This window comes from Streptomyces sp. NPDC002701, assembly GCF_042889045.1.
In the GTDB taxonomy this organism is placed as follows: domain Bacteria; phylum Actinomycetota; class Actinomycetes; order Streptomycetales; family Streptomycetaceae; genus Streptomyces.
In genome coordinates, this window is record NZ_JBIAQL010000016.1 from 57,672 (window position 1) to 112,621 (window position 54,950).

Sequence of the window (54,950 nt, forward strand, 5' to 3'; positions counted from 1 at the left end):
CGGCGCGGGCGCGCGCGGGTGCTGTCTCAGTCATCCCTCCCAGTCTCTCAGAGGGCTCCGACACGGTTGCCGGGTGCCGGTCGCGCGATCGACGTGTCGCTGCGGTTCCGCTACCGCGGGTCCGGTTCGCCGTCGCGGGTCCCGTCCGCGGCCTCGGGTCCGCCGCGGACGGTCCGTCGCGGACGGTCCGGTCCGGTGCGACCGGTCCGGTCCGGTGCGGCCGGTCCGGTCCGGTGCGGCCGGTCCGGTCCGCTGCGGCCGGTCCGGTCCGCTGCCGCGGGTTCGGTCCGGCGCGGACGATCCGGTCCGCTGCGGGCGGCCAGGTCCGTCGCGGACGATCCAGTCCGCTGCGGACGGCCAGGGTCCGTCGCGGACGATCCGGTCCGTCGGGGCGGTCCGGTTCGTCTCGGACGGTTCGGTCCGCTGCGGGCGGTTCGGTGCGGCGCGGGCGGTTCGGGGCGGGGGGTCAGGGTGTGATGTTTCGCCATGCCTTGTGGATCGCCTCGGCCACGTGGTGTGCCCCCACCGGCGCCCCGTTCGCCGCGAACCGTCCCGCCAGACCATGGAGGTACGCCCCCACGCTGCCGGCGTCCAGCGTGTCGAGCCCGGCGGCGAGCAGCGACCCCGTCAGCCCGGACAGCACGTCCCCGCTGCCGGCGGTGGCCAGCCAGCCGGTGCCGGTGGAGTTCACTCGTACGGGGCCGCCCCCCGGGGAGGCGACCAGCGTCGTCGAGCCCTTCAGCAGCACCGTCGCCCCGTACCGCTCGGCGAGCTCCCGTACGGATGCGAGCCGCGCCCCCTCGACCTCCTCGCGCGCCACGCCGAGCAGCGCGGCGGCCTCTCCGGCGTGGGGCGTCAGCAGCGTGGGCGCCCGCCGTGCCCGTACGGCCGCACGGTCCGCGAGGCGCAGTCCGTCGGCGTCCACGAGCACGGGCACCTCCGCCTTCAGTACGGCGGCCACGGCGTCGGCGTCGTCCCCGGCGCCGGGGCCCACAACCCACGCCTGGACCCGCCCGGCGCGCTCCGGCGACCCCGTCGACACCAGCGTCTCGGGGAACCGCGCGAGCACGGCGTCCCCCGCCGGCCCGACGTACCGTACGGCGCCGGCGCCGCCCCGCAGGGCCCCGGCGACGGCCAGCACGGCCGCGCCCGGGTAGCGGGAGGAGCCGGCCGCGATACCGACGACCCCGCGCCGGTACTTGTCGCTCGCGGCGCCCGGCACCGGCAGCAGCGCGGCCACGTCGGCGTGCTGGAGGGCCTCCAGTTCGGCTTCGCCCGGCAGCGCGAGCCCGATGTCCACGAGCCGTACGGACCCCGCGTACTCCCGTGCCGGGTCGACGAGCAGGCCGGGCTTGTGCGTCCCGAAGGTGACGGTCAGGTCGGCCCGTACGGCGGTGCCGCGCACCTCGCCGGTGTCGGCCTCGATGCCGCTGGGCAGGTCGACGGCGACGACGGGGGTACGGGTCTCGCCGATGACGTCGACGAGCGCCTCGGCGTCCGGGCGCAGGCCGCCCTTGCCGCCGATCCCGACGATGCCGTCCACGATGAGGTCGGCGCGGCGAACGGCCTGTTCCGCGGCGGCGGGGTCCTGGACCGTCCTCCCGCCGGCGCGGCGCAGGGCGGCGAGGCCGGCGGGGTGGGTGCGGTCGGGGGCGAGCAGGACGGCGGTGACGCCGGCGCCCCGTCCGGCCAGGCGGGCGCCGGCGTACAGGGCGTCGCCGCCGTTGTCGCCGGTGCCGACGAGCAGCACGACGCGGCTGCCGTAGACGCGCCCCGCACGCCCCGTACGCCCCACGCGCCCCAGCAACTCGGCGCAGGCGGCGGCGAGTCCGGCTGCCGCCCGCTGCATCAGGGCTCCGTCCGGCAGCCGGGCCATCAGTTCGCGCTCGGCCGCCCTTACCGTCTCCACGCTGTACGCAGTACGCATGGGGTCGAGTGTCCCCCACGTTGCGTCTGTCGTCTGCGGGTCACGGGTGGCTGAGCGCGCCGTTCCCCGCGCCCCCGGGTGGGTGGGGGCGGGGCCCGTCCGCCGGGGTCCGGGGCGCGTCGGGACATGCGCTCGCAGCCGGAAACGCGGCGGGTCGCCCACCTGCGGGAACGGTGGGTGGGAGTCGTCGTACGCTGCGACCGCACATCCCGCCGCGCCCCGTCAGCGGCGTGGCAGGACGCCCAGGAGGGTTGCGTTGAGGGCGAGTTGCAGGGAGTCCCGCAGTTCCAGGTGGAAGCGGGCGAGGTCCGGCTCTGCCTGGTAGGCCGCCTGGAGGCTGGGCGGGGGCGTGCTGTACGCGGACAGCGCGCCGGCCAGGACCATGGTCTGCAGGCTGAACAGCACGGCGTTCTCGCCCAGCTCGGGCAGGTACTTCCGGACCAGGGCGGTCATGGTGTTCAGGCGGTCCAGGGAGGCGCGCTTGTAGCGGGCCACGACCTCGACGGAGACGTTGTGTTCGAGGACGCTGCCCTGGGCGCCGAAGAGGTCGCACAGCACCACTCGGTCGGAGAGTGAGCGGCTGAGGGCCTCGGCCACCGCTGCCGCTCGCTCGGCCATGGGGAGGTGTTCGTCGATGCCGGCGGCCAGCTCGACCGCCAGTTCGGTCAGCCACTCCTGGAGGTAGCGGTCCAGCAGTTCCAGCAGCACCGCCTCGCGGGACTCGAAGTAGCGCAGCACGTTGGGCTTCGCCAGGCCCACCCGGCGGCTGAGTTCGTTCAGGGTGACCGCGGCCACGGGCATCTCGTCGAGCATCGCCGACGCCATGTCGAGGATCGCCCGTCGGCGGATCTCCCGCTGCTCCTCGGTGCGCGCCCGCTGGAAAGTCACGATCACCAGCCTAACTTAGGTACCAGCGGTACGTTGACAACGTACCGCTGGTACTTTAACGTCGTCGGCACAAGATACCTTCGGTACGTTAGCCGACGAGGAGCCTGACATGAGCAAGAAGTGGACGAGGACGGACATTCCGGACCAGCGCGGGCGGGTGGCCGTGGTGACCGGGGCGAACACCGGCCTGGGGTACGAGACGGCCAAGGCGCTCGCCGAGCGCGGGGCGTCCGTGGTGCTTGCCGTGCGCGACGTCGAGAAGGGCGAGCAGGCCGCGGCCCGCATGACCGGCGACGTGAGCGTGCAGGCGCTGGACCTGAGCTCGCTCGACTCCGTACGGACCGCGGCGGCCGCGCTGCGGTCCCGGCTCGACCGGATCGACCTGCTGATCAACAACGCCGGCGTGATGTACACCCCGAGGCAGACCACCCGGGACGGTTTCGAGATGCAGTTCGGCACCAACCATCTCGGGCACTTCGCGCTCACCGGGCTGCTGCTGGACCTGATGCTGCCGGTGCCGGGTTCGCGGGTGGTGACGGTCAGCAGCACCGGCCACCGCATCCGGGCCGCGATCCACTTCGACGACCTGCAGTGGGAGCGGTCGTACAGCCGGGTCGGCGCCTACGGCCAGTCCAAGCTGGCCAACCTGATGTTCACGTACGAGCTGCAGCGCCGGCTCGCCCCGCACGGCACCACCGTCGCGGTGGCCGCGCACCCCGGCATGTCCAGCACCGAACTCGCCCGCAACACCCCCGCGGCCCTGCGGCTTCCGCTCACCTGGCTCGCACCGCTGATCACCCAGACCCCGGCGATGGGCGCGCTCCCTACCCTGCGCGCCGCCACCGACCCCGCCGCGTTCGGCGGCCAGTACTACGGCCCCGGCGGCCGCAACGAGATAAAAGGCCACCCCCGCCTGGTCACCTCCAGCCCCCAGTCCTACGAAGTAACCACCCAACAACAACTGTGGACAGCCTCGGAAGACCTCACCAACATCAAATACCCCACCGACGAGCCTTCCCTGCACGTATAGGAACGCAGGAACGTAGGAAGGCGGGGAGGGCAGAGTCTTCTGCTTTTGTCTTTAGGGGCGCGGGGAACAGCGCAATCTTTTAGGGGCGCGGGGAACTGCGCGACCAGCCACAGCGCACCCGCAGACGAAAACGGGGCCCAGCCACACCACGCACCCCGCAACAGCCCCGTCACCCCTCGGCGATCACCACGGCAGAAGCAACCCCCGCATCATGGCTCAACGAAACATGCCACCCCCGCACCCCCAACTCCGCCGCCCGCGCAGCAACCGTCCCGGTCACCCGAAGCCGCGGCTGCCCACTCTCCTCGACGAAGACCTCGGCATCGGTCCAGCGCAACCCCCCCGGCGCACCGAGCGCCTTGGCGAGCGCCTCCTTCGCCGCGAAGCGCGCGGCAAGGGAGGCAACCCCACGCCGCTCCCCACTGGGCAGCAGCAACTCACTCGGCAGGAACAGCCGTTCGGCCATCCCACCCGTCCGCTCCAGAGACGTGGCGAACCGCTCGATCTCGGCCACGTCGATCCCGACACCGATGATGCTCATCCGCGCACTCTACGATCCGTCCACCGGCTGCGGGTCCGGATCTCCGGCGAACAGATCCTCGGCCCGCTCGACGGTCCGGGACCGCTCCAGCCAGGCGTCCATGCGGGCAAGGTCGGTACAACTGGTGATGCGCTCACGCACACGCTCGTCCACGGGGACGCCACGCACCTCAAGGACAGACAGAATCCCCTTGGCCTCACCCGCGGCCTTCCCCTCCGCCTCCCCTTCTGCTTTGCCCTCCAGGTAAGCCGTCTCACGGACGGTTCCCCGGCCGGGGAAGTAGCTGACGAACGACATGTCTTTCCTCCATCTGTCTCCGGCTGGGGTGTTCCCCAGAGTGATGTCCAGGAATTCGGCGAAGTAGCCGGCGGTCTCGGGATCCGCGTCGTGAAGTTCCTGAACGGCGCGGGCGACGGCCTCCAGTATGGCGCCGCACTCAGGACTGCGGGCATGGGCCACGGCGGAGAGCACGGCCAGCGCGAGGTTTTTCCCCGCAGTCCTGGCATCGGTGATCACCGGCAGATTGTCCGGCCCGGCGACCAGCGGATACGTCCGCTGAGCGGTCCACCCGCGCGTGCCGCAGTCGAAGGGGCCCGCTGCCCACTTGGCCGTGGCCCCGTCCTGACAGACCACCACGAGCAGTACGGGCAGGCCGAACTTCGACTGGAGGTACGCGACGTAATACGCCCAGCTCGCCGCCTTCTCCTTGTTCCTGGCCGACTGGGACTCGATGGCGAGCAGGAAGTCCTCACCGTCGGACGGCCCGATGCGCAGAACCGTGTCCACGCGCCGCTCCAGCGGTTTCGCCTCCGTCACGTCCGTCGTGACGGCGTCCACGATCGCCTTCGCAGGCAACGGGACACCCAACACCTCGAAGACAGGTGTCAGGATTTCGGGCCGCTCCTGAAAGATCCGGTGCATGCCCTCGTGAGCTGATGTGGCATGTGTACGACCTTGGCGTGGTAAAAGGCCGAAGATCCGGACAAGCAGCTGCGTTCACCCATTCGAGCGGCGGAGAATCGTTCCCGCCGTCGTCGAGCCGGCTCGCCTTACAGAGCGCAGCTCTGCGCCTTTCGAAATCGTCTTTGTAAGGTTGCCGAAGCCCAGAAGCACGGCTACTCCACTGTCACCGACTTCGCCAGGTTGCGTGGCTGGTCCACCTCGTTGCCCCGGGCGGTGGCCAGTTCACAGGCGAAGACCTGGAGTGGGACCGTCGCCACCAGCGGCTGCAACAGCACGGGCGTGGCGGGGATCCGGATCAGGTGGTCCGCGTAGGGGACCACCGTCTCGTCGCCCTCCTCCGCGATCACGATCGTCCGCGCCCCACGCGCCCGGATCTCCTGGATGTTCGACACGATCTTGTCGTGCAGGACGGACCGCCCGCGCGGGGACGGCACGACCACGACGACCGGCAGGTCCTCCTCGATCAGCGCGATCGGCCCGTGCTTCAGCTCGCCCGCCGCGAAGCCCTCGGCGTGCATGTAGGCGAGTTCCTTGAGCTTGAGGGCCCCCTCCAGGGCCACCGGGTAGCCCACGTGCCGGCCCAGGAACAGCACCGTGTCCTTGTCCGCCAACGACCGCGCCAGCTCCCGTACCGGCTCCATCGTCTCCAGGACCCGTTCGACCTCGTCGGAGATACGGGACAGGTCGCGGACGACGGCCTGGATCTCGTCCCCCCACTTCGTGCCGCGCACCTGCCCCAGGTACAGCGCCACCAGGTAGCAGGCCACGAGCTGCGTCAGGAACGCCTTCGTCGAGGCGACCGCCACCTCGGGCCCCGCGTGCGTGTAGAGCACGGCGTCCGACTCGCGCGGGATCGTCGACCCGTTGGTGTTGCAGACGGCGAGCACCTTGGCCCCCTGCTCCCGCGCGTGCCGCAGCGCCATCAGCGTGTCCATGGTCTCCCCGGACTGCGAGATGGCGATCACCAGCGTCTGCGCGTCCAGGATCGGGTCCCGGTACCGGAACTCGCTCGCGAGTTCGACCTCGCAGGGGATCCGCGTCCAGTGCTCGATGGCGTACTTGGCGATCAGCCCGGCGTGGAAGGCGGTCCCGCACGCCACCACCACGACCTTGTCGACCTCCCGCAGCGCCCCCGGCGAGATCCGTACCTCGTCGAGCGTCAGCGAGCCGCCGGAGTCGATCCGTCCGAGCAGCGTGTCGGCGACCGCCTTCGGCTGCTCGGCGATCTCCTTGAGCATGAAGTAGTCGTAGCCGCCCTTCTCGGCGGCGGACACGTCCCAGTCGACGTGGTACGACCGTGTCTCGGCCGGCGCCCCGTCGAACCCGGTGACGCTCACCCCTTCGCGCCGCAGCTCGACCACCTGGTCCTGCCCCAGCTCGATCGCGGACCGCGTGTGCGCGATGAAGGCGGCGACGTCGGAGGCGAGGAACGCCTCGCCCTCCCCGACGCCCACGACGAGCGGCGAGTTGCGCCGCGCCCCGACGACCACGTCCGGCTCGTCGGCGTGCGCGGCCACCAGGGTGAAGGCCCCCTCAAGGCGCCGGCACACCAGCCGCATGGCCTCCGCGAGGTCCGCGCAGGCGGAGAACTCCTCGGCGAGCAGGTGCGCGACGACCTCGGTGTCGGTCTCGGACGCCAGCGCGTGCCCGCGCTCGGCCAGCTCGGCGCGCAGGGCGGCGAAGTTCTCGATGATGCCGTTGTGGACGACAGCGACCCGCCCGGCGTTGTCGAGATGCGGATGCGCGTTCGTGTCGGTCGGGCCGCCATGGGTGGCCCAGCGCGTGTGCCCGATCCCCGTCGAACCGGTCGGCAGTGGCCGCTCGACCAGTTCTTTCTCCAGATTGGCGAGCTTGCCGGCCTTCTTCGCGGCGGCCATCCCGCCGTCCGCGAGCACGGCCACACCGGCCGAGTCGTAACCCCGGTACTCCAGCCGCTTCAGCCCGGCCACCACGACATCGAGCGCCGACTGCGACCCCACGTATCCCACGATTCCGCACATGGCGGCAGCCTAAGGGCCGACGCACGCCCCACCGCGGCATCGCGTGCCCGATATCGGAAATTCCCGCGCCCCCGGCACTCCCCCCACGCGCTTCACTCCCCCCGCTCGATCCGGTCGATCGCCTCCTGCACCATCCCGAGGTACTCGACCTCCTCGCAGCGCGGTTTGCTGCCCATCTCGTACAGGTCGATGCAGTCGTAGAGGTACTCCCCCAGGTCCTCGTCCGGCAGGTCGAGCGCCAGTTCGCTGCGGACCCTGCCCTCAAGACCCTCGCCGTCCGCCCGTCGGCGCCCGGGTCTCCCTCCGACGAGGCCACGCACTCGGAAACGTACGGTCATGACGACCATCCCCACCCCTGGCGTCCCGGGAGGCGGCTCGCTCCCGGGTGGGCGGCACGCTATGCCCGTACGACCCGCCGGTCCAGGGTCCGGACGCGCGGAGCACCCGGACGGACGGCGGACGGGAGCGCACGGAGGCGGGAGTCGGGCGCGGGTCGGATGTGGGCGGGGCGCGGGTCGAGCGCGGAGGGAATTCCCGGCGCAATCCCCGGCGGAACGCACCGGCGTGACGGACTCCACCCGGCGCTTCGTTCAAACTGCCGTAACAATGGACTGTGATCCCACCGGTCTCCGCATTGCCGTCGCTGCCGCGGAGCGCCCACCGGCCCAGGCCGGAGGCGACTCCCTACGTCGACCTCACCCGCACCCAGTGGAGTGCGCTGCGTGAGAAGACGCCGCTCCCGCTGACCGCCGGGGAGGTGGAGAAGCTGCGCGGTCTGGGCGATGTCATCGATCTCGACGAGGTACGGGACATCTATCTGCCGCTGTCCCGGCTCCTCAATCTCTACGTCGGCGCCACCGACGGCCTGCGCGGCGCCCTCAACACCTTCCTCGGCGAGAAGGGCTCCCAGTCCGGCACGCCGTTCGTGATAGGCGTGGCCGGTTCGGTCGCCGTCGGCAAGTCCACCGTCGCCCGCCTCCTGCAGGCCCTGCTGTCCCGCTGGCCCGAGCACCCACGGGTGGAACTGGTCACCACGGACGGCTTCCTGCTGCCCACCAAGGAGCTCCAGGCACGGGGCCTGATGTCCAGAAAGGGCTTCCCGGAGTCGTACGACCGCCGGGCGCTGACCCGGTTCGTCGCGGACATCAAGGCCGGCAAGGACGAGGTGACGGCCCCCGTCTACTCCCACCTCATCTACGACCGGGTCCCCGGCGCGCTGCTCACCGTACGCCGCCCCGACATCCTGATCGTCGAAGGGCTGAACGTCCTGCAGCCCGCCCTGCCCGGCAAGGACGGCCGCACCCGGGTCGGCCTCGCCGACTACTTCGACTTCAGCGTGTACGTGGACGCGCGGGCGGAGGACATCGAGGGCTGGTACCTGAACCGTTTCCGCCGCCTGCGCGAGACGGCCTTCCAGGACCCGTCCTCGTACTTCCGCAAGTACACCCAGGTCTCCGAGGAGGAGGCCCTCGACTACGCCCGGACGACCTGGCGGACCATCAACAAGGTCAACCTCCTGGAGAACGTGGCCCCGACCCGCGGCCGCGCCACCCTCGTGGTCCGCAAGGGCCCGGACCACAAGGTCCAGAGATTGAGTCTGCGGAAACTCTGACCACCGGCCGCGCCCTTCAGGGGCGCGGGGAACTGCGCGACCAGCCACAGCGGACCCGCACCCCGCGACGCCGCCCGGCCCCCGCCCCCTACCCGGCCCCGACATTCACCCCAGCGCGGACTTGACCGCGTCGGCCAGCCGCCCCGCCACGGCCCGCGCCTGATCGATGTCGGCCGCCTCCACCATGACCCGTACCAGCGGTTCGGTCCCGGAAGGCCGCAGCAACACCCGCCCGGTGGACCCGAGTTCCCGCTCGGCCTCGGTGACGGCGGAGGCCAGCTCCGCGGAGGTCGACACCCGGGACCGGTCCACGTCCGGCACGTTGATGAGGACCTGCGGCAACCGCTCCATCACGGACGCGAGTTCCCGCAGCGTACGACCGGTCTCCGCGACCCGGGCCGCCAGCAGCAGTCCGGTCAGCGTCCCGTCACCCGTGGTCGCGTGGTCCAGGATGATCACGTGCCCCGACTGCTCGCCGCCGAGCGCGTAGTCGTGCTCCTTCATCTCCTCCAGCACATACCGGTCCCCGACCGCGGTCTGCACGAGGGACACCCCCGCGCCCTCCATGGCCAGCTTGAACCCGAGGTTCGACATGACCGTGGCGACGACGGTGTCGGACCGCAGCTCGGAGCGCTCCCGCATCGCGAGCGCGAGGACGGCCAGGATCTGGTCCCCGTCGACCTCCGCGCCGGTGTGGTCCACGGCCAGGCAGCGGTCGGCGTCGCCGTCGTGCGCGATGCCGAGATCGGCGCCGTGCTCCAGGACGGCGGCCTTCAGCAGGTCGAGGTGGGTGGAGCCGCAGCCGTCGTTGATGTTGAGGCCGTCGGGCTCGGCACCGATCGTGACGATCTCGGCGCCGGCGCGCGTGAACGCCTCGGGCGAGACCCGCGCGGCCGCGCCGTGCGCCTCGTCGAGGACGACCTTCAGCCCGTCCAGCCGGTTCGGGACGGCGGTGAGGAGATGGGTGACGTACGCCTCGAAGCCCTCCTCGTACGAGCGGACGCGTCCGACGCCGGCGCCGGTCGGGCGGTCCCAGGGGGCGCCGGTGCGGTGCTCCTCGTAGACGGCCTCGATCCGGTCCTCCAGCTCGTCGGCGAGCTTGTGCCCGCCGCGGGCGAAGAACTTGACGCCGTTGTCCGGCATGGCGTTGTGGCTCGCGGAGAGCATCACGCCGAGGTCGGCACGGAGGGCGCCGGTGAGATACGCCACCGCGGGGGTCGGCAGGACGCCGACCCGCAGCACGTCCACGCCGGCGCTGGCGAGGCCCGCGACCACGGCGGCTTCCAGGAACTCCCCGGACGCGCGCGGATCCCGTCCGACCACCGCGGTCGGCCGGTGGCCCTCGAAGGTTCCCGCCTCGGCCAGTACGTGCGCCGCCGCCACGGAGAGGCCGAGCGTGAGCTCGGCCGTCAGATCCGCGTTGGCGACCCCGCGTACGCCGTCCGTCCCGAAGAGTCGTCCCACTGGTGTCCTCCGAACTTGCTCAGGTCTACACAGGTCCCCGCGGGTGTGCGCAGGTCTGCACAGGCTTACTCAGAATGTGCGGCTCGGCCGAGAGCCCGGCTCCGGCCTTTGTCAGGTATATCCCCCGGGCCTGTACATCTCCCAGGTCTGTTCCCATGCTGTGGCCGAAATCCGCGATATCCGGCTCCCGCACGCGGGGCCCGGGTCCACAGCCGGTGATAAACGAACGCCCCGGCGACACAGAACGTGCCGCCGGGGCGATGCGTGCAGAACAGCGAGCGGGATTTAGCGCTTGCTGTACTGCGGGGCCTTACGGGCCTTCTTGAGACCGGCCTTCTTGCGCTCGACCGCACGGTCGTCACGCTTGAGGTAACCGGCCTTCTTCAGGGCGCCGCGGTTGTTGTCCACGTCGGCCTCGTTCAGCGCGCGGGCCACGCCGAGGCGCAGGGCACCGGCCTGACCGGACACGCCGCCACCCGAGATGCGGGCGACGACGTCGTAGCGGCCGTCGAGCTCGAGCACCTTGAAGGGCTCGTTGACTTCCTGCTGGTGCACCTTGTTCGGGAAGTAGTCCTCGAGCGTGCGCCCGTTGACCTTCCACTTGCCGGAGCCCGGGACGATCCGGACGCGGGCGATGGCGTTCTTGCGACGGCCCAGGCCGGCCGCCGGCTGCGGGTCGCCGAAGCGGCCCGCGAGGGACTCCGAGGTGTACTCGCCCTCGACGGGCACCTCGGACTCGGTGGTGTACTGCTCGACGTCGACGAGCTCGGTCTCGTTCTCTTCGACCGGCTGCTCAACGGTGGTCTCGGCCACGATTCTCCTCAGATTCTTTTTCGTCTTAGGGGGTGGCCGGAACTACTGCGCGACCTGGGTGATCTCGAACGGCACCGGCTGCTGGGCAGCGTGCGGGTGCTGGTCGCCCGAGTAGACCTTCAGCTTCGAGAGCACCTGACGGCCCAGGGTGTTCTTGGGGATCATGCCCTTGATGGCCTTCTCGACGGCCTTCTCGGGGTTCTTCGCCAGCAGCTCGTCGTAACGGACGGAGCGCAGACCACCCGGGTAACCGGAGTGGCGGTACGCCAGCTTCTGGGTCTTCTTGTTGCCGGAGAGGTGCACCTTGTCGGCGTTGACGATGATGACGAAGTCACCAGCGTCGACGTGCGGGGCGTAAATCGGCTTGTGCTTGCCCCGCAGGATGTTCGCGGCAGTGGTTGCCAGACGACCCAGGACGACATCCTGGGCGTCGATGACGTACCACTGGCGAGTGATGTCGCCGGGCTTGGGGCTGAACGTACGCACGGTCGTAGCCTTCGCTTCTTCAGTGAGTGGGTCCTGACAATGGGCCACCACGGACGATGTACGACAGCCCTGGCGGACCTCGGTGACGCAACCGAGTCCTGCCGCTGGTCATCGGCCCGGTGGACCGGTGTAAGGGCCCCTCACGTGAGAATGAGCAAGCCAATACACATAACGAACCGCAAGAATACCTTCGGTGGCCCGTACGGGTCAAAACGCGGAGCCGCCGACGGGCGCCCGCCGGGTTTCGGCGAGACCCGGAGCGGGCACGCGGGGCCCGGCACACCCCTTGTCCCGTCTAAGATGCGGCCCATGAGCTTTGGGCAGGGGGGACCCCAGTGGGGTTCCGGGGGATCAGGTTCTCAGCCGCCGCAGTGGGACAGCCGGTCCCCCGACTGGGCGGCGTTGGCCGAGGCGTCCGAGGCGCGCAACCGGCGCCGCAGGTGGCTGCTGGTGGGCGGCGGCGCTCTCGCCACCATCGCCGTGGGCGCGGCGGTCGCCGTGGCCGTGGTATCGGCGGACGGCAACGAACAGGCGTCGAACAGGCCCGCCTCCGAGCTGCCCACCTCCGCGGACATCCCGTCGGACACCACCGGCCCCGGCCCGTCGTTCGAGGAGACCTCGGCGCCGCCGCCGCTGGACCCGAAGGACTTCATATCCGATGTGAAGAAGGACACCGAGATACTCGGTCCCGACACCCTCTTCCCGGGCACCCAGCTGACGATGGGCGAGACGGTCTACAAGAAGGGCGCGCTGGCGTCCACGAAGACCTGCGCGTCGGCCGCCCAGGGCACGCTCGGCCCGGTCCTCACGAAGAACGACTGCACCCGCCTGATGCGCGCCACGTATGCGAAGGACGGTGTGGCGGTGACGGTCGGCGTGGCCGTCTTCGACACCGAGGCCAAGGCGCTCAAGGCGAAGGCCGACGCCGACAAGCAGAGCGTCGTCCAGTCGCTCTCCGGTGAGGGCGTCCCCGTCTTCTGCCGCTCCGCGATCTGCCGCTCGACGACCAACTCGTACGGCCGCTACGCCTACTTCACGGTCGCCGGATTCACGAACGGCAAGGACGTGACCCAGAAGGACACCAAGGTCTTCAGCACCGGCGACGACCTGGCCGAGTTCACGTTCCGCCAGATCCACCGCCGCGGCGAGGCCCAGGCGTCGGCGGCGACCGCCGACCAGTAGCCGCACCAGCATCGTTTCCAGGGGCACACCCCCAGGGGCGCAGCCCCAAAGGGGCGCGGGGAACTGCGCGACCAGCCCCCACCCACCCGCACCCCACCGACGACCAAGCACCCCAGACCTGCCCCCTCCCGAGCCGGCCGGAGGTCATGGGTCACTTGTGCTTGAGGCGCAGCTTCACCGGCACCAGGGCCGACTCGAGCTGGGTGCGCAGGGTCATCTTCGAGACGCCCTCGGTCCGCTCCTCGAAGCGGATGGGGATCTCCACGGCGCTGTGACCGGCCCGTACGGCCTTGTACTTCAGCTCGACCCGGAAGCTGTAGCCGGCGCTGTCCAGGGAGTGCAGGTCCACGTCGCGCAGGGTCGCGGCGGACCAGAGGTTGAAGCCCGCGGTGATGTCACGGATCTTCGTGCCGAGCACGGTACGCGCGTAGCGGTTGGCGAAGCGGGACAACAGCACGCGGTGCGCGCCCCAGTCCTCGTCGAGCGAGCCGCCCTCGACGTACCGGCTGCCGACGACCAGACCGACGCCCGAGGCCACGGCGGTGCCGAGCATCCGGGGGACCGCCTCCACGGGATGGCTGCCGTCGGCGTCCATCTGCACGACGTACTCGGCGCCCTCGTCGACCGCGGCGCTCATGCCGGCGACGTACGCGCGCCCGAGACCGTCCTTCGCGGTCCGGTGCAGCACGCTCATCCGGTGCGGTCCGTCGCTGTTGTACTTCTCCGCGAGCTCCTCGGCGATCCGTCCGGTACCGTCCGGACTGGAGTCGTCCACCACCTTCAAGTGCAGCCCGTTCAGCGGCAGTTGCAGCACAGCCTCGGCCATCCTCGGCAGATTGGCCGCTTCGTTGTACGTAGGCATCACCACGGTGACGCGCACGTCCTCGAATCTGTCCATCATGTCCTCACCCCTCCCCACCGGGCGCGGGTCTTCCCAGCGCGCGGAACTGCCAGCCCGCCGCGGCCCATGCGGCCCCGTCGAGCATCCCCCTGCCGTCCACGATCCGTGGACGGGAGACCAGTGCGCGCGCCCGCTGCGGAGCGAGTTCGCGGAACTGCGGCCATTCGGTCAGGTGCAGCACGAGGTCGGCCCCGCGCAGCGCATCCTCCGCCGACAGCGCGTACCCGAGCAGCGGGAACGCCTTGCGGGCGTTGTCCATCGCCTCCGGGTCGTAGACCGTGACGTCGGCGCCGTCGAGCCGCAGCCGCGCCGACACGTTGAGTGCCGGCGAGTCGCGGATGTCGTCGGAGTCCGGTTTGAAGGCCGCGCCGAGCACCGCGATCCGCGCCCCGAGAACCGTGCCCCCGCACAGCTCACGGGCCAGCTCGACCACCCGGTCGCGGCGCCGCATGTTGATCGCGTCGACCTCGCGCAGGAACGCCAGCGAGACCCCCAGTTCGTCGGCGCGGTGCGCGAAGGCACGGATGTCCTTGGGCAGACAGCCGCCGCCGAAGCCGACCCCGGCCCGCAGGAACTTCCTCCCGATCCGGTCGTCGTGACCGATCGCCTCCGCCAGGACGGAGACGTCGCCGCCCGTGGCCTCGCACACCTCCGCCATGGCGTTGATGAACGAGATCTTGGTGGCGAGGAACGCGTTCGCGGCCGTCTTGACCAGTTCGGCGGTCGGGAAGTCGGCGGTGACGACCGGGGTCCCCGCACCGATGACGGGCGCGTACACCTCGCGCAGCAACGTTTCGGCACGCTCCGATCCGATGCCGAGGACCAGCCGGTCGGGCCGCAGGGTGTCCTCGACGGCGAAGCCCTCGCGCAGGAACTCCGGGTTCCAGGCGATCTCCACCGCGTGGGTCCCGGCGAGCCGCTGGGCCGTGCCCACGGGCACGGTCGACTTGCCCACGAGGAGCGCGCCGGGGTCCGCGTGGCGGGCCATCGACGCGAACGCCGAGTCGACGTACCGCAGGTCGGCGCCCTCGGAGTCCTTGCGCTGCGGGGTGCCGACGCAGATGAAGTGCACCTGGCCGAAGGCCGCGGCCTCCTCGTAGGACGTGGTGAACCGGAGCCGTCCGCTCGCCGTGTGCTTCGCGAGCAGCTCCGGCAGCGCGGGTTCGTGGAAGGGCACCCGCCCCGCCTGCAGCGCGGCGACCTTGTCCGGATCGACGTCGACCCCGAGCACCTCGTGCCCGAGCTCCGCCATACAGGCGGCATGGGTGGCACCGAGGTAGCCGGTGCCGATGACAGTGAGCCGCATGGCACTGCCTTTCGTACAGAGGATTCAGCTGGTGGATTCGGCGCGGGAAGGGAGAACGGCCGTGGTCAGGACGTCTTGATCCAGATCCGGTACGTCCCCGTACCGCTGGAGTTGCGCCACGGCACGTCGGCGAGCAGCCGGTAGTGCGGATTTCCCTTGACCGCCCCGGCGATGACGTCGTCGACCCGCGGGTTGGTGATCCCGTCGAGCACGATCAGGTCGAACTCGCCGTCGCGCAACGCCGCGCGGTAGGCGTCGTCGCCGGTGAGGTACGTGCCCTTCTTCGCCTTGTACTCCATGCCGAAGACGCTCTGCCACTGACTGTGGTCGGTCTTCTCGCGCAGGTAGTAGACGGGCACCTCGGGCGTGGAACTGAGGTAGTGCCCCTTGGAGTTCACATGTGCCTGGATCGTCCGGATCATCTTCGAGGAGTCCGGCCAGACGCCGAAGCGCCAGTCGGCCTGCGAGATGCCGAGGCACAGCAGCGCCGTCCACAGCATGATGCCGAGCTGGGGGTAGCGGAAGTGCGCGCCGACGAGCCGGGTCACGCCCACGCCGGCCATCGGCGCGGCGAAGAGCAGCCCGAAGCCGACGTGCTTGAACAGCGAGACGACGGTGCCGAGATGAATCTGGTACGCCGAGGCCAGCACGGCCGTGCCGCACAGGAGCAGCCCCATCAGGGCCCGCCAGCGCCAGCCGGGGTTGCCGAGGCGCTGCGCCAGCGGCGATTCGTTCATCCGGCTGCGCCGGACGTACGAGACCGCGCCGCCGACGGCCGTCAGGAACATCAGCCCGCCCCACTCGGCCGAGCGCTGCAGCAGGAACTGCGCGCTGTCGGAGCCGTGCGCACGGTCGGTCGTGGTCTGTTGGATGCCCGCGAGCAGATCGGTGGTGTACATACCGGCCCCGGCCAGCGCGCCCATGCCGAGGCCGAGCAGCAGCATGCGCACGACGGCGGACTTCGCCCCGCGGTACGGCCAGGCCGTCAGCAGCGCGAGCACGACGATGGTCGGCAGGTAGAGCGCGGCGGCGTACTTCACACCGACCGCGAGGACCGCGACGGGCGCGGCGAGCAGCACCGCGTAGGCCGGCGCGCGGTTCGTGCGGACGACGATCCAGACGGCGAGGGCCAGCAGGAACACGGCGGCCGCGTCGTAGGTGGCGAAGTAGCCCATGACGACGGTCGACTGGACCACCGAGAACAGCGCGGCGGCCGCGAGCGCGGCCCGCTCGTTGAACATCCGCCGCGTGAACGAGTACAGCAGCCCGGTGGTGCAGAGCATGAAGAAGAGGCTGAGCAGCCGTGCGCCGGTGAGTCCGAACTGGCCGTCCACCAGCGCCGCGAGCACCGGGTAGAGCTGGGGCGATCCCGAGAAGTACGCGGCGTAGTCGATGGGCAGCGGGGTGCCGTTGAGCAGGTGGTCCAGTTCCGCGTGCCCGGCGGCCAGATACAGCGCCTCGTCCTGGAACGCCGTGTTGGACAGCCGTAGCGACAGCACCGCCTGGATCGCCAGGATGCACAGCAGCACGGCCCGGCTGACCCAGGCCCGCCGCGTGCTGGCCGCCATGTCCCAGCCCGCCTCGGGCGTCACGGGAATGTGGTACGAGGGCTCGGCCGGTTTCTCCTCGACGGTCTGCAGCGCGTACGTCGGCTGGTCCTCGCGCTGCCGCTGCTCGGGGATGCCCGTCGCGTACTGCTGCTGCGGGTAGATCGTCTGCGGGTCGTACGCGTAGCCCTGCTGCGGCGCGTGGCCCTGCGCTGGCTGCCCGTCGGAGTTGAACCAGGAGGACGAGTCGCGCTCCCCGTAGGGGTCGGCGTACTGGTCGCCGTACTGATCCCCGTACTGGTCCCCGTACTGGTCGTCGTACCGCGCGCCGTACGGGTCGTGGGACTGCGGCGGACCGGTGTGCTGGCTTCGATTCATCACGGCTTCCGAACGTCGAAGCCGAACCGGTCGTCGGCGGCCAGCCGCTTGAACTCCTTGAGCGCGAGAGGGCTGACCTCCAAGCGCCAGTCGGCCCGCTTCTTGTGGTCGAACCAGACGAACCCGAGCATGTCGTCGTCCGCCTCGACCCCGGCGAACAGGTTGCGCACGTCGGCCCGGCGGCGCTCACCCGGCTCGGCGGCCGTCTCCAGGATCAGCGCCGGCTTCTTCGTGAAGGTGCGGATCTGTTCCAGGGTCGGACCGAAGACGCTGTCGTAGGCGTTGTCCTCCTCCAGCGTGAAGTAGCCGATCACGCCCACCCAGTCCACGTAGCCGTCGCCGGGGTAGTACGGCTCCAGCTCGACGCTCTTGACCGGGTTGACGATGTTGGGCGACCAGGCCCAGATCACGTTGGAGGCGCCGGCGTCCGTGAACGTGTCGTGGATGTGCTTCCACGCGGCCACGTACTGCTCCGGCGTGACGTTCTCGGTGCCCCACTTCTCCCAGTGGCCGTTCATCTCGTCGGCGAACGAGATGACGACCGGCAGGTTCAGCTTGCGCACGGCGGCCGCGTAGTCCTTGAGGTACGCGTCCTTCTCGCCGGCCGCGATGTCGGCGAGCGTGACGTCGAACGGCTCCCAGGACACCAGGGTCAGGGCGCCCTCGGCCCAGGCGTTGCGGACGCCCTTGGCGTCGAAGCCGTCGCCCCAGGCCGCGTAGTACTCGACGAGGTTCGGCTTCTTGCCGGTCATCTCGGTGTAGGCGTCGACGCCCTTCATCGAGGTCGGAGCGCCGTCGACGGCCGCGCCGTAGTACTTCTTGTCGGGTTTGAGGAGCGGCGTCACGTCGTAGGGGATGCCGGCGTCGGTGCCGCCGTCCTTCGAACCGCCCCCGCCGCTGCCGCCGCCCTCGGACGACGCCGACGTGCCGGAGTCGTCCAGTACGGAACAGCCGCTCAGCGCGAGCAGCGCGGACAGGGCCAGTGCGCAGCCCGCCACGGTGGTGCGTGCACGTGTCAGCAGCATCAGACGGCGCTCTCCGCTCGGGGCTGCACCAGGACACGCCCGACGACCAGGGCGTAGAAGAGTCCGGTGGAAAGGATGAGGGCGAAGTCGGGGGCGTTCATGGTGAACAGCCGCCACACCGCCGCACCCACCCAGATCAGGGCGGTGCCGCCGCCCCACACCCACATGCCGATCCAGAAGCGGCGGGTCTTGTTCTTCTTCGCGCCGGCGGACCCGGTGGGCTGCCAGCCCATGCGGTTCTTGCGCAGGATGTCCCAGATGGCGAAGAAGTGCGCCCAGCCGTACATCATCCGGGCGGCCCAGGCTTCGAGGCGGTAGGGCGCCTTGTGCCACATCGGGAAGATGATCGTGGTGTAGAGGATGCTCGGCAGCACCAGGAGCAGGTGCTCGACCTTGAGCTTGTCCGGCATCACCAGCAGCAGCACGACGGGGATCACGGGCGCCGCGAAGGTGAACAGCGCCGTGTGGATGTAGTAGAAGAAGCCCGACATGTAGCACAGGCGGCTGGAGAACTTGATCTTCCGCTGCCAGAACTTCTTGCTGCCGAGCAGGCTCATCGACCCCGAGCACCAGCGGTACTGCTGGTTGAAGAAGGCGCCCGCGCTGTCCGGGCACACCCCGGTGGACACGGCGACGGGGATGTACCGCAGGTCCCAGCCGAGGCCCCGCAGGTCGAAGCCCGTGTGGACGTCCTCGGAGTGCTCGATCAGCGTCGTACCGCCGTTGTCGTCCAGGGCCGCCCGCCGGTAGATGGCGCACGAACCGACGCAGATGGCGCCGTCGCTGCCCTGCCGGGACACCTGCACGGAGCGGTAGAAGAGCTCCTGCACGGCGCCGGCACCGCGTTCGATCCAGTTCTGCGAGTCCAGGACGCGGAAGTACTGCGGCGACTGGACGATGCCGGTCTTCGGGTTCTCGTCCATGTACGGCAGCATCTCTTCGAGCAGATCCGCACGCGGGGTGAAGTCGGCGTCGAGGATGAGGATGAACTCACCGTCCGACTGCTCGAAGCCGAAGTGCATGTTGCCGGCCTTCTTGAACCAGCCGCGGTTCTCCCGGGTGCCGTAGCGGAAGCCGAAGTCGTGCGCCATCGCCTCCAGGTCGGCGCTCGCTCCGTCGTCGAGCACGAAGGGGACGCAGACACCGGGATACCGGTCGGCCATCGCCCGCACGTGGGTCCAGGTGTTGTGCAGCACCTCGATGGGCTCACCGCACACCGGCAGGAAGACGTCGACGGACGGGTAGGTCTCGGGCCGCCAGTTCGCCACGAGCTGCCGGTGGTGCTTGATGTCGAAATCCCGGGTGAATCCGTTTACCCGCAGCGAGATCAGGTAGTAGATCACCGTGAAGACCAGCAGCGGCGTGTAGATCCACAGCACGGGAGTCGACTGGGCCAGCTTGAACTGGCTCATGATGAGACAGCAGAAACTGACCAGCGAACTGATCGTCAGGATCCACAGGTTCCGTCTGGCGTAGGAGTACTTCTCCTTCTCCGTCGGCGGCAGAGGCAGCAGCCCGAGCGATGCCTGACCGCCGCGCCCGGCTCTCCGCTTCCCGGTCTGGCGCGTGCTGCGCCGCCCCGCGGTCCGCACAGGACCTACTGAAGTCATGAAAAAACCCACCCCCGGGCATACAGCAGCCCGATGATCCCCGCCCCTTACCCAGCCACCCCATTCGAACAACCGGCCGGGCCGCGAAATCATAACCGAGTTTCAAGAGCTGCGTAAGATTCGCGTGAGGAAGTAAGTCAGACATGACGCCTTACGTCCGATATAAGGCGCCAAGATCTGCGTTACAGCTGGATTTCGTCGAGGTCCATAAGGGGCGTTTTGTGGAGCCCTCCTGGGGCCGGACCGCTCAGGCGCGGCAGGCGGCTAACAGCAGCCGCCGGCCGGCAGCGTCCGCCGGTTCCGCGCCTCCTTGTTCCGCGCGGCCAGCAGCTCGTCGGCCGGATAGCCGACCTCCTCCAGCGTCAGCCCGTGCGGCCGCACCACGTGCACGGCGGAGTCCCGCACCCCCGCGGCCAGCACCTTCGCCGGCCAGTCGGCGCCCCGGTGCCCGTCCCCCACGAACAGCAGCGCCCCGATCAGCGAGCGCACCATGTTGTGGCAGAAGGCGTCCGCCCGCACGGTGGCGGTGACGACCCCGTCGCTCCCCCGCTCCATCCGCAGCTCCTGCAACGTACGGATAGTCGTGGCGCCCTCGCGCTTCTTGCAGTACGCGGCGAAGTCGTGCTCCCCGAGCAGCCCCTGGGCCGCCTCGTTCATGGCCTCCACGTCGAGCGGCCAGTCGTGCCACAGGACATGGCTGCGCAGCAGGGGGTCGACCCCGCCGGGGTTGTCGGTGACGCAATACGCGTACCGCCGCCACATCGCCGAGAACCGCGCGTTGAACCCGCTCGGCGCCTCGGTCAGCGCCCACACCCGCACGTCCTTCGGCAGCCGCCCGGCCAGCCGCTTCAGCAGCTTCTCCCGGTGCTCCGCCCACAGCTCCCCGGGCAGATCGACGTGCGCCACCTGCCCCCGGGCATGCACCCCCGCATCGGTCCGCCCGGCCACGGTCAGCTCGTACACCGTCTCGCCCGACCGCGTCACGGTCCGCAGCGCGTCCTCGATCTCACCCTGTACGGTCCTGCGCCCGCCGGCCTGCTTGGCCCACCCGGAGAACTCGCTCCCGTCGTACGAGACGTCCATCCGCACCCGCACATGACCGGGCACCACTTCGTCACTCACCTGGAAATCCTCTCAGCAACACAAAAGCGGGCCCGCTCCTGAAAAGGAACGGACCCGCTCAAGCAAAACCCCCGAAGGGACGCGGGGAACTGCGCGACAAGCCACGACAGCGCTGCAGCCGCCGACGCACGGTCCCCGCAGACGCTTACGCGTCCTTGGACTCCTCGGCGGCCTCGTCACCCTTGGTCACGTCGACCTTGGCGTCCTCGGCCTGAGTCTCCTCGGCCTTGGTCTCGACCTCGGCGTCCTTCGCGGAGCGCTTCGTCGCCGCCTCGGCCTCACCGGTGGCCTGCTGGGCCACGGTCAGGGCCTCCACCAGCTCGATGACAGCCATGGGCGCGTTGTCGCCACGACGGTTACCGATCTTGGTGATACGGGTGTAGCCACCCGGGCGGTTCTCGTAGCGCGGGCCGATCTCGGTGAAGAGCGTGTGCACGATGCTCTTGTCCGTGATGACCGAGAGCACCTGACGGCGGTTGTGAAGGTCACCCTTCTTCGCCTTGGTGACCAGACGCTCGGCGTACGGCCGCAGACGGCGGGCCTTCGCCTCGGTCGTCGTGATCTTGCCGTGCTCGAAGAGCGACTTCGCGAGGTTCGCGAGAAGCAGCTTCTCGTGCGCGGCGCTGCCACCCATACGGGCACCCTTGGTGGGCTTCGGCATGATGTTTCTCCTAGGTGTCTGCCCCGGCCGTATCAGGTACCGGGGTCAGTGTCCGAGCAGGCGATCGCCTGTCGAAGATCCGGAGCCCTTTTCAAGGCCCCGGAGGACCCGCGCCCCATAAGGGGCGCGGGGAACTGCGCGACCAGCCACGACGGCCCCGCAGTCATGTCTCAACCCATCCAGCGAAGCGATCTCGCGGAACGGCTCAGTACTGCTCGGTCTCGACGAACCCGGCATCCGCGTCGTCGTCCGCGCCGAAGGCGTCCGCGGCGGCGGTCGGGTCGAATCCGGGCGGGCTGTCCTTCAGGGCCAGGCCCATGCCGGCCAGCTTCGCCTTGACCTCGTCGATCGACTTCGCACCGAAGTTGCGGATGTCGAGCAGGTCGGCCTCGGAGCGGGCGACGAGCTCACCCACGGAGTGGATGCCCTCACGCTTGAGGCAGTTGTACGACCGAACGGTGAGCTCGAGCTCCTCGATCGGCAGGGCGAGATCGGCGGCGAGGGCGGCGTCCGTCGGGGACGGGCCCATGTCGATGCCCTCGGCGTCGATGTTGAGCTCGCGCGCCAGACCGAACAGCTCGACCAGGGTCTTACCGGCCGACGCCATGGCGTCACGCGGACGCATGGCCTGCTTGGTCTCGACGTCGACGATCAGCTTGTCGAAGTCGGTGCGCTGCTCGACACGGGTCGCCTCGACCTTGTACGTGACCTTGAGAACGGGCGAGTAGATCGAGTCGACCGGGATGCGCCCGATCTCCTGACCGACCTGCTTGTTCTGCACGGCGGAGACGTAACCGCGACCGCGCTCGACGGTCAGCTCCATCTCCAGCTTGCCCTTGCCGTTGAGCGTGGCGAGGACCAGGTCGGGGTTGTGGACCTCGACACCGGCCGGGGGCGCGATGTCGGCGGCGGTGACCAGACCCGGGCCCTGCTTGCGCAGGTACATCACGACCGGCTCGTCGTGCTCCGAGGAGACGACCAGCTGCTTGATGTTGAGGATCAGGTCGGTGACGTCCTCCTTGACGCCCGGCACGGTGGTGAACTCGTGCAGGACACCGTCGATCCGGATGCTGGTGACAGCGGCTCCGGGGATCGAGGAGAGGAGCGTACGGCGCAGGGAGTTGCCGAGGGTGTAGCCGAAGCCCGGCTCCAGCGGCTCGATCACGAACCGGGAGCGGAATTCGTCGACGACCTCTTCGGTCAACGAGGGACGCTGAGCAATCAGCATGTTGCGATCCTTCAGTCATGGGCGCCCGCTATTTGACGCCCTGCTGTTACTACAAGGGTACGGGCGGCACGACTCCGAGGAGCCGTACCGCCCGAGCCCGGGAAAAACTAAGACAACCGTGCGTCAGACGCGACGGCGCTTGGGCGGACGGCAGCCGTTGTGCGGCGTGGGCGTCACGTCCTGGATCGAGCCGACCTCGAGGCCGGTGGCCTGGAGGGAGCGGATCGCGGTCTCACGGCCGGAGCCCGGACCCTTGACGAAGACGTCGACCTTGCGCATGCCGTGCTCCTGCGCGCGGCGGGCGGCCGACTCGGCGGCCATCTGCGCGGCGAAGGGGGTGGACTTGCGCGAGCCCTTGAAGCCGACGTGGCCGGCGGAGGCCCAGGAGATCACGTTGCCCGAGGGGTCGGTGATCGAGACGATCGTGTTGTTGAACGTGCTCTTGATGTGCGCGTGCCCGTGAGCGACGTTCTTCTTTTCCTTGCGGCGCACCTTCTTGGCAGCGCCCTGACGACCCTTGGGGGGCATCTATATCTCCTACGGGGAGGTGGTCGGTCCTACAGCGAAGACCGCTGATGAAGCGTTGTCCGCTGAGGACTACTTCTTGCCCGGCTTCTTCTTGCCGGCGATGGCGCGACGCGGGCCCTTGCGGGTACGCGCGTTCGTGCTGGTGCGCTGGCCGTGGACGGGCAGGCCACGGCGGTGGCGCAGACCCTGGTAGCAGCCGATCTCGACCTTGCGGCGGATGTCGGCCTGAACCTCACGGCGGAGGTCACCCTCGGTCTTGAAGTTGTTGTCCACGTACTCGCGGATCCGGACCAGCTCCTCCTCGGAGAGGTCACGGACGCGGGTGTCGGGGTTGACGCCGGTGTCGGCCAGCGTCTTCTGCGAGAGGGTCCGGCCGATGCCGAACACGTAGGTGAGGGCAACCTCCACGCGCTTTTCGCGCGGGATGTCAACACCGGAAACGCGTGCCATTCAATGGCTCCAGTTGTCGTTCGGAGGTCTTCCGCAGAACCGGATCCCGCCCGCCGTCGTCCTCGTCGGTGAAAACCCCGAGGATTCGGTACGGATCGGGTCCCCGGCCTCCGACCGGGGGTGTCGGATCCCTGTGAACAGTGGATCCGGGCTCTGCGTATGAACATGTACTGCGTCGCGCGAAGTTCTGCGGGTGCAGAAGGTGCGGTCGTGCGTCAGCCCTGGCGCTGCTTGTGGCGCGGGTTTTCGCAGATGACCATGACCCGGCCGTGACGGCGGATCACCCTGCACTTGTCGCAGATCTTCTTGACGCTCGGCTTGACCTTCATTGGGTGAGGTTCTCCGGGTCAGTGCCATCACCCCGCAGAGACGGGGTGCGGGCAAGATCTACTTGTACCGGTAGACGATCCGGCCACGCGTGAGGTCGTACGGAGACAGCTCCACCACGACCCGGTCGTCAGGGAGGATACGGATGTAGTGCATACGCATCTTGCCGCTGATGTGCGCCAGGACCTGGTGGCCGTTCTGGAGCTCGACCTTGAACATGGCGTTCGGAAGAGACTCGACGACAGTGCCCTCGATCTCGATGGCACCTTGCTTCTTGGCCACGCTTCGCCCTTCGAATCGACTACCTTGATCGACTCCGCGCTTACCACATGCAGACATGCGGATGCACGAGAGCCGACGAGTCAGTCTACGCCAGGGCCCCCGGAAAGACGAATCGAGAAAGTCTGCCCCACGAGCAAGATCCCTATGCAGGAAGACCCTAAAGGGAACGCCCCGAAGGGGCGCCCTTCAGGGGGCGCCCCTCAGGGGCGCGGGGAACTGCGCGGCCCACCCCCACCGGGCCGCAGACACGCCACGCACGTCAAGCCGCCCCCCACGGAGTGGGCTAGGCCAGGGGATCAGGCGCAGCCGTGATCCCCAACTCGGCCAGCTTCGCCCGCCCCCCGTCGGGAGACGTCAGCACGAGCGGCCCCTCATCCGTCAGAGCGACAGAGTGCTCCCAGTGCGAGGACCACGACCCGTCCGTCGTGATGACGGTCCAGTCGTCGGCGAGCACCTCGGTCCGGGGCGTACCCAGCGAGACCATCGGCTCGATGGCGAGGCAGAACCCGGCCACCAGCTTCGGCCCCTTCCCCCGCCGCCGCTCCACGTAGTTCAGCAGATGCGGATCCATGTGCATCTCGGTCCCGATGCCATGGCCGCCGTAGTCCTCGACGATCCCGTACTTGCCCCCGCCCGGCTTCGGCTGCCGCCGGATGTACGTCTCGATGGCCCGGGAGACGTCGACGAGCCGGTTCCCCGGCTTCATCGCCGCGATGCCGGCCCACATCGACTCCTCGGTCACCCGGGACAGCTCGATGAGCTCCGGGGCGTGACCGGATCCGACGAACGCCGTGAACGCGGCGTCCCCGTGCCAGCCGTCGACGATGGCGCCCGCGTCGATCGAGATGATGTCGCCGTCCTTGAGGACGACGTCGTCGCTCGGGATGCCGTGCACGACGACCTCGTTCGCCGAGGTGCAGATCGTGGCGGGGAAGCCGCCGTACCCCAGGAAGTTCGACTTCGCGCCGTGCTCGTCGAGCACCTTGCGGGCGACCTGGTCGAGGTCGCGTGTCGTGGCACCGGGCACCGCCGCTTCCCGCGTCGCCTGGTGGACAGCGGCCACGACCAGGCCCGCCTCACGCATCTTGGCGATCTGCTCGGGGGTCTTGATCTGCACCATGGGGGCCCGCGCTCTCCGTCTTCTCTGCCTACTGGGGGACGTACACAACAGTACGGCCGCGGCGCCCGTCGAGGGCACCGCGGCCGAACCGGCCAGGACGGCTACTTCCCGCCGCCGTCCTCGCTGTCGTTCCTGCCCTCGGCCTGGACCTTGAGGGCGTCCATCGCGCGCTTGGTGACCTCGTCCACCTTGCCGAGCGCCGAGATCGTCACGACCAGGCCCTGGGCCCGGTAGTAGTCGATGATCGGCTCGGTCTGGGTGTGGTAGACCTCCAGGCGCTTGCGGACGGTCTCCTCGGTGTCGTCGTCGCGCTGGTACAGCTCACCGTCACAGGCGTCGCAGACGCCTTCCTTCTGCGGCGGGCTGTACGTCACGTGGAAGACGTGGCTCGAGTCCCTGCGGCAGATGCGGCGGCCGGCGATGCGCTTGACCACCTCGTCCTCGGGGACCTCCAGGTCCAGGACCCCGTCCAGCTCCACACCGTCGGCCTTCAGCGCCTGGTCCAGCGCCTCGGCCTGCGAGACGTTCCGCGGGAAGCCGTCGAGCAGGAAGCCGTTGACGGCGTCCGGCTGCTCCATGCGGTCCTTGGCCATCGCGATGGTGACCTCGTCCGGCACGAGGTTGCCCTCGTCCATGTACGACTTCGCCAGCTTGCCCAGTTCCGTCTGCCGGCTGATGTTCGCGCGGAAGAGGTCGCCCGTGGAGATGTGCGGGATCGACAGGTTCTTGGCGAGGAACGCGGCCTGCGTTCCCTTGCCCGCCCCGGGAGGCCCGACGAGGACGATACGCATCAGCGGAGGAACCCTTCGTAATTGCGCTGCTGGAGCTGGCTCTCGATCTGCTTCACCGTCTCCAGACCGACACCCACGATGATGAGGATGCTGGTGCCACCGAACGGGAAGTTCTGATTGGCGCCGAAGCCCGCCAACGCCATCGTCGGCACGAGAGCGATCAGACCCAGGTACAGCGAACCCGGCCAGGTGATCCGGTTGAGCACGTACGACAGGTACTCAGCGGTCGGTCGGCCAGCCCGGATGCCCGGGATGAAGCCACCATACTTCTTCATGTTGTCCGCGACTTCCTCGGGGTTGAACGAGATCGCCACGTAGAAGAACGCGAAGAAAACGATCAGGAAGAAGTAGAGGATGATGTGCGGCGGCGCGGCCGTGTCCGCGAGATTCTGCTCGATCCAGGTCTTCCAGCCGGACGTCCCACCGGCGAACTGCGCGATGAGCGCCGGGATGTAGAGCAGCGACGAGGCGAAGATCACAGGGATGATGCCCGCCTGGTTCACCTTCAGCGGGATGTACGTCGAGGTGCCGCCGTAGGACCGGCGGCCGATCATGCGCTTCGCGTACTGGACCGGGATGCGGCGCTGGGCCTGCTCGACGAAGACCACCAGGCCGATCATGACCAGGCCGACCGCGATGACCGTGCCGAACTCGATCCAGCCGTCCGCCAGGCTGCCCTGCTGCTTGATGGCCCACAGCGCCGACGGGAAGGTGGCGGCGATCGAGATGAACATCAGGATCGACATGCCGTTGCCGATGCCGCGGTCGGTGATGAGCTCACCGAGCCACATGACCGTGGCCGTACCGGCGGTCATCGTGATCACCATCGTGATGGTGACGAAGATCGACTGGTCGGGCACGATGTCGTTGGCGACCGGGCAGCTGGTGAACAGCGCACCGCTGCGGGCGGTGGCCACCAGGCCGGTGCCCTGCAGGATGGCCAGCGCCACCGTGAGGTAACGGGTGTACTGCGTGATCTTCGCCGTACCTGCCTGGCCCTCCTTCTTGAGGGCCTCGAGGCGCGGGATCACCACGGTCAGCAGCTGCAGAATGATGCTCGCCGTGATGTACGGCATGATGCCCAGCGCGAAGATCGTGATCTGCAGCAGGGCGCCACCGCTGAACATGTTGACCAGGCCGAACAGCCCGGTGTTCTGGCTCGCGTTGTCGATACAGATCTGGACGTTCTTGTAGTCGACACCGGGGATCGGGATGTGCGTACCCACCCGATAGACCACGATGATGCCGAGCGTGAAGAGCAGCTTCTTGCGCAGGTCGGGCGTCTTGAACGCCCGGGCGAACGCGGTGAGCACGGTGCCTCCTGCGACCCCCGCGCAACTGCGTCAGAGGTGACGGTCTTGAGGTTCGACGAATAAGTAACGGACAGCTAACTAACAGTCAGGCGCCGCCTGAAGTTCCCTGGCGGCACACCGGGCGAAAATCAGCAGCGCAGGCCACCTTACCGGCGACACCGCTTCCCTAGGAACGACCAACCGGGGATGCCCCTTTTGTGGGGCATCCCCGGTCGGGATCGCTCAAGTCATCGAGACGCCTGAAGTGATCAGATCAGCTCGGTGACGGTACCGCCGGCGGCGGTGATCTTCTCCTTGGCGGAGCCGGAGACGGCGTCGACCGTCACCTGCAGTGCCACGGAGATCTCGCCCTGGCCGAGGACCTTGACGAGGCTGTTCTTGCGAACCGCACCGTTGGCGACGAGCCCCTCGACGGTGACCTCGCCACCCTCCGGGTACAGCGACGCCAGCTTGTCGAGGTTCACGACCTGGTACTCGGTCTTGAACGGGTTCCGGAAGCCCTTGAGCTTCGGGAGACGCATGTGGAGGGGCATCTGGCCACCCTCGAAGCGCTCCGGAACCTGGTAACGGGCCTTCGTGCCCTTGGTACCACGACCGGCCGTCTTACCCTTGGACGCTTCACCACGACCGACTCGCGTCTTCGCGGTCTTGGCGCCCGGGGCGGGACGGAGGTTGTGGATCTTGAGCGGGTTGTTCTCCGCCATGATCAGTCGACCTCCTCAACCGTCACGAGGTGGCGGACGGTGTGCACCATTCCGCGGAACTCGGGGCGGTCCTCCTTGACGACCACATCGTTGATCCGCTTGAGGCCAAGCGAACGAAGGGTGTCGCGGTGGTTCTGCTTGCTGCCGATGTACGACTTCGTCTGCGTGATCCTGAGCTGAGCCATGATTACGCACCCGCTCCCGCACGTGCACGCAGGAGAGCCGCGGGGGCGACGTCCTCAAGGGGCAGACCACGGCGGGCCGCGATCTCCTCGGGACGCTGCAGGCCCTTGAGGGCCGCCACGGTCGCGTGCACGATGTTGATCGCGTTGGACGAGCCGAGCGACTTCGACAGGATGTCGTGGACGCCGGCGCACTCGAGCACGGCACGCACCGGGCCACCGGCGATGACGCCGGTACCGGGGGAGGCAGGCTTGAGCAGGACGACGCCCGCGGCCTTCTCGCCCGTGATCGGGTGCGGGATGGTGCCCTGGATACGGGGGACCTTGAAGAAGTGCTTCTTGGCCTCCTCGACACCCTTGGCGATGGCGGCCGGCACCTCCTTGGCCTTGCCGTAACCGACACCCACGGTGCCGTCACCGTCGCCCACCACGACCAGCGCGGTGAAGCTGAAGCGACGACCACCCTTCACAACCTTGGCGACACGGTTGATCGCGACGACACGCTCGACGTACGCGGTCTTCTCGGCAGCAGCGCCGCCGTCACGGCCCTTCCGGTCCCGCCGCTCGCCGCCACCGGCACCGCTTCCGCGGCGCTGGGGTCCAGCCATTGGAATTACCTCTCTCTGTTTCCGCTAGCTCCGGAACCAGGACTCAGAACTTGAGTCCGGCTTCGCGGGCGGCGTCCGCCAGAGCGGCAATGCGCCCGGCGTACTGGTTTCCACCACGGTCGAATACGACAGCCTCGACACCGGCGGCCTTGGCGCGCTCGGCGACCAGGGCTCCGACCGACTTGGCCTGCTCGGACTTGTCGTTCTCGCCGCCGCGGATGGACGTGTCCAGGGTGGACGCGGACGCGAGGGTGTGACCCTTCACGTCGTCGATCACCTGGGCCACGATGTGGCGGTTCGAGCGCGTCACGACCAGGCGAGGCCGCTCAGCCGTACCGGAGATGTGCTTCCGGATGCGGATGTGACGACGCTTGATGGCAGCACGCTTGTAAGCGTCGCCCTTAGCAATCTTGACACCGTATGCCATGGCTTACTTACCCGCCTTTCCGACCTTGCGCCGGACGACTTCGCCCTCGTACTTGACGCCCTTGGCCTTGTACGGGTCGGGCTTGCGCAGCTTGCGGATGTTGGCCGCAACCTCTCCGACCTTCTGCTTGTCGATGCCCTCGACCGAGAACCGCGTCGGGTTCTCGACCTTGAAGGTGATGCCCTCGGGGGCCTCGACAGTGATCGAGTGGCTGTAGCCGAGCGAGAACTCCAGGTTGGAACCCTTCGCCAGGACTCGGTAACCGACACCGCTGATTTCGAGCTTCTTCACGTAACCCGTGGTCACGCCGGTGATCATGTTCGCCACCAGCGTGCGGGACAGGCCGTGCAGGGCCTTGTTCTGACGCTCGTCGTTCGGGCGGGTGACATTGAGAATGCCGTCCTCGCCCTTCGCGATCTCGATCGGCGCCGCGACGGTGTGGGAGAGGGTGCCCTTGGGGCCCTTCACCTGGACCGTACGGCCGTCGATGGTGACGTCCACGCCGGCGGGAACCGTGATGGGGAGCTTGCCAATACGCGACATAGCTGTTTCCTCCGTTCCCTTCCGCTACCAGACGTAGGCGAGAACTTCTCCGCCTACGCCCTTCTTGCCGGCCTGCTTGTCGGTGAGGAGACCGTGCGACGTGGAGATGATCGCCACGCCCAGGCCGCCGAGCACCTTCGGCAGGTTGGTGGACTTCGCGTACACGCGCAGACCCGGCTTCGAGATCCGCTTGATGCCCGCGATGGAGCGCTCACGGTTCGGGCCGAACTTCAGCTCGAGGACGAGCTTCTTGCCGACCTCGGCGTCCTCGACCTTCCAGCCGGTGATGAAGCCCTCCTGCTGGAGGATCTCCGCGATGTGCGACTTGATCTTGCTGTGCGGCATCGCGACATCGTCGTGGTACGCCGAGTTCGCGTTACGCAGACGGGTAAGCATGTCTGCGATGGGATCAGTCATGGTCATGAATTGGCCTTCGGCCTCTCTCGCCGGGGTTTCCTGTATGCGCCATCCCTCTCCCCACTCAGTGGCGGGACGGGTGCGGTGCGGGGACCTACGGCGTAGTAAGCGTTAACTAGTGGGCTGTGCCCACCTGCGTTCGGGCGGCAGACGCCCAACCCTCCCAGCCTAAGCCATGGAAGGAAGGGCTTCTGCCCGCCCACTGCTTACCGAGAGCGTCCGGGCGTTCCCTTTCGGGGAACTACCAGGAGCTCTTGGTCACGCCCGGCAGCTCGCCACGGTGAGCCATCTCACGAAGGCAGACGCGGCACAGGCCGAACTTGCGGTACACGGAGTGCGGACGGCCGCAGCGCTGGCAGCGCGTGTAGCCACGTACACCGAACTTGGGCTTACGAGCAGCCTTGGCAATCAGAGCCTTCTTCGCCATCTCGCTTACGCCTCCTTGAAGGGGAAGCCGAGGTGACGGAGAAGGGCACGGCCTTCGGCGTCGTTGGTCGCCGTGGTGACCACGGTGATGTCCATACCCCGGACGCGGTCGATCTTGTCCTGGTCGATCTCGTGGAACATGACCTGCTCGGTGAGACCGAAGGTGTAGTTGCCACGACCGTCGAACTGCTTGGGAGACAGACCACGGAAGTCGCGGATGCGCGGCAGCGCGAGCGACAGGGTGCGGTCCAGGAACTCCCACATGCGGTCGCCACGAAGCGTGACGTGGGCACCGATCGGCTGACCCTCACGCAGCTTGAACTGCGCGATGGACTTGCGGGCCTTGGTGACGGCCGGCTTCTGACCGGTGATCGTGGTGAGGTCGCGGATGGCGCCCTCGATCAGCTTGGAGTCGCGGGCGGCGTCGCCCACACCCATGTTGACCACGATCTTGACGAGGCCCGGGGTCTGCATGACGTTCTCGTACGAGAACTCTTCCTGCAGCTTGCCCGCGATCTCCTCGCGGTACTTCGTCTTGAGACGCGGAATGGTGGTGGTAGCCATCAGATGTCCTCACCCGTCCGCTTGGCAACGCGGATCTTGTTGCCCTCGTCGTCGAAGCGGTAACCGACGCGCGTGACGACCTTGTTGCCGTCCTTCTCAACGACCAGCTGGACGTTGGAGACGTGGACGGGCGCCTCGGTCGTGACGATGCCGCCGGCCTGCGAGCCGCGAGCGGTGGGACCGGCCTTCGTGTGCTTCTTGACCCGGTTGACACCCTCGACCAGGACGCGCTCGTCGCGCGGGTAAGCGGCAATGACCTTGCCCTGCTTGCCCTTGTCCTTACCGGTGATGACCTGGACCAGGTCGCCCTTCTTGATCTTCATGCTTACAGCACCTCCGGCGCGAGCGAGATGATCTTCATGAACTTCTTCTCGCGCAGCTCACGGCCGACAGGGCCGAAGATACGGGTGCCGCGAGGGTCGCCGTCGTTCTTCAGAATGACGGCGGCGTTCTCGTCGAAGCGGATGTACGAGCCGTCCGGACGGCGGCGCTCCTTGACGGTGCGAACGATGACCGCCTTGATGACGTCACCCTTCTTCACGTTGCCGCCGGGGATCGCGTCCTTGACGGTGGCGACGATGACGTCACCGATGCCCGCGTAGCGGCGACCGGAGCCACCGAGCACACGGATGCAAAGGATCTCCTTCGCACCAGTGTTGTCGGCGACACGCAGTCGCGACTCCTGCTGGATCACGTCTATCTCCTGATTGTCTGCCGGTTCCCGGGGCGGGACCGCCTGTTACGGCGGCCCCGCCCCGAGCCTGGCGGAACCGACCTGAGGGGTACCCCTCAGGTGCTTACTTGGCCTTCTCGAGGATCTCGACGATGCGCCAGCGCTTCGTCGCGGACAGCGGCCGGGTCTCCATGATGACGACACGGTCGCCGACGCCGGCAGCGTTCTGCTCGTCGTGGGCCTTGAGCTTGTTCGTACGGCGGATGACCTTGCCGTACAGCGCGTGCTTCACGCGGTCCTCGACGGCGACGACGACGGTCTTGTCCATCTTGTCGCTGACGACCAGACCCTCACGGGTCTTGCGGAAACCGCGGCTGCTCTTGGTCTCTTCAGTCACGTTGCTCTCGCTCATCAGGCGCTCTCCACCGTCTCGATGCCCAGCTCGCGCTCACGCATCAGGGTGTAGATCCGCGCGATGTCCTTACGGACGGCCTTGAGCCGACCGTGGTTCTCGAGCTGACCGGTCGCCGCCTGGAAGCGGAGGTTGAACAGCTCTTCCTTGGCTTCGCGGAGCTTCGCGAGAAGCTCCTCGTCACCCAGTTCGCGCAGCTCGGACGCCTTGGTACCGGCCGACATCACGCTTCACCTGCCTCGCGCTTGACGATCCGGCACTTCATCGGCAGCTTGTGGGCTGCGCGAGTGAGGGCCTCACGGGCGATCTTCTCGTTGGGGTAGGACAGCTCGAACATGACCCGACCCGGGTGCACGTTCGCGATCCACCACTCGGGGGATCCCTTACCGGAACCCATGCGGGTCTCGGCGGGCTTCTTGGTCAGCGGGCGGTCCGGGTAGATGTTGATCCAGACCTTGCCGCCACGCTTGATGTGGCGGGTCATCGCGATACGAGCCGCCTCGATCTGGCGGTTCGTCACGTACGCCGGCGTGAGGGCCTGAATGCCGTACTCGCCGAACGCGACCGTCGTACCACCCTTGGCCTGACCGCGGCGCTTGGGGTGGTGCTGCTTGCGGTGCTTGACCCTACGAGGGATCAGCATGTCGGTCAGACCTCCGTTCCGCCGGTAGAAGAGGGCGCGGCCTCGGCCGGAGCGGCAGCGGCGGGAGCCTCGGCCTTGGGGGCCTCGGCAGCCGGCGCGGACTGCTGCTGCGGCTTGCGGCCGCGGCCGCCACGCTCGCCACCACGACCGCCACCGCGGGCCGGGCGGTCGCCGCCGGGGCCGCCACCGCGGGCCGGGCGGTTGCCCGCACGGGCGGCGGCGTTCTCGGCGCGGACCTCGGCGATGTTCTTGACGTCGCCCTTGTAGATCCAGACCTTCACACCGATGCGGCCGAAGGTCGTCTTGGCCTCGAAGAAGCCGTAGTCCACGTTCGCGCGGAGCGTGTGCAGGGGCACACGGCCCTCGCGGTAGAACTCCGAGCGGGACATCTCGGCGCCGCCGAGACGGCCACCGCACTGGATCTTGATGCCCTTGGCGCCGGCCTTCATCGTGCCCTGCATGCTCTTGCGCATGGCACGACGGAAGGAGACGCGGGAGGACAGCTGCTCGGCGACGGCCTGGGCCACCAACTGAGCGTCGGTCTCCGGGCTCTTCACCTCGAGGATGTTGAGCTGGACCTGCTTGCCCGTGAGCTTCTCGAGGTCACCGCGGATGCGGTCGGCCTCGGCGCCACGGCGGCCGATGACGATGCCGGGACGCGCGGTGTGGATGTCCACCCGCACACGGTCACGGGTGCGCTCGATCTCCACCTTCGAGATGCCGGCGCGCTCCATGCCGGACGTCATCATCCGACGGATGGCGACGTCTTCCTTGACGTAGTCCTTGTACAGCTTGTCGGCGTACCACCGGGACTTGAAGTCCGTGGTGATGCCGAGCCGGAACCCATGCGGGTTAACCTTCTGGCCCATTACCGGGTTCCTTCCTTGCTGCTGACGACCACGGTGATGTGGCTGGTCCGCTTGCGGATCCGGTAGGCGCGGCCCTGGGCGCGCGGACGGAACCGCTTCAGGGTCGGACCCTCGTCGACGTACGCCTCGGAGATGACGAGGCTGTCGGCGTCGGTGTGGTCGTAGTTGTGTGCGGCGTTGGCGATGGCGCTGTCCAGCACCTTGCCGACGGGCACGCTCGCGGCCTGCGGGGCGAAACGCAGGACCGCCTGAGCCTCCGTGGCATCCATGCCACGGATAAGGTCCACCACTCGGCGGGCCTTCATGGGCGTGACGCGGATGTACCGCGCCTGGGCCCTGGCTTCCATGGTTGTCCTTCCAGTGTCTGTCATGGTCATTCCACCCCGCGTTAGCGGCGCTTCGACTTCCGGTCGTCCTTGACGTGACCCCGGAAGGTGCGCGTCGGCGAGAACTCGCCGAGCTTGTGGCCGACCATCGACTCGGTGACAAACACCGGAATGTGGGTCTTGCCGTTGTGCACCGCGATCGTGTGGCCGAGCATGGCCGGGATGATCATCGAGCGACGGGACCAGGTCTTGATGACGTTCTTGGAACCGGCTTCGTTCTGGGCGTCCACCTTCTTGATCAGGTGGTCGTCGACGAAGGGCCCCTTCTTGAGACTGCGCGGCATCTAAACCCGCTCCTAGCGCTTCTTGTTCGTCTTGCGGCGGCGGACGATGTACTTGTTCGAAGCCTTCTTCGGCGAACGAGTACGACCCTCCTTCTGACCCCACGGCGAGACCGGGTGACGTCCACCGGAGGTCTTGCCTTCACCACCACCGTGCGGGTGGTCAACCGGGTTCATCGCCACACCGCGAACGGTCGGGCGGACGCCCAGCCAGCGCTTGCGGCCGGCCTTGCCCCAGTTGATGTTCGACTGCTCGGCGTTGCCGACCTCGCCGACGGTGGCGCGGCAGCGCACGTCGACCAGGCGGATCTCTCCGGACGGCATGCGCAGGTGGGCCATCTGGCCCTCCTTCGCGAGCAGCTGCACGGAGGCGCCGGCGGAGCGGGCGAACTTGGCACCGCCACCGGGACGGAGCTCGATCGCGTGGATCGTGGTACCGACCGGGATGTTGCGGAGGGCCAGGTTGTTGCCCGGCTTGATGTCGGCCCCGGGACCGTTCTCGACGCGGTCGCCCTGCGACAGGTTGCGGGGGGCGAGGATGTAACGCTTCTCGCCGTCCGCGTAGTGCAGCAGCGCGATGCGCGCGGTGCGGTTGGGGTCGTACTCGATGTGCGCGACCTTCGCCGGCACGCCGTCCTTGTCGTGCCGACGGAAGTCGATCACGCGGTAGGCGCGCTTGTGTCCGCCACCCTGGTGGCGAACGGTCACACGACCGGCGTTGTTACGGCCGCCCTTGCTGTGCAGCGGGCGGACCAGCGACTTCTCCGGCGTGGACCGCGTGACCTCGACGAAGTCGGCGACGCTCGAGCCACGACGGCCCGGCGTAGTCGGCTTGTACTTGCGGATTCCCATTTCTCAGTCCTCGTCCGATATTCGGACCAGGGCGCTCCGTTAGGAGGCCTGGCCGAAGATGTCGATACGGTCGCCCTCAGCGAGGGTCACGATCGCCCGCTTGCTGTCCGCACGCTTGCCGAAGCCGGTGCGGGTGCGCTTGCGCTTGCCCTGGCGGTTGATCGTGTTGACTCCGGTGACCTTGACCGAGAAGACCGCCTGGACGGCCTGCTTGATCTGGGTCTTGTTGGCCCGCGGGTCCACGACGAAGGTGTACTTGCCCTCGTCGAGGAGCGCGTAGCTCTTCTCGGAGACGACCGGCTTGAGGAGGACGTCACGGGGATCCGTGAAGCTCTTGCTCAGCGGCGTCTCGACGGTGTTCTTGCCCTCGGCCTCGTGACGCTTCGCCTTGGCGATGCGCGCGGCCTTGGCGGCCTTGGCCGCCTTGGGGGCGATGCTCGGGTGACGCGTAGCCATCAGGCTTCGCTCCCTTCGGTGTCAGCAGCCGACGACTGCGGCGCGCCGGACACGAAGGACTCGAAAGCGGCCTGGGTGAAGACCACGTCGTCCGAGACGAGAACGTCGTACGTGTTCAGCTGGCCCGGCTCCAGGATGTGGACCTGGGGCAGGTTGCGCGCGGAGAGCAGCGCGGCCTCGTCGGAGCGCTCGATGACCAGGAGCACGTTCTTGCGCTCCGAGATCTTGCCGAGCAGGCTCTTCGCGGCCTTGGTGGAGGGGTTGTCGCCCTCGATCACGCCGGAGACGACGTGGATGCGAGCGTTGCGGGCCCGGTCGGTGAGGGCGTGGCGCAGGGCCGCGGCCTTCATCTTCTTCGGGGTCCGCTGCGAGTAGTCACGCGGCACGGGACCGTGCACGACGCCACCACCGGCGAACTGGGGCGCGCGGGTCGAGCCCTGACGGGCGCGGCCGGTGCCCTTCTGGCGGTACGGCTTCTTGCCGCCACCGCGAACCTCGCCACGGGTCTTGGTCTTGTGCGTGCCCTGGCGGGCAGCGGCCAGCTGGGCGACGACGACCTGGTGAAGCAGCGGGATGCTGATCTTCTCGACGTCGAAGATCTCCGCGGGGAGCTCGACCGTCCCGGTCTTGTCGCCCGCAGGCGAAATGATGTCAACAGTGCTCATCGTTACCTCAGGCCCCCTTGGCCGCGGTGCGGACCAGGACGAGGCCGCCGTTCGGACCGGGGACAGCGCCCTTGATGAGCAGCAGACCCTTCTCCGCGTCAACGGCGTGGACGGTCAGGTTCTGGGTGGTGACCCGCTCGTTGCCCATGCGACCCGCCATGCGGAGGCCCTTGAACACACGGCCCGGGGTGGCGCAGCCACCGATGGAACCGGGCGAGCGGTGCTTGCGCTGGGTGCCGTGACCGGCGCCGAGGCCCTTGAAGTTGTGACGCTTCATGACACCGGCGAAGCCCTTGCCCTTGCTCTTGCCGGTCACGTCCACCTTGACGCCGGCCTCGAAGACCTCGGCGGAGATCTCCTGGCCCAGCGTGTACTCGGAGGCGTCCGTGGTGCGGATCTCGACGAGGTGGCGGCGGGGGGTGACGTCGGCCTTGGCGAAGTGACCCTTGAGGGGCTTGTTCACCTTGCGCGGGTCGATCTCGCCGAAGGCGATCTGGACCGACTCGTAGCCGTCGGAGTCATTCGTACGGACCTGGGTCACGACGTTCGGGCTGGCCTTGACGACGGTGACCGGAACAACACGGTTGTTCTCGTCCCACACCTGCGTCATGCCGAGCTTCTCGCCCAGGATGCCCTTGATCTGCTTAGCCATTCTCAGACCACATCCCCTAGAGCTTGATCTCGATGTCGACACCGGCCGGAAGGTCGAGTCGCATCAGAGAGTCAACGGTCTTGGGCGTCGGGTCGAGGATGTCGATCAGGCGCTTGTGCGTGCGCATCTCGAAGTGCTCGCGCGAGTCCTTGTACTTGTGCGGCGACTTGATGACGCAGTACACGTTCTTCTCAGTGGGCAGCGGCACCGGGCCCGCGACCGACGCACCAGTGCGCGTCACCGTCTCGACGATCTTCTTCGCCGACGAATCGATGACCTCGTGGTCGTAGGCCTTGAGCCGGATGCGGATCTTCTGTCCCGCCATGGCTACTCAGTAGTCCTTTGTCTCGTGAAACGCTCTGCAACCCGGGGGTTCGCGTCCCCGCCTCCGACCCACGCGGTCGGGTGTGTCGCGCCCTCGGAGCAGAAATATCCAGCAATGGATTTCCCTGTCAGGGACGCGGTCCATCCCTTAGGTGACCGCAGGACCGGGGGCCGAACACCCACCGGGCGCCTGGTCTGCACCCCGCTGACACTTCCCGGAAGATTCCCGTACGTCCGCCCCAGCGCTGCCCTGGGGGCAGTTCGGGCGACGAGTACTGTGGGACTCGCTTCCGGTCCTCCCGGCGGGAGGCGCGCAGCATCGGCACTCAACCGAGCAACCCCGACAGTCTGCCATACGGGGCATGGCGCTGGCGAATCGAGCGAGGGACTTTACCCCGGGAGTGACGCAGCTCAAACACGGGCTCGACACGGGGTGGCGGGCCCGCCTTCCGCACCCCCACCGTCCGGCTTCTCAGCTCCGGGGCTCGTCACGTTCGAGCGCATCGAAGTCGATCGGCCGATGGCCCGGGGCGTAGGCACGCAGGAACGCGGCAGCCTCCGCCGGCAGGGGCGGGGTCGTGATCACCGCGTACTCCAGTACGCGCTTCGGGGCGAAGTACTTCCAGAACTCGTACTCCGGCTCCCCCTCTGCAAGGCCCGGATACCGGTCCGTGACGCCGAAGTCGTCCAGGAGTTCGGGAAGCGTGGCATCGGCGAGGTTCGCCACCGGCTCACGCGGGAGCACGATCCGCTCCACACCGGAGTCGAGACGAGGCTGCTTCTCCTGCGCGATGTCCTCCAGCTGGGGCCGGTCCAGCACGTACCAGGGTCCGGCATGCTCCTGCACGAGCCAGCTGTCCCGGGTGTCACTGCGATGGATGGCGCATTCGTCGCCCCGGAAGATCTGCTCTACGTAGCCGAGACCGGGCTGGACCACGGTCTGGGTCTCGCCCGCCGCCTGATACGTGATCTCCGTTCCGTGTCCTGTCGCGATCTGCGCGAACTCGGCGGCGAACTCCGACCGGGCGGGCGACGCACGCAGGCAGGAGAAGTGGAGCGACCCGACCACGAACGCGTGGTCCTCCTGCCAGGTCGCCCGCATGAGGCGGTACGAAGGAACACTGCTGGCCCACCCGGGGATGTGCAGGACGAATTCCCCGCAGAAGACACACGAAGCGTATTCATTACTCATTACAGCTTTCCCTTTCCGCGACGCGGTCCACGCCATGGTGTGCACATCGGTCATCCCATTCGCACGGGAACAATGAACCCCAACGGATTCACCGGACCACCTTCAGGATACGTTCCCTGCGGCAGTTCACGGATTCCCTCACCGTCGAAGAACCTCAGATTTCCGTCCCTGCTGATGACCACTTCCATATGGTCCGACGCCTTGTACTCCAGGTCCCGCGACATACTGTTGGGAATTCCCTGCGCCTCTTCTATTCGGTTGGGCGGTCCAGGAATTCGGTCTTCGGGGTGCGTATGGGCGATGAAATCATAATCCTGCCCCCTGAGGTCCCGTGGAATGGAACTCGTCCGCTCCGTCCCCCGGAAGAGACGCAGATTTCCCGCCGGGTTCTGGATGATGGCGTGCTCGACCCCGTGGAAGCTCTGGAGCTCGGAGAGATGGGAGACGTTCACCTCTCCGGGCCGGATGGGTATGTGCCCGTTCTCCAGCGCCCGGGTGAGCTGCCTGGCCTTCGGGGACAGCGCCCGGTAAGGGATCTGGCCACCCGGCATGCGCGCTCCGCCCTTGAAGACGCCGCTCATGCCGCGCACGCCCTCGGCCATGCCCTTGAGCCCGCCCTTGCCGAGGGCCTTGGCACCCTTGGCGAGTCCGCCGAGGGTGGTCAGCCCCTTCATCCCCGGGATGCAGTCCAGGGCGGCGAACGCCACATCCCACAGGGACGCTTGCCCCTTCATGTACTTGTTGAGGGTGTCCGCGAGGACGACGAGGGCCGCGATCAGCACGATCGCGCCCAGGATCGGCCCCCCGATGATCAGCGCGATGATCCCCAGCACCGCGACCACGACCTTGCAGACGGCGACGATGGTGTCCCAGTTGTCGACGAACCAGTCGCCGACCTCCTCGTACCACTTACGGTTCTGAATCCCCGCGTCGGAGGCTTCGTCCAGCTTGCGCTTGGCCTCCCCGGCCGCCTCCTCCCGCATCGCACGCGCATCAGCAGCCATCTTCTTCGCCGCACCCAGCGCACTCTGCGCCGAGGACACCTCCGACCGGGCCGCAGTGTGCGCATCCCTCGCACTCTGCGCATCCCGGGTCGCCGCCCGCACCTTCGCCTCGTCCGGCTTCTCGACGTCCTTGCCACCGGTCGGATCGCCCTTGTACTTGTCCGCCTCCTTGCTGGCGCGCGCCACCCACGAATCAGCCGACGACAGCCTGGACTTGGCGGAGGCGAGATCGGCCTGCGCCTCCCGCCCCTTCGCAAGCGCCCTGTCCGCCAGCGCCTGCGCGCGCTCCAGCTGCGGCCAGTACGCCGCCAGCGCATCCCCCGCCAGGTCGTACGACTTCTTCAGCTTCTTCAAATTCTTCGGCACACCCGAGAACTCGTCCCGGAACACCTCAGCCGTCTTCCCCACCATCGCCAGGACGGCATCCTCACCCGCCATCCCCTGCACCAACCGCAACGCATCCCGCACATCGTCCGCAAAGTCATGCAGGCCCTTGGCCAGCGACTTCACCCGGACCGGATCACCCGGCGTCGGATCCCTCTCCAGATCCAGCACATGCCAGTCCGTCGGCCGAAACCCCGCCACACCCCAACCCCCGTCACAACCACCACCACACCGACCCCGTCAACCACACATACGCAGGAGCGAATTTACTAGGCACTGGCGTTCGGTGTGCGGCTCGGATCAAACCGGATGCTCACCCACAGGTCCGTGGCACCCCCCGTCGCCGCGAGGCGGTCACCCGGTAAGGCGGTCTCTCGATGAGGCGCCCCTCCGGTGGATCCACCTCACGCGCCCCACAGCATCCGCGCGGAATTTCCCCACAACACCCCTTCTGTTGGCCGGAGTTGACTAATTTCGCCCCCGCCCGGTCCGGTACAGGAGAGGCCCAGCCATGAGCACCCCGATCCACCGCACACCGACACGGCGGTCCGGGGCCGTCCTGGCGGCGGCCTCGCAGCGTCGGGACGGGAGCCGGACCGGGAGTCCGTCCGCGGGCCCGGCGGAGCGCGCCCTCCTCGACATGCAGTCCCGCGCCGGCAACCGGGCCACGACCGCGGCGGTGCAGCGCGCCCGGGACACCGGGAAGGGCAAGGCGGCGGAGAACGGCGGCGCGCCCACCGGAGCGAAGACCGCCGAAGCGAAGAAGAAGAACTATCGCGACCGGATCGCCGCGCTCCTCGACAGGTTCAAGAAGAACCTCGAACCCATCGACACCTTCATCAAGGGCTTCCAGACCCCCACCAACGCGGCCTTCACCCAGCAGGCCGCCGTCGCGGCCAACGACGGCCTCAAGCACTCCGCCGCCGCCTCCGGAACCTCCGCGGCGTCCGGGAACCTCCTCACGGAGGCCGCCGGCACCGTGGTCAGCGGCATGGACGCGTACAAGAACATGAAGGACGCCAAGAAGCACGAGACCGGCGCCGATCACCACACGGCGAACAAGAAGGCCAAGACCAAGGGTGCCGACGCGGTCGTCGGTGCCGTCAGTTCGGGAAGCTACAGCGCCGCCATCGCCAAAGAGGTGACCAAGGTCCAGAAGGCGGCGGACGCCGCGGTGGCCTCCGAGGTGAGCGGTGCCGCCAGCGCCTCCATCGGCTTGATCAAGGGCGGACGGGCCGTCTTCCGCGTCGGCAAGGCGGCCCGTAAGTACAGCGAGATCAAGAAACTGGGGGATCCCCATCTCGTCCAGGCGGGGTCACTGGCCCGGCTGAACGAGTCGCGCGAGCAGGCCAACTGGGCCGCCGCGGAGGCTTACGTCTCGCTGGACGCCTACTGGGCCCACGAGGGTCCGGGACGGCTGGAGGCCGTTTCCGAGGCCATCGACGCCGCCTGGGAGGCGATGGGTGAGGCCCGTGACGCCGCCGAGACTCTCCAGCGCGCCGAACGAGACGTGGAGAAGCTGAGCACGGTGCAGGGGTACGCGAAGAAGAAGCAGCTCACCAAGATCGGCAAGGAGGCCGTCGGCGGCGCGGTGGGCGAGTCCACCAAGGCCGCGGCCGGCGTCGTGACGGCGGTCGCGGCGGGCACAGCCGGGCTGGCGAGCAACCCGGTCGGCTGGGGCCTCGCCGGGGCCGGTGCCGGCCTCGTCCTCGGCGTCACCCTGTACAAGGCGCTCCGCGCCGCCACGAAGCGCTACGAGGAGGTCCACCATCCCGAGCGCTGGGCGCCGGAGGGCGAGACCCCGGCGGAGGCCGCGTCCCGCAAGGAGTCGCTGCAGCACGCCCTGAAGTTCTGGAAGAAGGTGTCCAAGGGCGAACGCCAGGCCATGGCGCGCGAGATCTACGCGTTGGCGGCGGGGCCCGCCGTCTCCGGGAGCGGCGGTACGACGGCCGAGATGCGGGAGTCCGCCAGGTCCCTGCTCATCGCCCTCAAGTCCGGCCCCGCCCAGCACAAGCTGGAGCCGGACGCGTGGGCCGAGTCCCTCAACGACCCGTCGAAGAGCGCCGGTTGGATCCAGGAGATAGCGGAACAACTGGCTTCGGGGTGACCCCGTCGCCCTACCGACCCGTCGCCCTACCGCCCCGCCGCCAGCGGCGCCACGAACGACGACCAGGCCGCCGGACTGAGCGTGACGTGCGGTCCTTCGGCGTCCTTGGAGTCACGGACGTGGACGGCGGCGGGGCTCTTGGCTATCTCAAGGCAGTCGTTGATATCGCTGCTGTCGCTGTAGCTGCTCTTGAACCAGTGGAGTTCCGTGGCGCTCATAGTCTCTCCCGCACTCGCTCGATGAAGGCCAGCGACTCCCTCGGCGGGAGAGCCTGCGCGCGGATCATGCCATACCGCAGTTCAAGGATACGAAGATCCCTGGGACTGGTGACCGGGCGGCCGTTGAACGCACCTGGACAACGTCCGATCGCAGTGCCGTCGGCGAACTTCAGCAACTGGATCGGGCCGTGGTGCACTCCGGCGTGCTCTTCCCGGTCGGTCGGCATGACCTGAAGCGTGATGTTCCGCAAGCGGCCCACCTCCAGCAGGTGTTCGAGCTGGCGGCGTAGCACCATTTTCCCACCGAGAGGCCGTTCCAGCGTCACCTGTTCCTGGACGAAACTGAGCGTTGGGGCGGGCTCCCGGTCGAAGATCGCCTTCCGTGCCATACGTGCGGCAGTCCCCCGTTCCACCTCATCCTGTGAGTACGCGGGCTGCGCCATCTCGAACAGCGCCTGGGCGTACTCCGGCGTCTGCAAGAGCCCTTGGATGTTGTGGTTGCTGTACTGCAGCAACTCGACCGCCCGGTCCTCCAGCTCCTTCAGCTCCCGCACCTTCTTCGGATACCGGGCCTTCTCCACGTCCTCCGTGAACGCCTTGAGATGCCCGCCCGCGTTCAGGACCTCGTCCGCCCGGTCCAGGAACTCCGGCCGCGGAATCCGAACCCCGCGTTCGATCTTGCGGACCATGTCCTCGCCGTATCCGAGGACCTCACCGAGGTCGGCGACCCGCATCCCGGCTGCCTCCCGGCAGATCCTGACCAGTCGTCCTACGGCCTCCACCAAGGGCGCACTCTCGTCCCCAGGTTCAAGATCCCAGCCGGCCTCATCCACACCCTCACCACTCACGCCCACCCACCTCCAACGCCCACCCGTACCCCCACGACACCCGGGACAGCCGAGACAGAACGGGACAACGGCAGGACAGTTCCGATACGCACGGTCGTAATCCCAGTTCAGACTAGGCACGGTCGGCCACGCTGAGTCACGTGAATCAAGAAGCCGTCCGCAACTTCAGCCTGCTCCTGTCCGCCACCCCGCGCGGCGCCCGACTGGCCCGCCGGCTCACCACCGAGCAACTACGCACCTGGGAACTCCCGTTGGACCCGGCCCGTGCGGAGCACCTCGTGGCCGAGCTGGCCGCCAACGCCATCACGCACGGCCGCGTCCCCGGCCGCGACTTCCGACTGACGCTGTACGTGGTCGGCGGCACCCTCCGTATCGAGGTGACCGACACCCGCGGCGACCGGCCGGTCCCGCGTCCGCAACAGCTCGCGCCCTGCACCGAGTCGGGGCGCGGCCTCGTCATCGTCGAGGCCCTGTCCGACCGCTGGGGCGTCACCCCCGGCAGACCCCCACGCAAAACGGTCTGGGCCGAGATCAACTTCCTACCGCAGCCCGCCGCCCCGGCCGCCCCCGCCGCCCCCCGGACCTGCCCCGCCACCAGGACAGGAACCACCGAAGCGACGGCTGACCGCCCAGGTGGACAGGGCGCGCATGAGCAAGGCCCAGGCACGGCCCCGGCCCCGGCTCAGCGCACGCGATAGCTCTCCCGCGGGCCCAGATACGTCTGCGTCAACCCACCCGTGTCGATCACCAGCCGCTGCACCACCACCGTCGGATCGACCGTCCAGAACTTCAGCCGGTGCACCCCGGCCGCCCCGATGGTGTGACGCGTCGACGTCCGGTTGACGTTGTCCGACGTGTTGCGGGCCCACTCCATGTTCATCAGGCCGTCGTCGGCCCCCGTCGCCGCGTGGATGTCGACAATCTGAGGGGCGTCGGCGTCGAACGACACCCCGTACTTCAGCCCGCCCGTGGGCAGCGTCGGATTCCGCGGCGACAGGTACGCCCACACCGTGACCGGCCCCGCCACGAGCAGGCTCACCTCGTATTCGAGGCGTGGCGACGACCCGCCCGGAGTCCGCCGCGGCGCCGTCACCGGCCACGGTGTCATGCCGGCCCCGGTGCGTCCGATGCCGTCGATACGCCGCCACTTCCCGACCGAGCGCGCGAAGTGCTCGGCGTCCACGGCGACGTGACCGCCCGCCTCCACGAACCCCCGCAGGCCGCGACGCCACAGCCCGCGCCCCTGCGGGTCCCGCACGGCCGGCCGCTCGGCCACCACGCCGACCGTCACCACCGCACCCGCTCCCTCCACGGTCACCGACGCCTCCGCCCGCCCCCGCGGAGCCTTCGCCCAGTCCACCGTCAGCACGACCCGTACCTGCTGCCGCACCCGCCCCCGCGGCCGGTCGACCCGGATCCACGGCACGGACGCCGTGATCCGGTAGTCGAAGGCGGTACGCCCCCGGTTGAAGACCTCGACGTACTGGTCGGGCCGCGTCTGGTACGGGCTGAAGACCGGCAGCACGGCCCCCGCGGCCGCTCCCGAACCGGCGCCCGGCGCACCCGGTCCGCCCCCCGGCCACCACTCCTCCGAACCGTCCACCGCCACCCCCATCTCCGCCGCCGCCCCCGCCGGCGGCTCGATCCGCCGCACCGCCGGGAAGATCTCGTCGGGCAGCGCCACGTTGTCCCGCTCGGGCTGCTGCCAGGGCGCGTTGGGGCCGTACCGCTCCACGTCCCCGTACCCGATGTGCGGCTGGGTCTGGAAGCCCCGCCACTTGCCGCCCGCCACCCGCGAGTTGAAGTGCTCGGCGAGGGCGAGGTCCCGCGCGAGGCCCGCCTCCGCCTCGGCCGCCAGGCCGTTCGTCGCGGCCCGCCCCTGCCCGGCGTACAGCAGGTTGGTGAACTCCACCTCCCTCAGCCCGTACAGGTTGGCCGTCGCCGCCACCTCGTACCCGACCAGTTCGAACCACGCGTCCTGGTCCTCCGCGGGCAGCCGCCGGCCGATCCGCGCCGCCTCCTCGCCCAGCCGCCGCCACTCCTGCGTGACGCGCTCCAGTTCACGGTGGTCGAAGAAGAAGGGCGTCTGCCGGTCGTCGTACACGACCTGCCCGTCCACCAGGCTGATCCTGCGGTTCAGCAACTCGGGCTTGCGCCGCGACTGAAGCTGCCCGTACCTCGCCAGCACCTCGGCGATCTCCTTCGCCCGCGCCTCCCCGAAGTTCTGCCGCGCGTACCGCCGCTCCCACTCCCCCAGCCTCTCCAGCGGCCAGCGCTCCGGGCTCCACGCGTAGTTCAGGAAGAACTCGGTCGGCAGCTCGTTGCCCTTCAGGTCGCCGGCGTTCGTGACCCACAGCTCCCGGTTGCCGTACGCGATCGCCTGGTGGAGCTGGTCCCACAGGTTCGGCAGCGAGGCGGTGTCCACCCACTTGTAGTTGCGGCCGACGCCCACGTAGTCGAAGTGGTAGTACAGGCCGTAGCCGCCGGCCCGTGGCCCCTCGGCGGGGTCCGGGTGCTTACGGATGTTGCCCCAGTTGTCGTCCGTCAGGACGACGGTCACGTCGTCCGGCGCCCGCAGGCCGCGGTCCCAGTAGCGCTGGACCTCCTTGTAGAGCGTCCACACCTGCGGCGTACCGGACGCGTCCCGGCCGGTGACCTCCTCGATGATCGTTCTCTGCGTCGCGATGATCTCCTGCATCAGCTCGATGCCGTCGCCATCCGGCAGGCTCGTGTCGCCGTTGCCGCGCATGCCGAGCGTGACGACACCCTCGAAGCCCTGCTCCACCATGCGCTCGATACCGTCGCGCCAGTACGCCTTGACGGCCGCCGCGTTCCGCCGGAACGACCATTCACCCGTGCCGCCGTACGGGTCCCGCCCCGGCGTCACGATGTTCCCCGCGCTGTCGCGCACGGCCGGCACGGCATGCCGGTTCCACTCCTCGATGCCCCGCATCATCGGCGCCTCATGGGATGTGCCCATGACAATCCCGTACTCGGCGGCCCGCCGGTGGTTCTCCGGATCGTCCTCCGCGAACGCCCGCCCCCACACCGCCGGCCACAGATAGTTCGCCTTCAGCCGCAGCAGCACCTCGAAGACCCTGGCGTAGAAGTCCGCGGTGAAGCCGCCGGGATGCCCGGGCGCCTTGCCCGGCCCGAAGTACCCGGGCGCCCACGTCCCGAGCGCCGGGTTCTCGTCGTTGATGAAGACGCCCCGGTACTTCACCGCCGGCGTGCCCTGGCTGAAGCGCCCCGGCAGCACATACACCTCGCTCCGCCGGACCGGCCGCACGTCGTCCCACCAGTACCAGGGCGAGACCCCGATCCCGTACGAGACGTCGTACGCCCCGAAGATCGTGCCGCGCGGGTCGCTGCCGGCGATGACGAACGCCCGCTCCACCCCGGGCATCGGCTGTTCGACCACGGTCTGGAGGGAGGTCTCCCACGCGCCCCGGACGCCCTCGACGTCGAGCCTCCCGGCCGCGATCAGCCCGTCGATCAGCCGACTGCGTCCGATCGTCCCCACCAGGACGACCTCGCGGGCGACCGCGTCACCCGGCCGCGCCCCGGTGACCCGCTCGATGTCGTCCCGCAGATCACCGGCCACGCGTACGACTCCGGGGTGGTCGTCGGCACTGACCAGGACCGGGGCGCCCACCAGCCGGAAGGCACCCGGCCGTGGCGAGAAGGAGAGGTACGCCCCCGGATCCGTCGCGGCCCGCGGTGCGTCCTGCGCCCTCGCGGTCCCGGGCATCCCCGGCAGCGCGGGCAGTGCCGCCAGTCCGGCCCCCGCCCCGACGGCTCCCAGAGACCCCAGAGCCGCTCTGCGGCTGATCTCACCAGACATGCCCCACCCCTCGACCGTGTCGCACGTGTCGTACCGAATCTCCTTCAGCGGTATGACAAACGGTGGCGGCAGGGGCTGTTGAGGGGAACGGGTCGTCACCGCCGAACAGTTTCGTGACGAATCATTTCGACACACTCGGCAAGGGGGCCGGCACAGCAAAGGGGCCCGCACGACCGAAGTCGTACGGGCCCCTTCAGGAGCTCAGCTGATGCTGGAGCTACCAGGCGTCAAGCCCAACAGGTAAGGAACGCTTACTTGTTGATCTTGGTGACCTGGCCGGCGCCCACGGTCCGGCCACCCTCACGGATGGCGAACTTCAGGCCCTCCTCCATGGCGACGGGCTGGATGAGCTCGACGGTCATCTCAGTGTTGTCGCCGGGCATGACCATCTCGGTGCCCTCGGGGAGGGTCACCACACCAGTCACGTCCGTCGTGCGGAAGTAGAACTGGGGACGGTAGTTGTTGAAGAACGGCGTGTGACGGCCGCCCTCGTCCTTGGACAGGATGTACGCCTGCGCCTCGAACGAGGTGTGCGGGGTGACCGAGCCGGGCTTGATGATGACCTGGCCGCGCTCGACGTCCTCGCGCTTGATGCCACGGAGGAGCAGACCGACGTTCTCACCGGCCTGACCCTCGTCGAGCAGCTTGCGGAACATCTCGATGCCGGTGACCGTGGTGGTGGTCTTCTCGGTCTTGATGCCGACGATGTCGACGGTCTCGTTGACCTTGAGGACACCACGCTCGATACGGCCGGTGACGACCGTGCCGCGACCGGTGATCGTGAAGACGTCCTCGATGGGCATGAGGAACGGCTTGTCGACGTCACGCTCGGGCTGCGGGATGGACTCGTCGACGGCCTTCATCAGGTCGAGGACGGACTTGCCCCACTCGGCGTCGCCTTCGAGAGCCTTGAGCGCCGAGACCTTGACGACCGGAAGGTCGTCGCCCGGGAACTCGTACTCGGAGAGCAGCTCACGGACCTCGAGCTCGACGAGCTCCAGGATCTCCTCGTCGTCCACCATGTCGGCCTTGTTCAGCGCGACGACGATGTACGGAACGCCGACCTGGCGGGCCAGGAGCACGTGCTCCTTGGTCTGCGGCATCGGGCCGTCCGTGGCGGCGACGACGAGGATGGCGCCGTCCATCTGCGCCGCACCCGTGATCATGTTCTTGATGTAGTCCGCGTGACCGGGGCAGTCGACGTGGGCGTAGTGACGCGTCTCGGTCTGGTACTCGACGTGCGCGATCGAGATCGTGATACCGCGCTGGCGCTCTTCGGGAGCCTTGTCGATCTGGTCGAAGGCCGAAGCCTCGTTCAGGTCCGGGTACGCGTCGTGCAGCACCTTGGTAATGGCGGCCGTGAGGGTCGTCTTACCGTGGTCGATGTGACCGATGGTGCCGATGTTGACGTGCGGCTTAGTCCGCTCGAACTTTGCCTTCGCCACTGAATCCTCCTGCGGAGTGGTTCTGGTACGCCTTACTCATCGGCGCCAGGTGATCTTTGCTGGGATGCCGTCCGCCGGGATCCTGTCGGACGGGGACGATCCCTCGTCCCTGCCGGTTCGGATCCCCGCCGGTCGGTGTCAAGCCTAAAGCGTGTAAACGGTGTGTGTTACTCGCCCTTGGCCTTCGCGATGATCTCCTCGGCGACGTTCCTGGGAACCTCGGCGTAGGAGTCGAACTGCATCGAGTAGCTTGCGCGACCCGAGGTCTTGCTGCGGAGGTCGCCGACGTAGCCGAACATCTCCGAGAGGGGCACGAGGCCCTTCACGACACGAGCGCCGGCACGCTCCTCCATGGCCTGGATCTGGCCGCGGCGGGAGTTGATGTCGCCGATGACCTCACCCATGTAGTCCTCGGGCGTGGTGACCTCGACGGCCATCATCGGCTCGAGCAGCACGGGGCTGGCCTTGCGGGCGGCTTCCTTGAACGCCTGCGAACCGGCGATCTTGAACGCCAGTTCGGAGGAGTCGACCTCGTGGTAGGCACCGTCGAGAAGCGTGATGCGGACACCCGTCATCTCGTACCCGGCGAGGATGCCGAACTGCATGGCCTCCTGCGCACCGGCGTCCACCGACGGGATGTACTCCCGCGGGATACGGCCACCGGTCACCTTGTTCACGAACTCGTACGCCGGACCGTCGGTCTCGGTGATGGGCTCGATCGCGATCTGCACCTTGGCGAACTGACCGGTACCACCGGTCTGCTTCTTGTGGGTGTAGTCCACACGCTCGACGGCCTTGCGGATCGTCTCACGGTACGCGACCTGCGGCTTACCGACGTTGGCCTCGACCTTGAACTCACGGCGCATACGGTCGACCAGCACCTCGAGGTGCAGCTCGCCCATACCACCGATGATGGTCTGGCCGGTCTCCTCGTCCGAGTGAACCTGGAAGGAGGGGTCCTCCTCCGCGAGACGCTGGATGGCGACACCCAGCTTCTCCTGGTCACCCTTGGACTTGGGCTCGATGGCGACCTGGATGACCGGCGCCGGGAAGTCCATGGACTCCAGGATCACCGGGCTCTTGTCGTCCGAGAGCGTCTCACCGGTGGTGGTCTGCTTCAGGCCCATCACGGCGACGATGTCGCCGGCGCCCACCGCCTCGATCTCCTCACGCTTGTTCGCGTGCATGCGGTAGATCTTGCCGATGCGCTCCTTCTTGCCCTTGACGGAGTTCAGCACGGCGGTGCCGGACTCCAGGCGGCCCGAGTACACCCGGACGAAGGTGAGCTTGCCCAGGTGCGGGTCGCTCATGATCTTGAACGCGAGAGCGGACAGCGGCTCGTCCACGGACGGCTTGCGCTTGACGACGACCTCGGGGTCCTTGACGTCGTGGCCTTCGATGGCCTCCACGTCGAGGGGGGTCGGCAGGTAGCGCACGACCGCGTCGAGCAGGGGCTGGACGCCCTTGTTCTTGAACGCGGTGCCACAGAACACCGGGGTGACCGTGGTGTCGTTGGACTTGCCGGACGCGATGGTGATGCGACGGATCGCGGCGTACAGCTGCTCCTCGGTGGGCTCCTGGCCCTCCAGGTACAGCTCCATGATCTCTTCGTCGTTCTCCGCGACGGCCTCGATCAGCAGACCGCGGTACTCCTCGGCCGCCTCGGTGTGCGTGGCCGGGATGTCGACGACGTCGTACATCTCGCCCTTCGCCGCCTCGGCGGACCACACGAGCGCCTTCATGCGGACCAGGTCCACAACGCCCTTGAAGTCCATCTCGGCACCGATCGGGAGCTGCATGACCAGGGGCTGCGCACCGAGGCGGTCCTTGATCATGTCGACGCAGCGGTGGAACTCCGCGCCGGTGCGGTCGAGCTTGTTCACGAAGCAGATGCGCGGCACGCCGTAACGGTCGGCCTGACGCCACACCGTCTCGGACTGCGGCTCGACACCCGCCACACCGTCGAACACGGTGACGGCACCGTCGAGGACGCGGAGCGAACGCTCCACCTCGACCGTGAAGTCGACGTGCCCGGGGGTGTCGATGATGTTGATGGTGTAGTCGTTGTCCTCGAGGGGCCAATGACAGGTGGTCGCAGCAGAGGTGATCGTGATGCCACGCTCCTGCTCCTGCTCCATCCAGTCCATGGTGGCAGCGCCGTCGTGGACCTCACCGATCTTGTAGCTGACGCCGGTGTAGAAGAGGATCCGCTCGGTGGTGGTCGTCTTGCCCGCGTCGATGTGGGCCATGATCCCGATGTTGCGGACCTTGGCCAGGTCAAGTGAAGTGGTAGCCATAAGGCTTCGGTCTTCTCTCGGTCTCGATGGGGAGAGCGACTACCAGCGGTAGTGCGCGAAGGCCTTGTTGGACTCGGCCATCTTGTGGGTGTCCTCGCGCTTCTTCACAGCGGCACCGAGGCCGTTGGAGGCGTCGAGGAGCTCGTTCAGCAGACGCTCGGTCATGGTCTTCTCGCGACGGGCGCGGGAGTAACCGACCAGCCAGCGCAGCGCCAGGGTGCTCGCGCGGCCGGGCTTGACCTCGACCGGCACCTGGTAGGTGGCGCCACCGACACGGCGGGACTTGACCTCAAGCGTGGGCTTGATGTTCTCGAGAGCGCGCTTCAGCGTGATGACCGGGTCGTTGCCGGTCTTCTCGCGCAGGCCCTCCATGGCGCCGTACACGATGCGCTCGGCGGTGGAGCGCTTGCCGTTCAGCAGCACCTTGTTGATCAGGGAGGTGACAAGAGGAGAACCGTAGACCGGGTCGATGATGACCGGGCGCTTCGGGGCGGGGCCCTTACGAGGCATTCTTACTTCTCCTTCTTGGCGCCGTAGCGGCTGCGGGCCTGCTTGCGGTTCTTGACACCCTGGGTGTCCAGGGAACCTCGGATGATCTTGTAGCGAACACCCGGCAGGTCCTTCACACGGCCGCCGCGCACGAGCACGATCGAGTGCTCCTGCAGGTTGTGTCCCTCACCCGGAATGTAAGCGGTGACTTCGATCCCGCTGGTCAGACGCACACGCGCGACCTTACGCAGGGCCGAGTTCGGCTTCTTCGGGGTGGTCGTGAACACACGCGTGCAGACGCCACGACGCTGGGGCGAACCCTCGAGCGCGGGCGTCTTGTTCTTCTCGACCTTGTCCTGCCGGCCCTTCCGGACCAGCTGCTGGATCGTAGGCACTACTTCTCCGGTTTCTGTGTGCCGAATGGTGAAGCTAACCTGGAACACCGCCGACCCACGCGGTCGGGTGTGTCGAATACTGCGGATTCCCGCCGCGAGGCGGGAGGGGCGCAGATTGCGGTGGCCGGTGACGACTCCCCTAGTGCGGTTGAAGGCACGCACGGGAGCCAGGGCACACCCCAGGCACAAGGTCTGAGCGTACCTACCTCATAGGCTGCGGTCAAAACAAATGGACGGCACCGGCACTTGTGAGCGGACCATGTCAAGCCGCCCCACCGTACGTGATCTTCGTCAGGACACCAGGGCCGCCGCGAACAGCAGGGTCAGCATCAGCGCCCACCCCGCGATGGACAGCCAGCCGAGGACCAGCCCGGTCAGCGCGAGACCTTCGCCACCCTCGCCCGTACGCCGCATCTCCGAGCGGGCCGTGTGCCCCAGGATCACCGCCGGCACCCCGGTGAACCCGCCCGTCACCAGACAGAGCCCGCCGCAGATCGCCGCCCCGACGGCCTTGTCGTTCGTCTTGCGCGCCGTCGACGGCAGGAAGGTCCGCGGCACGGGCCCGGCGACCGCCGGCAGCGCCACGGGGCCCTGCGGGAGGTCGGACACCAGCAGGGCGAGCTCACCCACCGTACGGGCCGCGTACGCCCGCCCCACCCGCTTCTCGAACTCGGCCTGCTGCATCCGCCCCTCGCCGAACCCGGCTCTGAGCACATCCACGGCACGCTCACGATCGGCGGTCGAGGCAAGCATCGAGTGGCCGGCCTGCTCCTGCCAGGGGCGCGGCTGATTCCACCCCTGCCCCGGCTGCCACGGCGACGGATACGACACGGGAGCACCTCCCCCGAACGGACTGGCTCTTCCATCATGCTTCAACGCGGCAATACGGGCACAGGTTCCCGCACCCCTCATGTCAGGAATTTCCTGGCGGGTCCAAGACCGGCCGACCCGCCGGCCGGGAACGCCGCAGGGCGGCCACCCCGGCTGGGGTGACCGCCCTGCGGCTCAAGCGACTCGTCTACCGGAGCGCCTACTGGTTGTACGGACCGTAGTCGTAGTCCTCCAGCGGAACGGCCTGGCCGGAGCCCGTGCCGAACGGCGAGTAGTCGATGTCGTCGTAGCCGACGGCCGAGTACATCGCGGCCTTGGCCTCCTCGGTCGGCTCGACCCGGATGTTGCGGTAGCGGGACAGACCCGTACCGGCCGGGATGAGCTTACCGATGATGACGTTCTCCTTGAGGCCGATCAGGGAGTCGGACTTGGCGTTGATCGCCGCGTCCGTCAGAACCCTGGTCGTCTCCTGGAAGGACGCCGCCGACAGCCACGACTCGGTGGCCAGCGACGCCTTGGTGATACCCATCAGCTGCGGACGGCCGGAGGCCGGGTGGCCGCCTTCCTGGACCACACGACGGTTCTCGGTCTCGAACTTCGACCGCTCGACGAGCTCGCCGGGCAGCAGCTCCGCGTCGCCCGACTCGATGATCGTCACCCGGCGCAGCATCTGCCGGATGATGATCTCGATGTGCTTGTCGTGGATCGACACGCCCTGCGAGTTGTAGACCCGCTGGACCTCTCCGACCAGGTGGACCTGGACGGCACGCTGACCCAGGATGCGCAGCACGTCGTGCGGGTTGGTGGCACCCACGGTGAGCTTCTGGCCCACCTCGACGTGCTCGCCCTCGCTGACCAGGAGACGGGCACGCTTCGAGATCGGGAACGCCGTCTCGTCGCTGCCGTCGTCCGGGGTGACGACGAGCTTCTTGGTCTTCTCGGTCTCCTCGATCCGCACGCGGCCGGACGCCTCGGAGATCGGGGCGACACCCTTCGGCGTACGGGCCTCGAAGAGCTCGACGACACGGGGCAGACCCTGGGTGATGTCGTCACCGGCCACACCACCGGTGTGGAAGGTACGCATCGTCAGCTGGGTGCCGGGCTCACCGATGGACTGGGCGGCGATGATGCCGACCGCCTCACCGATGTCGACCAGCTTGCCGGTGGCCAGCGAACGGCCGTAGCACATGGCGCAGGTGCCGACGGCGGACTCGCAGGTCAGGACCGAGCGGGTCTTGACCTCCTCGATGCCGTGCTTGACGAGCTCGTCGATGAGGACGTCGCCGAGGTCGGTGTTGGCCGGGGCCAGCACCCGCCCGTCGACGGTGATGTCCTCGGCCAGCGCACGTGCGTACACGCTGGTCTCGACGTTCTCCGCCTTGCGCAGGACGCCGTCGGCGCCGCGCTCGGCGATCGACAGACGCAGGCCGCGGTCGGTGCCGCAGTCCTCCTCGCGGATGATGACGTCCTGTGAGACGTCCACCAGACGACGGGTGAGGTAACCCGAGTCGGCGGTACGCAGGGCGGTGTCCGCCAGACCCTTACGGGCACCGTGCGTGGAGATGAAGTACTCCAGGACGGACAGGCCCTCACGGAAGGACGCCTTGATGGGACGGGGAATCGTCTCGTTCTTGGCGTTCGACACCAGACCGCGCATACCGGCGATCTGACGCATCTGCATCATGTTTCCGCGGGCGCCCGAGTTCACCATCATGGAGACCGGGTTGGTCTTCGGGAAGTTCGCGTTCATCGCCTCGGCGACCTCGTTGGTCGCCTTGGTCCAGATCGCGATGAGCTCCTGCGTGCGCTCGTCCTTGGTGATCAGACCACGCTCGTACTGCTTCTGGACCTTCTCGTCCTGGTCCTCGTAACCCTTGACGATCGCGCGCTTCGCGTCGGGAACGACGATGTCGGAGATGGCCACGGTGACGCCGGAACGGGTCGCCCAGAAGAAGCCGGAAGCCTTCAGGTTGTCGAGCGTCGCCGCCACGATGACCTTGGGGTACCGCTCGGCGAGGTCGTTGACGATCTCGGAGAGCTGCTTCTTGCCGACCTCGTAGTCGACGAACGGGTAGTCCTCGGGCAGCAGCTCGTTGAAGAGCGCGCGGCCCAGGGTGGTGTTCAGGCGGAAGGTGTCACCCTGCTGCCACTCCGGCTCACCCTCCTCGCGGGCCGGCGGGGTCCAGCCGCGCGGCGGGATGGTGCCCACCGGGAAGCGGATGTCCACGCGCGACTGCAGCGAGAGCTCGCCGGCGTCGAACGCCATGATCGCCTCGGCCGTGGAGCCGAACGACCGGCCCTCGCCCTTGACGTTCCG

Annotated in this window: 61 protein-coding genes and 1 pseudogene (2 of these 62 cut by a window edge); 5 read left to right on the plus strand and 57 right to left on the minus strand. The window is 68.3% G+C overall.

What is annotated here, in order from left to right; translation table 11 throughout:
* From alr to ACFYXC_RS31000, 3 genes are all read right to left on the minus strand, one after another.
* A protein-coding gene (alr, locus tag ACFYXC_RS30990; RefSeq protein ID WP_389555338.1) for an alanine racemase crosses the window boundary here: on the minus strand, nt 1-34 show its start. 1,118 nt of this gene lie to the left of the window's left edge; only the first 34 of its 1,152 coding nucleotides appear in the window; its start codon is at nt 32-34; its stop codon lies off the left edge, out of view.
* 432 nt (nt 35-466) lie between these two features.
* Entirely contained in the window at nt 467-1,927 is a 1,461-nt protein-coding gene (locus tag ACFYXC_RS30995; protein ID WP_389555339.1) for an NAD(P)H-hydrate dehydratase, read from the minus strand.
* A gap of 222 nt (nt 1,928-2,149) precedes the next feature.
* Complete coding sequence (locus ACFYXC_RS31000) at nt 2,150-2,815, minus strand: TetR/AcrR family transcriptional regulator (RefSeq protein ID WP_389555340.1); 666 nt, start codon at nt 2,813-2,815, stop codon at nt 2,150-2,152.
* A 109-nt stretch (nt 2,816-2,924) separates the two neighbouring features.
* Here ACFYXC_RS31000 and ACFYXC_RS31005 point away from each other — a divergent pair, with 109 nt between their 5' ends.
* A complete protein-coding gene (locus tag ACFYXC_RS31005; protein ID WP_389555342.1) occupies nt 2,925-3,845 on the plus strand; it encodes an SDR family NAD(P)-dependent oxidoreductase in 921 nt (306 codons plus the stop codon).
* A gap of 169 nt (nt 3,846-4,014) precedes the next feature.
* Here the strand turns inward: ACFYXC_RS31005 and ACFYXC_RS31010 are convergent, their stop codons facing one another.
* From ACFYXC_RS31010 to ACFYXC_RS31025, 4 genes are all read right to left on the minus strand, one after another.
* Complete coding sequence (locus ACFYXC_RS31010; RefSeq protein WP_388920520.1) at nt 4,015-4,386, minus strand: holo-ACP synthase; 372 nt, start codon at nt 4,384-4,386, stop codon at nt 4,015-4,017.
* 9 nt (nt 4,387-4,395) lie between these two features.
* A complete protein-coding gene (locus tag ACFYXC_RS31015; protein ID WP_389555343.1) occupies nt 4,396-5,307 on the minus strand; it encodes a hypothetical protein in 912 nt (303 codons plus the stop codon).
* A gap of 194 nt (nt 5,308-5,501) precedes the next feature.
* Nucleotides 5,502-7,349 (minus strand): glutamine--fructose-6-phosphate transaminase (isomerizing), encoded by a 1,848-nt coding sequence (gene glmS / locus ACFYXC_RS31020; RefSeq protein WP_389555345.1) that lies wholly within the window; start codon nt 7,347-7,349, stop codon nt 5,502-5,504.
* A 92-nt stretch (nt 7,350-7,441) separates the two neighbouring features.
* Entirely contained in the window at nt 7,442-7,687 is a 246-nt protein-coding gene (locus ACFYXC_RS31025) for a hypothetical protein (protein ID WP_388920528.1), read from the minus strand.
* 305 nt (nt 7,688-7,992) lie between these two features.
* On the opposite strand from ACFYXC_RS31025, the gene coaA reads away from it, so the two are divergent.
* Nucleotides 7,993-8,961 carry a type I pantothenate kinase gene (gene coaA, locus ACFYXC_RS31030; protein ID WP_388920797.1) on the plus strand — a complete coding sequence of 323 codons (969 nt, stop codon included), beginning with the start codon at nt 7,993-7,995 and terminating at the stop codon, nt 8,959-8,961.
* Nucleotides 8,962-9,066: 105 nt separating this feature from the next.
* On the opposite strand, the gene glmM is transcribed toward coaA, so the two are convergent.
* The 3 genes from glmM to rplM form a co-directional block, all read right to left on the minus strand.
* Nucleotides 9,067-10,425 (minus strand): phosphoglucosamine mutase, encoded by a 1,359-nt coding sequence (gene glmM / locus ACFYXC_RS31035; RefSeq protein ID WP_389555347.1) that lies wholly within the window; start codon nt 10,423-10,425, stop codon nt 9,067-9,069.
* Nucleotides 10,426-10,710: 285 nt separating this feature from the next.
* Nucleotides 10,711-11,238, minus strand: coding sequence for a 30S ribosomal protein S9 (rpsI, locus tag ACFYXC_RS31040; protein WP_388920535.1), 528 nt, complete (start codon nt 11,236-11,238; stop codon nt 10,711-10,713).
* Between the two features lie 42 nt (nt 11,239-11,280).
* Nucleotides 11,281-11,724, minus strand: coding sequence for a 50S ribosomal protein L13 (gene rplM / locus ACFYXC_RS31045; RefSeq protein ID WP_389555348.1), 444 nt, complete (start codon nt 11,722-11,724; stop codon nt 11,281-11,283).
* Between the two features lie 309 nt (nt 11,725-12,033).
* Between rplM and ACFYXC_RS31050 the strand changes: the two genes are divergently transcribed.
* Nucleotides 12,034-12,906, plus strand: coding sequence for a hypothetical protein (locus ACFYXC_RS31050; RefSeq protein ID WP_388920539.1), 873 nt, complete (start codon nt 12,034-12,036; stop codon nt 12,904-12,906).
* A gap of 151 nt (nt 12,907-13,057) precedes the next feature.
* Here ACFYXC_RS31050 and ACFYXC_RS31055 read toward each other — a convergent pair whose 3' ends face one another.
* The 38 genes and pseudogenes from ACFYXC_RS31055 to ACFYXC_RS31240 all read right to left on the minus strand — a co-directional run.
* Nucleotides 13,058-13,807 (minus strand): polyprenol monophosphomannose synthase, encoded by a 750-nt coding sequence (locus ACFYXC_RS31055; RefSeq protein ID WP_389555349.1) that lies wholly within the window; start codon nt 13,805-13,807, stop codon nt 13,058-13,060.
* Between the two features lie 4 nt (nt 13,808-13,811).
* Nucleotides 13,812-15,113 carry a UDP-glucose dehydrogenase family protein gene (locus ACFYXC_RS31060; protein ID WP_389555351.1) on the minus strand — a complete coding sequence of 434 codons (1,302 nt, stop codon included), beginning with the start codon at nt 15,111-15,113 and terminating at the stop codon, nt 13,812-13,814.
* Between the two features lie 65 nt (nt 15,114-15,178).
* Entirely contained in the window at nt 15,179-17,038 is a 1,860-nt protein-coding gene (locus tag ACFYXC_RS31065) for an ArnT family glycosyltransferase (protein ID WP_389555352.1), read from the minus strand.
* Nucleotides 17,038-18,063: a glycoside hydrolase family 26 protein gene (locus ACFYXC_RS31070; protein ID WP_389555354.1), complete on the minus strand. Its 1,026-nt coding sequence runs from the start codon at nt 18,061-18,063 to the stop codon at nt 17,038-17,040. The genes ACFYXC_RS31065 and ACFYXC_RS31070 overlap by 1 nt, the downstream gene beginning before the upstream one ends.
* A complete protein-coding gene (locus tag ACFYXC_RS31075) occupies nt 18,063-19,673 on the minus strand; it encodes a glycosyltransferase family 2 protein (RefSeq protein WP_388920555.1) in 1,611 nt (536 codons plus the stop codon). Before ACFYXC_RS31075 ends, ACFYXC_RS31070 begins: the two co-directional genes overlap by 1 nt.
* Nucleotides 19,674-19,937: 264 nt before the next feature.
* Entirely contained in the window at nt 19,938-20,795 is an 858-nt protein-coding gene (truA, locus tag ACFYXC_RS31080) for a tRNA pseudouridine(38-40) synthase TruA (protein ID WP_389555356.1), read from the minus strand.
* Nucleotides 20,796-20,940: 145 nt separating this feature from the next.
* Entirely contained in the window at nt 20,941-21,456 is a 516-nt protein-coding gene (rplQ, locus tag ACFYXC_RS31085) for a 50S ribosomal protein L17 (protein WP_389555358.1), read from the minus strand.
* Nucleotides 21,457-21,661: 205 nt separating this feature from the next.
* Nucleotides 21,662-22,684, minus strand: coding sequence for a DNA-directed RNA polymerase subunit alpha (locus ACFYXC_RS31090; RefSeq protein WP_003966937.1), 1,023 nt, complete (start codon nt 22,682-22,684; stop codon nt 21,662-21,664).
* A gap of 123 nt (nt 22,685-22,807) precedes the next feature.
* A complete protein-coding gene (gene rpsK, locus ACFYXC_RS31095) occupies nt 22,808-23,212 on the minus strand; it encodes a 30S ribosomal protein S11 (protein ID WP_003956432.1) in 405 nt (134 codons plus the stop codon).
* A 69-nt stretch (nt 23,213-23,281) separates the two neighbouring features.
* The gene (gene rpsM, locus ACFYXC_RS31100; RefSeq protein WP_055513621.1) at nt 23,282-23,662 is read right to left on the minus strand and encodes a 30S ribosomal protein S13; all 381 of its coding nucleotides are present in this window, start codon (nt 23,660-23,662) and stop codon (nt 23,282-23,284) included.
* Nucleotides 23,663-23,877: 215 nt separating this feature from the next.
* On the minus strand, nt 23,878-23,991 hold the full coding sequence (gene rpmJ / locus ACFYXC_RS31105; RefSeq protein ID WP_003998809.1) for a 50S ribosomal protein L36: 114 nt from the start codon (nt 23,989-23,991) through the stop codon (nt 23,878-23,880).
* A 58-nt stretch (nt 23,992-24,049) separates the two neighbouring features.
* Nucleotides 24,050-24,271 (minus strand): translation initiation factor IF-1, encoded by a 222-nt coding sequence (infA, locus tag ACFYXC_RS31110; protein WP_003948620.1) that lies wholly within the window; start codon nt 24,269-24,271, stop codon nt 24,050-24,052.
* Between the two features lie 283 nt (nt 24,272-24,554).
* Nucleotides 24,555-25,391 (minus strand): type I methionyl aminopeptidase, encoded by an 837-nt coding sequence (gene map, locus ACFYXC_RS31115; protein WP_388920564.1) that lies wholly within the window; start codon nt 25,389-25,391, stop codon nt 24,555-24,557.
* 101 nt (nt 25,392-25,492) lie between these two features.
* Nucleotides 25,493-26,182, minus strand: coding sequence for an adenylate kinase (locus ACFYXC_RS31120; RefSeq protein ID WP_388920567.1), 690 nt, complete (start codon nt 26,180-26,182; stop codon nt 25,493-25,495).
* Nucleotides 26,182-27,495 carry a preprotein translocase subunit SecY gene (gene secY / locus ACFYXC_RS31125; RefSeq protein WP_388920571.1) on the minus strand — a complete coding sequence of 438 codons (1,314 nt, stop codon included), beginning with the start codon at nt 27,493-27,495 and terminating at the stop codon, nt 26,182-26,184. Before secY ends, ACFYXC_RS31120 begins: the two co-directional genes overlap by 1 nt.
* Nucleotides 27,496-27,743: 248 nt before the next feature.
* A complete protein-coding gene (gene rplO / locus ACFYXC_RS31130; protein ID WP_107022203.1) occupies nt 27,744-28,199 on the minus strand; it encodes a 50S ribosomal protein L15 in 456 nt (151 codons plus the stop codon).
* Between the two features lie 2 nt (nt 28,200-28,201).
* The gene (rpmD, locus tag ACFYXC_RS31135; RefSeq protein WP_388920576.1) at nt 28,202-28,384 is read right to left on the minus strand and encodes a 50S ribosomal protein L30; all 183 of its coding nucleotides are present in this window, start codon (nt 28,382-28,384) and stop codon (nt 28,202-28,204) included.
* Between the two features lie 2 nt (nt 28,385-28,386).
* Nucleotides 28,387-28,989, minus strand: coding sequence for a 30S ribosomal protein S5 (rpsE, locus tag ACFYXC_RS31140; protein ID WP_055513610.1), 603 nt, complete (start codon nt 28,987-28,989; stop codon nt 28,387-28,389).
* 43 nt (nt 28,990-29,032) lie between these two features.
* The gene (gene rplR / locus ACFYXC_RS31145) at nt 29,033-29,416 is read right to left on the minus strand and encodes a 50S ribosomal protein L18 (protein ID WP_189776125.1); all 384 of its coding nucleotides are present in this window, start codon (nt 29,414-29,416) and stop codon (nt 29,033-29,035) included.
* Nucleotides 29,417-29,419: 3 nt separating this feature from the next.
* Entirely contained in the window at nt 29,420-29,959 is a 540-nt protein-coding gene (gene rplF, locus ACFYXC_RS31150; protein WP_388920580.1) for a 50S ribosomal protein L6, read from the minus strand.
* 24 nt (nt 29,960-29,983) lie between these two features.
* On the minus strand, nt 29,984-30,382 hold the full coding sequence (gene rpsH / locus ACFYXC_RS31155; RefSeq protein ID WP_006376041.1) for a 30S ribosomal protein S8: 399 nt from the start codon (nt 30,380-30,382) through the stop codon (nt 29,984-29,986).
* A 235-nt stretch (nt 30,383-30,617) separates the two neighbouring features.
* The gene (locus ACFYXC_RS31160; RefSeq protein ID WP_003948630.1) at nt 30,618-30,803 is read right to left on the minus strand and encodes a type Z 30S ribosomal protein S14; all 186 of its coding nucleotides are present in this window, start codon (nt 30,801-30,803) and stop codon (nt 30,618-30,620) included.
* Between the two features lie 5 nt (nt 30,804-30,808).
* Entirely contained in the window at nt 30,809-31,366 is a 558-nt protein-coding gene (gene rplE, locus ACFYXC_RS31165) for a 50S ribosomal protein L5 (protein WP_107022199.1), read from the minus strand.
* The gene (gene rplX, locus ACFYXC_RS31170; protein ID WP_149511971.1) at nt 31,366-31,689 is read right to left on the minus strand and encodes a 50S ribosomal protein L24; all 324 of its coding nucleotides are present in this window, start codon (nt 31,687-31,689) and stop codon (nt 31,366-31,368) included. Before rplX ends, rplE begins: the two co-directional genes overlap by 1 nt.
* A 2-nt stretch (nt 31,690-31,691) precedes the next feature.
* Nucleotides 31,692-32,060 carry a 50S ribosomal protein L14 gene (rplN, locus tag ACFYXC_RS31175; protein WP_003992364.1) on the minus strand — a complete coding sequence of 123 codons (369 nt, stop codon included), beginning with the start codon at nt 32,058-32,060 and terminating at the stop codon, nt 31,692-31,694.
* Between the two features lie 103 nt (nt 32,061-32,163).
* Complete coding sequence (rpsQ, locus tag ACFYXC_RS31180; RefSeq protein ID WP_221353028.1) at nt 32,164-32,451, minus strand: 30S ribosomal protein S17; 288 nt, start codon at nt 32,449-32,451, stop codon at nt 32,164-32,166.
* Nucleotides 32,451-32,675: a 50S ribosomal protein L29 gene (gene rpmC / locus ACFYXC_RS31185; protein ID WP_003998824.1), complete on the minus strand. Its 225-nt coding sequence runs from the start codon at nt 32,673-32,675 to the stop codon at nt 32,451-32,453. The genes rpsQ and rpmC overlap by 1 nt, the downstream gene beginning before the upstream one ends.
* Nucleotides 32,675-33,094, minus strand: coding sequence for a 50S ribosomal protein L16 (gene rplP, locus ACFYXC_RS31190; protein ID WP_004927269.1), 420 nt, complete (start codon nt 33,092-33,094; stop codon nt 32,675-32,677). The genes rpmC and rplP overlap by 1 nt, the downstream gene beginning before the upstream one ends.
* Nucleotides 33,095-33,099: 5 nt before the next feature.
* Nucleotides 33,100-33,963, minus strand: coding sequence for a 30S ribosomal protein S3 (gene rpsC / locus ACFYXC_RS31195; RefSeq protein ID WP_388920587.1), 864 nt, complete (start codon nt 33,961-33,963; stop codon nt 33,100-33,102).
* Nucleotides 33,963-34,310, minus strand: coding sequence for a 50S ribosomal protein L22 (rplV, locus tag ACFYXC_RS31200; protein ID WP_030619142.1), 348 nt, complete (start codon nt 34,308-34,310; stop codon nt 33,963-33,965). The genes rpsC and rplV overlap by 1 nt, the downstream gene beginning before the upstream one ends.
* A 41-nt stretch (nt 34,311-34,351) precedes the next feature.
* Nucleotides 34,352-34,633 carry a 30S ribosomal protein S19 gene (gene rpsS / locus ACFYXC_RS31205; protein WP_010986346.1) on the minus strand — a complete coding sequence of 94 codons (282 nt, stop codon included), beginning with the start codon at nt 34,631-34,633 and terminating at the stop codon, nt 34,352-34,354.
* Between the two features lie 12 nt (nt 34,634-34,645).
* Nucleotides 34,646-35,482, minus strand: coding sequence for a 50S ribosomal protein L2 (gene rplB / locus ACFYXC_RS31210; RefSeq protein ID WP_028805741.1), 837 nt, complete (start codon nt 35,480-35,482; stop codon nt 34,646-34,648).
* 39 nt (nt 35,483-35,521) lie between these two features.
* Complete coding sequence (rplW, locus tag ACFYXC_RS31215) at nt 35,522-35,938, minus strand: 50S ribosomal protein L23 (RefSeq protein ID WP_388920592.1); 417 nt, start codon at nt 35,936-35,938, stop codon at nt 35,522-35,524.
* Nucleotides 35,938-36,603 carry a 50S ribosomal protein L4 gene (rplD, locus tag ACFYXC_RS31220; RefSeq protein ID WP_388920596.1) on the minus strand — a complete coding sequence of 222 codons (666 nt, stop codon included), beginning with the start codon at nt 36,601-36,603 and terminating at the stop codon, nt 35,938-35,940. The genes rplW and rplD overlap by 1 nt, the downstream gene beginning before the upstream one ends.
* Before the next feature lie 7 nt (nt 36,604-36,610).
* Entirely contained in the window at nt 36,611-37,255 is a 645-nt protein-coding gene (gene rplC / locus ACFYXC_RS31225) for a 50S ribosomal protein L3 (protein WP_388920599.1), read from the minus strand.
* A gap of 16 nt (nt 37,256-37,271) precedes the next feature.
* Nucleotides 37,272-37,580: a 30S ribosomal protein S10 gene (gene rpsJ, locus ACFYXC_RS31230; protein WP_003948644.1), complete on the minus strand. Its 309-nt coding sequence runs from the start codon at nt 37,578-37,580 to the stop codon at nt 37,272-37,274.
* 471 nt (nt 37,581-38,051) lie between these two features.
* Nucleotides 38,052-38,771, minus strand: coding sequence for a hypothetical protein (locus tag ACFYXC_RS31235; protein WP_389555365.1), 720 nt, complete (start codon nt 38,769-38,771; stop codon nt 38,052-38,054).
* A gap of 557 nt (nt 38,772-39,328) precedes the next feature.
* Nucleotides 39,329-40,360 (minus strand): annotated as a pseudogene (locus ACFYXC_RS31240) (putative T7SS-secreted protein); the annotation flags it as partial.
* 310 nt (nt 40,361-40,670) lie between these two features.
* On the opposite strand from ACFYXC_RS31240, the gene ACFYXC_RS31245 reads away from it, so the two are divergent.
* The gene (locus tag ACFYXC_RS31245) at nt 40,671-42,266 is read left to right on the plus strand and encodes a hypothetical protein (protein WP_389555366.1); all 1,596 of its coding nucleotides are present in this window, start codon (nt 40,671-40,673) and stop codon (nt 42,264-42,266) included.
* Between the two features lie 26 nt (nt 42,267-42,292).
* Here ACFYXC_RS31245 and ACFYXC_RS31250 read toward each other — a convergent pair whose 3' ends face one another.
* A complete protein-coding gene (locus tag ACFYXC_RS31250) occupies nt 42,293-42,484 on the minus strand; it encodes a DUF397 domain-containing protein (protein WP_389555368.1) in 192 nt (63 codons plus the stop codon).
* The gene (locus ACFYXC_RS31255; protein WP_389555370.1) at nt 42,481-43,332 is read right to left on the minus strand and encodes a Scr1 family TA system antitoxin-like transcriptional regulator; all 852 of its coding nucleotides are present in this window, start codon (nt 43,330-43,332) and stop codon (nt 42,481-42,483) included. The genes ACFYXC_RS31250 and ACFYXC_RS31255 overlap by 4 nt, the downstream gene beginning before the upstream one ends.
* A gap of 140 nt (nt 43,333-43,472) precedes the next feature.
* Here ACFYXC_RS31255 and ACFYXC_RS31260 point away from each other — a divergent pair, with 140 nt between their 5' ends.
* On the plus strand, nt 43,473-44,030 hold the full coding sequence (locus ACFYXC_RS31260) for an ATP-binding protein (protein ID WP_389555372.1): 558 nt from the start codon (nt 43,473-43,475) through the stop codon (nt 44,028-44,030).
* Here the strand turns inward: ACFYXC_RS31260 and ACFYXC_RS31265 are convergent.
* From ACFYXC_RS31265 to ACFYXC_RS31295, 7 genes are all read right to left on the minus strand, one after another.
* A complete protein-coding gene (locus tag ACFYXC_RS31265) occupies nt 44,015-47,176 on the minus strand; it encodes a glycosyl hydrolase 115 family protein (RefSeq protein WP_389555373.1) in 3,162 nt (1,053 codons plus the stop codon). The genes ACFYXC_RS31260 and ACFYXC_RS31265 overlap by 16 nt on opposite strands.
* A 251-nt stretch (nt 47,177-47,427) precedes the next feature.
* Entirely contained in the window at nt 47,428-48,621 is a 1,194-nt protein-coding gene (tuf, locus tag ACFYXC_RS31270; protein WP_107020991.1) for an elongation factor Tu, read from the minus strand.
* A gap of 167 nt (nt 48,622-48,788) precedes the next feature.
* A complete protein-coding gene (gene fusA, locus ACFYXC_RS31275) occupies nt 48,789-50,918 on the minus strand; it encodes an elongation factor G (protein ID WP_388920621.1) in 2,130 nt (709 codons plus the stop codon).
* A 39-nt stretch (nt 50,919-50,957) separates the two neighbouring features.
* Entirely contained in the window at nt 50,958-51,428 is a 471-nt protein-coding gene (gene rpsG / locus ACFYXC_RS31280; RefSeq protein WP_030345396.1) for a 30S ribosomal protein S7, read from the minus strand.
* Between the two features lie 2 nt (nt 51,429-51,430).
* Nucleotides 51,431-51,802: a 30S ribosomal protein S12 gene (rpsL, locus tag ACFYXC_RS31285; RefSeq protein WP_003948652.1), complete on the minus strand. Its 372-nt coding sequence runs from the start codon at nt 51,800-51,802 to the stop codon at nt 51,431-51,433.
* Between the two features lie 291 nt (nt 51,803-52,093).
* A complete protein-coding gene (locus ACFYXC_RS31290) occupies nt 52,094-52,633 on the minus strand; it encodes a DUF1707 and DUF4190 domain-containing protein (RefSeq protein ID WP_388920624.1) in 540 nt (179 codons plus the stop codon).
* 199 nt (nt 52,634-52,832) lie between these two features.
* Nucleotides 52,833-54,950: the 3' portion of a DNA-directed RNA polymerase subunit beta' gene (locus tag ACFYXC_RS31295; RefSeq protein ID WP_388920628.1), read on the minus strand. It continues 1,782 nt past the right edge of the window; the window shows 2,118 of its 3,900 coding nt (coding positions 1,783-3,900); the start codon falls outside the window, past its right edge; it ends in the stop codon at nt 52,833-52,835.

Excerpts from the sequence above, each read along its gene's own strand:
- ACFYXC_RS30995 (WP_389555339.1), bottom strand. The coding sequence starts at position 1,927 with ATGCGTACTGCGTACAGCGTGGAGACGGTAAGGGCGGCCGAGCGCGAA.
- ACFYXC_RS31005 (WP_389555342.1), top strand. The coding sequence starts at position 2,925 with ATGAGCAAGAAGTGGACGAGGACGGACATTCCGGACCAGCGCGGGCGG.
- ACFYXC_RS31010 (WP_388920520.1), bottom strand. The coding sequence starts at position 4,386 with ATGAGCATCATCGGTGTCGGGATCGACGTGGCCGAGATCGAGCGGTTC.
- ACFYXC_RS31015 (WP_389555343.1), bottom strand. The coding sequence starts at position 5,307 with ATGCACCGGATCTTTCAGGAGCGGCCCGAAATCCTGACACCTGTCTTC.
- glmS (WP_389555345.1), bottom strand. The coding sequence starts at position 7,349 with ATGTGCGGAATCGTGGGATACGTGGGGTCGCAGTCGGCGCTCGATGTC.
- ACFYXC_RS31025 (WP_388920528.1), bottom strand. The coding sequence starts at position 7,687 with ATGACCGTACGTTTCCGAGTGCGTGGCCTCGTCGGAGGGAGACCCGGG.
- ACFYXC_RS31050 (WP_388920539.1), top strand. The coding sequence starts at position 12,034 with ATGAGCTTTGGGCAGGGGGGACCCCAGTGGGGTTCCGGGGGATCAGGT.
- ACFYXC_RS31055 (WP_389555349.1), bottom strand. The coding sequence starts at position 13,807 with ATGATGGACAGATTCGAGGACGTGCGCGTCACCGTGGTGATGCCTACG.
- ACFYXC_RS31060 (WP_389555351.1), bottom strand. The coding sequence starts at position 15,113 with ATGCGGCTCACTGTCATCGGCACCGGCTACCTCGGTGCCACCCATGCC.
- ACFYXC_RS31065 (WP_389555352.1), bottom strand. The coding sequence starts at position 17,038 with ATGAATCGAAGCCAGCACACCGGTCCGCCGCAGTCCCACGACCCGTAC.
- ACFYXC_RS31070 (WP_389555354.1), bottom strand. The coding sequence starts at position 18,063 with ATGCTGCTGACACGTGCACGCACCACCGTGGCGGGCTGCGCACTGGCC.
- ACFYXC_RS31075 (WP_388920555.1), bottom strand. The coding sequence starts at position 19,673 with ATGACTTCAGTAGGTCCTGTGCGGACCGCGGGGCGGCGCAGCACGCGC.
- rplQ (WP_389555358.1), bottom strand. The coding sequence starts at position 21,456 with ATGCCGAAGCCCACCAAGGGTGCCCGTATGGGTGGCAGCGCCGCGCAC.
- ACFYXC_RS31090 (WP_003966937.1), bottom strand. The coding sequence starts at position 22,684 with ATGCTGATTGCTCAGCGTCCCTCGTTGACCGAAGAGGTCGTCGACGAA.
- rpsK (WP_003956432.1), bottom strand. The coding sequence starts at position 23,212 with ATGCCCCCCAAGGGTCGTCAGGGCGCTGCCAAGAAGGTGCGCCGCAAG.
- rpsM (WP_055513621.1), bottom strand. The coding sequence starts at position 23,662 with ATGGCACGCGTTTCCGGTGTTGACATCCCGCGCGAAAAGCGCGTGGAG.
- rpmJ (WP_003998809.1), bottom strand. The coding sequence starts at position 23,991 with ATGAAGGTCAAGCCGAGCGTCAAGAAGATCTGCGACAAGTGCAGGGTG.
- map (WP_388920564.1), bottom strand. The coding sequence starts at position 25,391 with ATGGTGCAGATCAAGACCCCCGAGCAGATCGCCAAGATGCGTGAGGCG.
- ACFYXC_RS31120 (WP_388920567.1), bottom strand. The coding sequence starts at position 26,182 with ATGCGTATCGTCCTCGTCGGGCCTCCCGGGGCGGGCAAGGGAACGCAG.
- rplO (WP_107022203.1), bottom strand. The coding sequence starts at position 28,199 with ATGGCGGAGAACAACCCGCTCAAGATCCACAACCTCCGTCCCGCCCCG.
- rpmD (WP_388920576.1), bottom strand. The coding sequence starts at position 28,384 with ATGGCTCAGCTCAGGATCACGCAGACGAAGTCGTACATCGGCAGCAAG.
- rpsE (WP_055513610.1), bottom strand. The coding sequence starts at position 28,989 with ATGGCTGGACCCCAGCGCCGCGGAAGCGGTGCCGGTGGCGGCGAGCGG.
- rplR (WP_189776125.1), bottom strand. The coding sequence starts at position 29,416 with ATGGCATACGGTGTCAAGATTGCTAAGGGCGACGCTTACAAGCGTGCT.
- rplF (WP_388920580.1), bottom strand. The coding sequence starts at position 29,959 with ATGTCGCGTATTGGCAAGCTCCCCATCACGGTTCCCGCCGGCGTGGAC.
- rpsH (WP_006376041.1), bottom strand. The coding sequence starts at position 30,382 with ATGACCATGACTGATCCCATCGCAGACATGCTTACCCGTCTGCGTAAC.
- ACFYXC_RS31160 (WP_003948630.1), bottom strand. The coding sequence starts at position 30,803 with ATGGCGAAGAAGGCTCTGATTGCCAAGGCTGCTCGTAAGCCCAAGTTC.
- rplE (WP_107022199.1), bottom strand. The coding sequence starts at position 31,366 with ATGGCTACCACCACCATTCCGCGTCTCAAGACGAAGTACCGCGAGGAG.
- rplX (WP_149511971.1), bottom strand. The coding sequence starts at position 31,689 with ATGAAGATCAAGAAGGGCGACCTGGTCCAGGTCATCACCGGTAAGGAC.
- rpsQ (WP_221353028.1), bottom strand. The coding sequence starts at position 32,451 with ATGAGCGAGAGCAACGTGACTGAAGAGACCAAGAGCAGCCGCGGTTTC.
- rpmC (WP_003998824.1), bottom strand. The coding sequence starts at position 32,675 with ATGTCGGCCGGTACCAAGGCGTCCGAGCTGCGCGAACTGGGTGACGAG.
- rplP (WP_004927269.1), bottom strand. The coding sequence starts at position 33,094 with ATGCTGATCCCTCGTAGGGTCAAGCACCGCAAGCAGCACCACCCCAAG.
- rpsC (WP_388920587.1), bottom strand. The coding sequence starts at position 33,963 with ATGGGCCAGAAGGTTAACCCGCATGGGTTCCGGCTCGGCATCACCACG.
- rplV (WP_030619142.1), bottom strand. The coding sequence starts at position 34,310 with ATGGAAGCCAGGGCCCAGGCGCGGTACATCCGCGTCACGCCCATGAAG.
- rpsS (WP_010986346.1), bottom strand. The coding sequence starts at position 34,633 with ATGCCGCGCAGTCTCAAGAAGGGGCCCTTCGTCGACGACCACCTGATC.
- rplB (WP_028805741.1), bottom strand. The coding sequence starts at position 35,482 with ATGGGAATCCGCAAGTACAAGCCGACTACGCCGGGCCGTCGTGGCTCG.
- rplW (WP_388920592.1), bottom strand. The coding sequence starts at position 35,938 with ATGGCTACGCGTCACCCGAGCATCGCCCCCAAGGCGGCCAAGGCCGCC.
- rplD (WP_388920596.1), bottom strand. The coding sequence starts at position 36,603 with ATGAGCACTGTTGACATCATTTCGCCTGCGGGCGACAAGACCGGGACG.
- rplC (WP_388920599.1), bottom strand. The coding sequence starts at position 37,255 with ATGGCTAAGCAGATCAAGGGCATCCTGGGCGAGAAGCTCGGCATGACG.
- rpsJ (WP_003948644.1), bottom strand. The coding sequence starts at position 37,580 with ATGGCGGGACAGAAGATCCGCATCCGGCTCAAGGCCTACGACCACGAG.
- ACFYXC_RS31235 (WP_389555365.1), bottom strand. The coding sequence starts at position 38,771 with ATGAGTAATGAATACGCTTCGTGTGTCTTCTGCGGGGAATTCGTCCTG.
- ACFYXC_RS31245 (WP_389555366.1), top strand. The coding sequence starts at position 40,671 with ATGAGCACCCCGATCCACCGCACACCGACACGGCGGTCCGGGGCCGTC.
- ACFYXC_RS31250 (WP_389555368.1), bottom strand. The coding sequence starts at position 42,484 with ATGAGCGCCACGGAACTCCACTGGTTCAAGAGCAGCTACAGCGACAGC.
- ACFYXC_RS31265 (WP_389555373.1), bottom strand. The coding sequence starts at position 47,176 with ATGTCTGGTGAGATCAGCCGCAGAGCGGCTCTGGGGTCTCTGGGAGCC.
- fusA (WP_388920621.1), bottom strand. The coding sequence starts at position 50,918 with ATGGCTACCACTTCACTTGACCTGGCCAAGGTCCGCAACATCGGGATC.
- rpsG (WP_030345396.1), bottom strand. The coding sequence starts at position 51,428 with ATGCCTCGTAAGGGCCCCGCCCCGAAGCGCCCGGTCATCATCGACCCG.